This window comes from Polymorphobacter multimanifer (assembly GCF_014205635.1).
Taxonomy (GTDB): domain Bacteria; phylum Pseudomonadota; class Alphaproteobacteria; order Sphingomonadales; family Sphingomonadaceae; genus Sandarakinorhabdus; species Sandarakinorhabdus multimanifer.
In genome coordinates this window covers 1-55,025 of record NZ_JACIIV010000005.1, presented here as the reverse complement: position 1 = coordinate 55,025, position 55,025 = coordinate 1, and the positions used below count along the sequence as shown (strand labels likewise).

Annotated in this window: 60 protein-coding genes (1 of these 60 running past the window's edge); 21 read left to right on the top strand and 39 right to left on the bottom strand. The window is 66.6% G+C overall.

The features are described from left to right. The 8 genes from FHS79_RS04115 to FHS79_RS04080 form a co-directional block, all read right to left on the bottom strand. Positions 1-259, bottom strand: partial view of a glycine--tRNA ligase subunit alpha gene (locus FHS79_RS04115; protein WP_207792222.1) — the 5' portion only. Its footprint begins 596 nt before the window's first position; 259 of the gene's 855 nt are visible here — the first part of the coding sequence; the start codon lies at positions 257-259; its stop codon lies beyond the left edge, outside the window. 77 nt (positions 260-336) lie between these two features. Then, the gene (locus tag FHS79_RS04110) at positions 337-642 is read right to left on the bottom strand and encodes a cytochrome c (RefSeq protein ID WP_184195816.1); all 306 of its coding nucleotides are present in this window, start codon (positions 640-642) and stop codon (positions 337-339) included. Next, the gene (locus tag FHS79_RS04105) at positions 642-1,832 is read right to left on the bottom strand and encodes a molybdopterin-dependent oxidoreductase (RefSeq protein ID WP_184195813.1); all 1,191 of its coding nucleotides are present in this window, start codon (positions 1,830-1,832) and stop codon (positions 642-644) included. Before FHS79_RS04105 ends, FHS79_RS04110 begins: the two co-directional genes overlap by 1 nt. A gap of 16 nt (positions 1,833-1,848) precedes the next feature. Beyond that, a complete protein-coding gene (ychF, locus tag FHS79_RS04100) occupies positions 1,849-2,949 on the bottom strand; it encodes a redox-regulated ATPase YchF (protein WP_184195810.1) in 1,101 nt (366 codons plus the stop codon). Positions 2,950-2,957: 8 nt separating this feature from the next. After that, complete coding sequence (gene pth / locus FHS79_RS04095; protein ID WP_184195807.1) at positions 2,958-3,536, bottom strand: aminoacyl-tRNA hydrolase; 579 nt, start codon at positions 3,534-3,536, stop codon at positions 2,958-2,960. A 15-nt stretch (positions 3,537-3,551) separates the two neighbouring features. Beyond that, positions 3,552-4,178: a 50S ribosomal protein L25/general stress protein Ctc gene (locus FHS79_RS04090; RefSeq protein ID WP_184195804.1), complete on the bottom strand. Its 627-nt coding sequence runs from the start codon at positions 4,176-4,178 to the stop codon at positions 3,552-3,554. 123 nt (positions 4,179-4,301) lie between these two features. Further along, positions 4,302-5,219: a TraB/GumN family protein gene (locus FHS79_RS04085; protein ID WP_184195801.1), complete on the bottom strand. Its 918-nt coding sequence runs from the start codon at positions 5,217-5,219 to the stop codon at positions 4,302-4,304. A 10-nt stretch (positions 5,220-5,229) separates the two neighbouring features. After that, complete coding sequence (locus tag FHS79_RS04080; RefSeq protein ID WP_184195798.1) at positions 5,230-6,750, bottom strand: acyl-CoA synthetase; 1,521 nt, start codon at positions 6,748-6,750, stop codon at positions 5,230-5,232. Between the two features lie 160 nt (positions 6,751-6,910). Between FHS79_RS04080 and FHS79_RS04075 the strand changes: the two genes are divergently transcribed. Then, entirely contained in the window at positions 6,911-7,243 is a 333-nt protein-coding gene (locus tag FHS79_RS04075) for a DUF6481 family protein (protein WP_184195795.1), read from the top strand. Positions 7,244-7,269: 26 nt separating this feature from the next. Here FHS79_RS04075 and FHS79_RS04070 read toward each other — a convergent pair whose 3' ends face one another. The 4 genes from FHS79_RS04070 to petA form a co-directional block, all read right to left on the bottom strand. Next, complete coding sequence (locus FHS79_RS04070; protein WP_184195792.1) at positions 7,270-7,803, bottom strand: adenine phosphoribosyltransferase; 534 nt, start codon at positions 7,801-7,803, stop codon at positions 7,270-7,272. An 85-nt stretch (positions 7,804-7,888) separates the two neighbouring features. Next, positions 7,889-8,758, bottom strand: coding sequence for a cytochrome c1 (locus FHS79_RS04065; protein WP_184195789.1), 870 nt, complete (start codon positions 8,756-8,758; stop codon positions 7,889-7,891). Between the two features lie 11 nt (positions 8,759-8,769). Beyond that, positions 8,770-10,083 carry a cytochrome b gene (locus tag FHS79_RS04060; RefSeq protein WP_184195786.1) on the bottom strand — a complete coding sequence of 438 codons (1,314 nt, stop codon included), beginning with the start codon at positions 10,081-10,083 and terminating at the stop codon, positions 8,770-8,772. Positions 10,084-10,094: 11 nt separating this feature from the next. Further along, positions 10,095-10,661, bottom strand: a complete 567-nt coding sequence (petA, locus tag FHS79_RS04055) for a ubiquinol-cytochrome c reductase iron-sulfur subunit (RefSeq protein ID WP_184195783.1) — start codon at positions 10,659-10,661, stop codon at positions 10,095-10,097. 224 nt (positions 10,662-10,885) lie between these two features. On the opposite strand from petA, the gene hemF reads away from it, so the two are divergent. Beyond that, positions 10,886-11,767, top strand: a complete 882-nt coding sequence (gene hemF, locus FHS79_RS04050) for an oxygen-dependent coproporphyrinogen oxidase (protein ID WP_184195780.1) — start codon at positions 10,886-10,888, stop codon at positions 11,765-11,767. Positions 11,768-11,780: 13 nt separating this feature from the next. On the opposite strand, the gene FHS79_RS04045 is transcribed toward hemF, so the two are convergent. Genes FHS79_RS04045 through FHS79_RS04030 form a run of 4 tightly spaced genes read right to left on the bottom strand, consistent with a single transcriptional unit; the run spans position 11,781 to position 13,394 of the window. Beyond that, the gene (locus tag FHS79_RS04045; RefSeq protein ID WP_184195778.1) at positions 11,781-12,491 is read right to left on the bottom strand and encodes a glycerophosphoryl diester phosphodiesterase membrane domain-containing protein; all 711 of its coding nucleotides are present in this window, start codon (positions 12,489-12,491) and stop codon (positions 11,781-11,783) included. A 7-nt stretch (positions 12,492-12,498) separates the two neighbouring features. Next, positions 12,499-12,834 carry a Grx4 family monothiol glutaredoxin gene (gene grxD, locus FHS79_RS04040; protein WP_184195775.1) on the bottom strand — a complete coding sequence of 112 codons (336 nt, stop codon included), beginning with the start codon at positions 12,832-12,834 and terminating at the stop codon, positions 12,499-12,501. A gap of 11 nt (positions 12,835-12,845) precedes the next feature. Further along, positions 12,846-13,076: a BolA/IbaG family iron-sulfur metabolism protein gene (locus FHS79_RS04035; protein WP_184195772.1), complete on the bottom strand. Its 231-nt coding sequence runs from the start codon at positions 13,074-13,076 to the stop codon at positions 12,846-12,848. Between the two features lie 3 nt (positions 13,077-13,079). Further along, entirely contained in the window at positions 13,080-13,394 is a 315-nt protein-coding gene (locus FHS79_RS04030) for a DUF1476 domain-containing protein (protein WP_184195769.1), read from the bottom strand. A gap of 205 nt (positions 13,395-13,599) precedes the next feature. On the opposite strand from FHS79_RS04030, the gene purC reads away from it, so the two are divergent. After that, positions 13,600-14,376: a phosphoribosylaminoimidazolesuccinocarboxamide synthase gene (purC, locus tag FHS79_RS04025; protein WP_184195766.1), complete on the top strand. Its 777-nt coding sequence runs from the start codon at positions 13,600-13,602 to the stop codon at positions 14,374-14,376. Between the two features lie 6 nt (positions 14,377-14,382). On the opposite strand, the gene FHS79_RS04020 is transcribed toward purC, so the two are convergent. After that, the gene (locus FHS79_RS04020; protein ID WP_184195763.1) at positions 14,383-15,594 is read right to left on the bottom strand and encodes an MFS transporter; all 1,212 of its coding nucleotides are present in this window, start codon (positions 15,592-15,594) and stop codon (positions 14,383-14,385) included. Between the two features lie 75 nt (positions 15,595-15,669). Here FHS79_RS04020 and purS point away from each other — a divergent pair, with 75 nt between their 5' ends. Both purS and purQ read left to right on the top strand, forming a co-directional pair. Then, entirely contained in the window at positions 15,670-15,900 is a 231-nt protein-coding gene (gene purS, locus FHS79_RS04015; protein WP_184195760.1) for a phosphoribosylformylglycinamidine synthase subunit PurS, read from the top strand. Continuing rightward, positions 15,897-16,568, top strand: coding sequence for a phosphoribosylformylglycinamidine synthase subunit PurQ (gene purQ, locus FHS79_RS04010; RefSeq protein ID WP_184195758.1), 672 nt, complete (start codon positions 15,897-15,899; stop codon positions 16,566-16,568). Before purS ends, purQ begins: the two co-directional genes overlap by 4 nt. A 67-nt stretch (positions 16,569-16,635) precedes the next feature. Here the strand turns inward: purQ and FHS79_RS04005 are convergent, their stop codons facing one another. Both FHS79_RS04005 and FHS79_RS04000 read right to left on the bottom strand, forming a co-directional pair. After that, positions 16,636-17,373 carry a queuosine precursor transporter gene (locus tag FHS79_RS04005; protein WP_184195754.1) on the bottom strand — a complete coding sequence of 246 codons (738 nt, stop codon included), beginning with the start codon at positions 17,371-17,373 and terminating at the stop codon, positions 16,636-16,638. 67 nt (positions 17,374-17,440) lie between these two features. Beyond that, complete coding sequence (locus tag FHS79_RS04000) at positions 17,441-18,466, bottom strand: DNA topoisomerase IB (RefSeq protein ID WP_184195751.1); 1,026 nt, start codon at positions 18,464-18,466, stop codon at positions 17,441-17,443. 71 nt (positions 18,467-18,537) lie between these two features. Here FHS79_RS04000 and FHS79_RS03995 point away from each other — a divergent pair, with 71 nt between their 5' ends. Together FHS79_RS03995 and FHS79_RS03990 are read left to right on the top strand one after the other, a co-directional pair. Then, complete coding sequence (locus FHS79_RS03995) at positions 18,538-19,809, top strand: DNA polymerase Y family protein (RefSeq protein WP_184195748.1); 1,272 nt, start codon at positions 18,538-18,540, stop codon at positions 19,807-19,809. Positions 19,810-19,879: 70 nt separating this feature from the next. Further along, positions 19,880-20,767: a MipA/OmpV family protein gene (locus FHS79_RS03990; protein ID WP_184195745.1), complete on the top strand. Its 888-nt coding sequence runs from the start codon at positions 19,880-19,882 to the stop codon at positions 20,765-20,767. Between the two features lie 9 nt (positions 20,768-20,776). Here FHS79_RS03990 and FHS79_RS03985 read toward each other — a convergent pair whose 3' ends face one another. Beyond that, positions 20,777-22,108 (bottom strand): NAD(P)/FAD-dependent oxidoreductase, encoded by a 1,332-nt coding sequence (locus tag FHS79_RS03985; protein WP_184195742.1) that lies wholly within the window; start codon positions 22,106-22,108, stop codon positions 20,777-20,779. Positions 22,109-22,213: 105 nt separating this feature from the next. Between FHS79_RS03985 and FHS79_RS03980 the strand changes: the two genes are divergently transcribed. The 3 genes from FHS79_RS03980 (at position 22,214) to FHS79_RS03970 (ending at position 25,202) form a co-directional block, all read left to right on the top strand. Beyond that, entirely contained in the window at positions 22,214-22,525 is a 312-nt protein-coding gene (locus tag FHS79_RS03980) for a superinfection immunity protein (protein ID WP_184195739.1), read from the top strand. 31 nt (positions 22,526-22,556) lie between these two features. Next, entirely contained in the window at positions 22,557-24,725 is a 2,169-nt protein-coding gene (gene purL, locus FHS79_RS03975) for a phosphoribosylformylglycinamidine synthase subunit PurL (RefSeq protein WP_184195736.1), read from the top strand. 72 nt (positions 24,726-24,797) lie between these two features. Further along, entirely contained in the window at positions 24,798-25,202 is a 405-nt protein-coding gene (locus FHS79_RS03970; protein ID WP_184196102.1) for a DUF4112 domain-containing protein, read from the top strand. Here FHS79_RS03970 and nadC read toward each other — a convergent pair. Genes nadC through FHS79_RS03950 form a run of 4 tightly spaced genes read right to left on the bottom strand, consistent with a single transcriptional unit; the run spans position 25,199 to position 28,557 of the window. Continuing rightward, positions 25,199-26,032 carry a carboxylating nicotinate-nucleotide diphosphorylase gene (nadC, locus tag FHS79_RS03965; protein WP_424022259.1) on the bottom strand — a complete coding sequence of 278 codons (834 nt, stop codon included), beginning with the start codon at positions 26,030-26,032 and terminating at the stop codon, positions 25,199-25,201. The two genes, FHS79_RS03970 and nadC, sit on opposite strands and share 4 nt — an antisense overlap. Continuing rightward, positions 26,022-27,032: a quinolinate synthase NadA gene (nadA, locus tag FHS79_RS03960; protein ID WP_184195733.1), complete on the bottom strand. Its 1,011-nt coding sequence runs from the start codon at positions 27,030-27,032 to the stop codon at positions 26,022-26,024. The genes nadC and nadA overlap by 11 nt, the downstream gene beginning before the upstream one ends. 2 nt (positions 27,033-27,034) lie before the next feature. Beyond that, the gene (locus tag FHS79_RS03955) at positions 27,035-27,688 is read right to left on the bottom strand and encodes a DUF4230 domain-containing protein (RefSeq protein ID WP_184195730.1); all 654 of its coding nucleotides are present in this window, start codon (positions 27,686-27,688) and stop codon (positions 27,035-27,037) included. Then, complete coding sequence (locus FHS79_RS03950; protein ID WP_184195727.1) at positions 27,685-28,557, bottom strand: MBL fold metallo-hydrolase; 873 nt, start codon at positions 28,555-28,557, stop codon at positions 27,685-27,687. Before FHS79_RS03950 ends, FHS79_RS03955 begins: the two co-directional genes overlap by 4 nt. Positions 28,558-28,643: 86 nt before the next feature. Here FHS79_RS03950 and FHS79_RS03945 point away from each other — a divergent pair, with 86 nt between their 5' ends. The 7 genes from FHS79_RS03945 (at position 28,644) to FHS79_RS03915 (ending at position 35,023) form a co-directional block, all read left to right on the top strand. Continuing rightward, positions 28,644-29,903 carry an NAD(P)/FAD-dependent oxidoreductase gene (locus FHS79_RS03945; protein ID WP_184195724.1) on the top strand — a complete coding sequence of 420 codons (1,260 nt, stop codon included), beginning with the start codon at positions 28,644-28,646 and terminating at the stop codon, positions 29,901-29,903. Positions 29,904-29,995: 92 nt separating this feature from the next. After that, complete coding sequence (locus FHS79_RS03940; protein ID WP_184195721.1) at positions 29,996-31,645, top strand: GMC family oxidoreductase; 1,650 nt, start codon at positions 29,996-29,998, stop codon at positions 31,643-31,645. Next, the gene (locus tag FHS79_RS03935; RefSeq protein ID WP_184195718.1) at positions 31,642-32,772 is read left to right on the top strand and encodes an epoxide hydrolase family protein; all 1,131 of its coding nucleotides are present in this window, start codon (positions 31,642-31,644) and stop codon (positions 32,770-32,772) included. Before FHS79_RS03940 ends, FHS79_RS03935 begins: the two co-directional genes overlap by 4 nt. Positions 32,773-32,783: 11 nt before the next feature. Next, on the top strand, positions 32,784-33,425 hold the full coding sequence (gene lipB, locus FHS79_RS03930) for a lipoyl(octanoyl) transferase LipB (protein ID WP_184195715.1): 642 nt from the start codon (positions 32,784-32,786) through the stop codon (positions 33,423-33,425). A 190-nt stretch (positions 33,426-33,615) separates the two neighbouring features. After that, complete coding sequence (locus FHS79_RS03925; protein ID WP_184195712.1) at positions 33,616-33,885, top strand: hypothetical protein; 270 nt, start codon at positions 33,616-33,618, stop codon at positions 33,883-33,885. A gap of 101 nt (positions 33,886-33,986) precedes the next feature. After that, entirely contained in the window at positions 33,987-34,286 is a 300-nt protein-coding gene (locus FHS79_RS03920; protein ID WP_184195709.1) for an SCP2 sterol-binding domain-containing protein, read from the top strand. A 155-nt stretch (positions 34,287-34,441) separates the two neighbouring features. Beyond that, positions 34,442-35,023: a hypothetical protein gene (locus FHS79_RS03915; RefSeq protein WP_207792212.1), complete on the top strand. Its 582-nt coding sequence runs from the start codon at positions 34,442-34,444 to the stop codon at positions 35,021-35,023. Positions 35,024-35,229: 206 nt separating this feature from the next. Here FHS79_RS03915 and FHS79_RS03910 read toward each other — a convergent pair whose 3' ends face one another. From FHS79_RS03910 to FHS79_RS03845, 14 genes are all read right to left on the bottom strand, one after another. Further along, positions 35,230-36,414 carry an OmpA family protein gene (locus FHS79_RS03910; RefSeq protein ID WP_184195703.1) on the bottom strand — a complete coding sequence of 395 codons (1,185 nt, stop codon included), beginning with the start codon at positions 36,412-36,414 and terminating at the stop codon, positions 35,230-35,232. 184 nt (positions 36,415-36,598) lie between these two features. Then, entirely contained in the window at positions 36,599-37,087 is a 489-nt protein-coding gene (locus FHS79_RS03905) for a DUF2793 domain-containing protein (protein ID WP_184195700.1), read from the bottom strand. A gap of 24 nt (positions 37,088-37,111) precedes the next feature. Continuing rightward, a complete protein-coding gene (locus FHS79_RS03900) occupies positions 37,112-39,271 on the bottom strand; it encodes a phage tail protein (protein WP_184195698.1) in 2,160 nt (719 codons plus the stop codon). A gap of 3 nt (positions 39,272-39,274) precedes the next feature. Then, a complete protein-coding gene (locus FHS79_RS03895) occupies positions 39,275-39,679 on the bottom strand; it encodes a peptidoglycan endopeptidase (RefSeq protein WP_341534411.1) in 405 nt (134 codons plus the stop codon). Next, positions 39,676-40,509, bottom strand: a complete 834-nt coding sequence (locus tag FHS79_RS03890; RefSeq protein ID WP_184195694.1) for a DUF2163 domain-containing protein — start codon at positions 40,507-40,509, stop codon at positions 39,676-39,678. The genes FHS79_RS03895 and FHS79_RS03890 overlap by 4 nt, the downstream gene beginning before the upstream one ends. Positions 40,510-40,512: 3 nt before the next feature. Continuing rightward, entirely contained in the window at positions 40,513-42,846 is a 2,334-nt protein-coding gene (locus FHS79_RS03885) for a DUF2460 domain-containing protein (protein ID WP_184196094.1), read from the bottom strand. Then, positions 42,846-43,409, bottom strand: a complete 564-nt coding sequence (locus tag FHS79_RS03880) for a tail tape measure protein (protein ID WP_184195691.1) — start codon at positions 43,407-43,409, stop codon at positions 42,846-42,848. The genes FHS79_RS03885 and FHS79_RS03880 overlap by 1 nt, the downstream gene beginning before the upstream one ends. Further along, positions 43,399-43,629: a phage tail assembly chaperone gene (locus tag FHS79_RS03875; RefSeq protein ID WP_184195689.1), complete on the bottom strand. Its 231-nt coding sequence runs from the start codon at positions 43,627-43,629 to the stop codon at positions 43,399-43,401. Before FHS79_RS03875 ends, FHS79_RS03880 begins: the two co-directional genes overlap by 11 nt. Further along, positions 43,629-43,934 carry a gene transfer agent family protein gene (locus FHS79_RS03870; RefSeq protein WP_184195686.1) on the bottom strand — a complete coding sequence of 102 codons (306 nt, stop codon included), beginning with the start codon at positions 43,932-43,934 and terminating at the stop codon, positions 43,629-43,631. The genes FHS79_RS03875 and FHS79_RS03870 overlap by 1 nt, the downstream gene beginning before the upstream one ends. Beyond that, positions 43,931-44,338, bottom strand: coding sequence for a phage major tail protein, TP901-1 family (locus FHS79_RS03865; protein ID WP_184195682.1), 408 nt, complete (start codon positions 44,336-44,338; stop codon positions 43,931-43,933). The genes FHS79_RS03870 and FHS79_RS03865 overlap by 4 nt, the downstream gene beginning before the upstream one ends. A gap of 18 nt (positions 44,339-44,356) precedes the next feature. Next, on the bottom strand, positions 44,357-45,082 hold the full coding sequence (locus FHS79_RS19285) for a DUF3168 domain-containing protein (RefSeq protein WP_184195679.1): 726 nt from the start codon (positions 45,080-45,082) through the stop codon (positions 44,357-44,359). A gap of 15 nt (positions 45,083-45,097) precedes the next feature. Next, a complete protein-coding gene (locus FHS79_RS03855; RefSeq protein ID WP_184195676.1) occupies positions 45,098-46,432 on the bottom strand; it encodes a DNA-packaging protein in 1,335 nt (444 codons plus the stop codon). 21 nt (positions 46,433-46,453) lie between these two features. After that, positions 46,454-46,891: a hypothetical protein gene (locus FHS79_RS03850; protein ID WP_184195674.1), complete on the bottom strand. Its 438-nt coding sequence runs from the start codon at positions 46,889-46,891 to the stop codon at positions 46,454-46,456. Between the two features lie 121 nt (positions 46,892-47,012). Then, complete coding sequence (locus FHS79_RS03845) at positions 47,013-47,921, bottom strand: crotonase/enoyl-CoA hydratase family protein (RefSeq protein WP_184195671.1); 909 nt, start codon at positions 47,919-47,921, stop codon at positions 47,013-47,015. A 110-nt stretch (positions 47,922-48,031) separates the two neighbouring features. On the opposite strand from FHS79_RS03845, the gene FHS79_RS03840 reads away from it, so the two are divergent. Together FHS79_RS03840 and FHS79_RS03835 are read left to right on the top strand one after the other, a co-directional pair. Continuing rightward, a complete protein-coding gene (locus FHS79_RS03840) occupies positions 48,032-49,330 on the top strand; it encodes a DUF1254 domain-containing protein (RefSeq protein WP_184195668.1) in 1,299 nt (432 codons plus the stop codon). Next, on the top strand, positions 49,330-50,970 hold the full coding sequence (locus tag FHS79_RS03835) for a thiamine pyrophosphate-binding protein (RefSeq protein WP_184195665.1): 1,641 nt from the start codon (positions 49,330-49,332) through the stop codon (positions 50,968-50,970). The genes FHS79_RS03840 and FHS79_RS03835 overlap by 1 nt, the downstream gene beginning before the upstream one ends. A gap of 9 nt (positions 50,971-50,979) precedes the next feature. Here FHS79_RS03835 and FHS79_RS03830 read toward each other — a convergent pair whose 3' ends face one another. Continuing rightward, entirely contained in the window at positions 50,980-52,392 is a 1,413-nt protein-coding gene (locus FHS79_RS03830) for an aminotransferase (protein WP_184195662.1), read from the bottom strand. 108 nt (positions 52,393-52,500) lie between these two features. Here FHS79_RS03830 and FHS79_RS03825 point away from each other — a divergent pair, with 108 nt between their 5' ends. After that, positions 52,501-53,970, top strand: a complete 1,470-nt coding sequence (locus FHS79_RS03825; protein WP_184195659.1) for an NAD-dependent succinate-semialdehyde dehydrogenase — start codon at positions 52,501-52,503, stop codon at positions 53,968-53,970. Between the two features lie 45 nt (positions 53,971-54,015). Further along, complete coding sequence (locus tag FHS79_RS03820; RefSeq protein WP_184195656.1) at positions 54,016-54,804, top strand: IclR family transcriptional regulator domain-containing protein; 789 nt, start codon at positions 54,016-54,018, stop codon at positions 54,802-54,804. Positions 54,805-55,025: the final 221 nt, after the last annotated feature.

Genomic DNA, 55,025 nt, shown 5'->3' with positions numbered 1-55,025 from the left:
TCGGCTTCAGGATCACCTGAAACTGGTAATAATGCTGGAGGCGGTTGGGGTTTTCCCCATAGCGGCCATCGCTCGGGCGGCGGCTGGGCTGCACGAAAGCAGCGTTCCAGGCGTCGGGGCCGAGGGCGCGCAGCGTCGTGGCGGGGTGGAAGGTGCCGGCGCCCATCTCCAGATCATGCGGTTGCAGGATGACGCAGCCGCGCTCGCCCCAGTAACGCTGGAGCGTGAGGATGATATCCTGAAATGCGAGACCGGTCAGAACTGAGGCCCTTGCTGCGATGCGGTGTGCATGCCCTCTAGCGGCGGGGTGCCGCGAGGGTCAATGCGCTAGGTCGGTCAATCGGGCTTTTGGCGGGCGCTGTGCGCAGTGAGCCAGGCGATCAGCGCCGGCTCGTCGGCGGCTTCGATCGGCGCCTTGTAGACCGTTTTCATCTTGGTGATCGTCTCGCGCCACTGCATCGGTGTGAGCGCCGGCTGGTGGGTGACCATCGCTGACGAGTGGCAGGCGAGGCAGTTGGCGTTCATTGCATCGGCGCTGTTGCGGGCGATGTCCTCGAACGCGCCATCCTCATCCGACAGCACCAGCGATTGCGGGGCGGCGGCGATGAGCAGCAGGGCAGGCAGGATGAAGAGGGCGCGCATCAGACAAGCTCCATGGGCACGGCTTCGCTCACCCCTCGATAGAAGCCGCCGGGGTTCCAGTTGGCCTCCATCGCCTGGCTCTCGCCACGGCTGTTGGTGGCGCGGGTGCGCAGCACATGGGCGCCGCGCGGCAACTCCAGCGCCGCTTCGAAGCGGCGGAAGCTGTGGCGGCCATGGTCGGGGCCGAGCGTGGCGGGCTGCCAGCTGCGGCCATCGTCGGCGCTGATATGGACTGCGGCCACATGCGTGTCCCCGCCCATGGCGACGCCGCGAACGGGGAGGCGCTGTGTCCAGGGCTGGCGGGCGCCGGGTGCGAGGTTGGTGATCACACTGCGCGGCACCATGGCGGTGACCGGGCGCGTGGCGAAGCCGCTGGCGCCGGGGATGACCGACGCGTGCGGCGTGGCCGGGGCGCGATAGGCCTTGGCCATCCAATAGCCGTCATCGGGCGTGGCCAGAATTTCGAGCTTGTCCAGCATCTTGACCCAATAGGTGCTGTACCAGCCGGGCACGACCAAGCGGATCGGTGCGCCATGGATGAGCGGAAGCGCGACGTCGTTCATATGGGTGGCGAGCATCACCTCGTCGTCCATGGCATGATCCAGCGCCAGCGACTTGGCGAAAGCCGGGGCACCCTCGAACGGCGGCGCGTCGAGCCCTGACGCGCGAACAGCAAGGGCGCCGGTGTTCGGGTTTGCCAGTGCCAGCACGTCACGCAATCGCGGGCCTCGCCAGCGTGCGTTGCCCATCGCGCCATTGGCCCATTGTGCGCCGGGCACGCGCGGCGCGAACAGCCCGCGGCCGTTGCCGGCACATTGGTTGATGGCGATCACTTCGGTTTGCGGCAGGCGCGCAAGGTCTTCGAGGGACAGGCTGAGGGGCTTCGCGACATGGCCGCTGACCGAAATACGGTGCGCCGAAGGGTCGATATCGGTCGGGAAAGGGTAGTGCCAGCGCACGAAAAAGCGCTCGGTGGGGGTGAGCGTGCTGGCTGCGAGGCTGTCCGCATCGAACGCCGCCAGCGGGGTTTCGAGCAGCGGCGGCAGCGAGCGCTGCACGATCATCGCGCGCTTGCCCTCGAACGGATCGGCCAGCGGCCGCGTGGAAGCGATGCCGAGCCCGAGATCGACGGGCGCCGCCGCCGCCGGGCTCGCGGCGAGGACTGAAAGCAGGTGGCGGCGCGAGATCATGCCGCCACCCTAGGCGTCAGGCGTTGGTGAGGAAATGCAGAACATCGCCGTCCTTCACCACATAATCCTTGCCCTCGGCGCGCAGCCGACCGTGCTCCTTGGCGCCGGCCTCGCCATTGTGAGACACGAAATCGTCGAACGCGATTGTTTCGGCGCGGATGAACTTCTTTTCGAAATCGCCATGGATTTCGCCGGCCGCCGCCGGGGCCTTGGTGCCGCGCTTGATCGTCCAGGCGCGCGCTTCCTTGGGGCCGACGGTGAAGAAGGTCTGCAGCCCGAGCAGGCCATAGGCCGCGCGCACCACCCGGGCGAGGCCGGTCTCGTGCAGGCCGAGGCTCTCCAGATACTCCACGCGGTCCGTCGGCGGTATGGTGGCGATCTCGGCTTCGATTGCCGCAGATACCACCACCGAGGCCGCCCCCACGCTCGCCGCCATCGCCTCGACTGCAGAGCTCAGCGCGTTGCCGCTCGAGGCTGACGCTTCCTCGACGTTGCACACATAGAGCACCGGCTTTGAGGTGAGCAGCTGCGCGAGCTTGAGCGCGCGCGCCTCCTCCTCGTCCTTGGGGTCGGTCAGCCGCGCCGGCTTGCCTTGGCGGAGCAGTTCGAGCGCCTGGCCGAGAACGGCGGCCTGCACCTTGGCCTCCTTGTCCCCCTGTTGCGCCTTTTTGAGCAGGGCGGGCACGCGCTTTTCGAGCGATTCCAGGTCGGCGAGCATCAGCTCGGTTTCCACCGTCTCCGCATCGGCGACCGGATCGACCCGGCCTTCGACATGGGTGACATCGTCATCGATGAAGCAGCGCAGCACATGCACGATGGCATCGGTCTCACGGATATTGGCGAGAAACTGGTTGCCGAGCCCCTCCCCCTTCGAGGCGCCGCGCACCAGCCCGGCAATGTCGGTGAAGCCGAGCTGTGTCTCGATCACCTTGGCCGAGCCGCCAATTGTGGCGAGCTGCTGCAAACGAGGATCGGGCACCGGCACCGCGCCCACATTGGGCTCGATCGTGCAGAAGGGGTAATTGGCAGCCGCCGCCGCTGCCGTCTCGGTGAGCGCGTTGAACAGGGTGGACTTGCCGACATTGGGCAGACCGACGATTCCGCAGGTGACGGGCATTGTGAATCCTATCGTTGGGGCAAGGTAAGGCGGGCAACTTCGCTCATGAACCGGACATCGTCCCCGTCAAGATGCCATGGCAGGCTGCGTGCGACGGCGCCAAGCAGATCATCGCGCGGCGCCACTTCGGCACCGCTGAAATTGCCGAGCACGTGCGGGGTGACGGCATCCTTGTGGCCGGGATGGCCGATGCCGAGCCGCACGCGGCGGAAATCGGGAGAGAGATGCGCGCTGATCGAGCGAATGCCGTTATGGCCTGCCGCCCCGCCGCCGAACTTGACCTTCATGCGGAACGGATCGAGGTCGAGCTCGTCATAGAAGACGCTGAGTTGCGTGGCAGCATCGAGCTTCCAGAAGCGCACCGCCTCGCCGACGCTGCGGCCGCTTTCGTTCATGAAGGTCATCGGCTTGAGCAGGACAAGCTTGTGGTCGCCGCAGCGACCTTCGCTCACCAGGGCCTGAAAAGCGGAGCGCCACGGGCCAAAGCCGTGGACTGCAGCGATGCAGTCCACGGCCATGAACCCAATGTTGTGGCGATGCCGGGCATAGGCTGCGCCCGGGTTGCCCAGGCCGACCAGCAGTTGCACGGCGGTCGTCCGAGCTTAAGCGGCGGTTTCTTCGGTCGCCGCTTCGGCGTCGGCTTCGCCATGCTCGCTCTTGAGCGCGGACGGCGCAACCATGGTGGCGATGGTGAAATCGCGGTCATGGATGTGCGACTCGACGCCCTTGGGCAGCTTGACGGCACTGATATGGATCGAATCGCCGACATCGAGGCCGTCGAGGCTGATGTCGATCCGATCCGGAATGTCCGAAGGCGCGCAATCGAGCTGCAGTTCGTGGCGGACGATGTTGAGCACCGCGCCACGCTTCATGCCGGGCGACATTTCCTCGTCGACGAAGTGCACCGGCACAGCGACCGTCACCGACTCATTGCCGGTCAGCCGGAAGAAATCGACGTGGATCGGCCGATCGGACACGGGGTGGAACTGCACATCGCGCGGCAGCGTGCGCGTGATCTTGCCATCGACTTCGATCTCGACAACCGAATTCATGAAATGGCCGGTCGAGAGCTGGCGGACCAGGATCTTCTCTTCCAGATGGATGGGGGTTGCAGCCGAGCCGGCACCATAGATGACGGCGGGCACGCGGCCTGTACGACGGATGGCGCGGGAGGCTCCCTTGCCTGCCCGATCCCGAGGTTCAGCCGCGAGCTTCAGAACTTCACTCATGCTCGCTTCTCCAGTTGTTGCTCGCCGCCCCCAGCCTCCAGGGATGCAGATCGGGGTGTGCGACGAAGCGGCGGCCTTAAGGGAAAGGGGGGCGAAAGGCAAGCATGGGCTGCCCTCGCACCCCTATCTGCGCCTCGACTTTGGCGGCGGCGTCGGGAGCGGCAAGCGCTGGGCCGGGAAGCCGCGCGCGGCAAGCAGCGCCAGCAGGCCATCGGGCCCACCGAAATGCCCCGCACCCACCGCAAGGAAGCTCTTGCCGGGCCGTGCCATCTCGGACACCAGGAAATGCGCCCAGCGACGGTTGCGCCCGGCAAGCAGCACCTCATGGAGCTTCGGCGAGGCCTTGGCTTCGCTGGCGAAATCGCGGGCGATGCCGTCCATGTCCCCCTTCTGCCAGAGCGCCACCATCGCAGCCACTTCGGCGCGCGCCTCGGGAATGTCAGTGAGCGTGGAGGTCAACATAGCCTTCTGGTCTGCTTCGGGCAGTCCGGCAAAGAAACCGAGCTGCTCCTGCGCCGATTCGAGTGCCACCAGCGGCTTGTCCTGTTTCGCCGCCCGCGCCAGCAACGCCACTTCCACACCGGCTCCGGCTGAAACGCCGGCGCGGGTGAGCACCGCTTCGCCGAGCGTGATCGACACCAGCCATGGCCGCATCCGGTCGAGCGCAGGCATCGGAATGCGCAGCTCAGCGGCGGTCTTTGCCAGTGTCGCATAGGTTGCTGCATCGAGCCGCTCCTTGAGAGGCGGAAGATTGGCATCGATGCCGAGCTGCTCGATGATCGGGGCCAACGCGAAACGATCATCGGGAAGCTTGGTTTCCACGATCAGCCGACCGGCCGCATCGAAGCGCCGCTGGGCCTCGGGCGAAAACCAGTCGACGCCGGCCGGCAGCGCATGGACAGTGGCGAACAGCGTCAGCTCGGTATCGGCATCGCGGATCACCCAGACCGGCGGCTGGGCCCTGGCAGGTGGCGGGACGGCAGGTTGCGCGCTGATCGGGGCTGCCAGCAGCAGCAGCAAGGCAAGCAGCAATCGGATCATGCCCGTTCGATCATTTTGGCGGCCAATAGCTGTCCTTCAACAGTCGCTTGTAGAGTTTGCCGGTATCATGGCGCGGCAACTCGGGCAGGAAGTCGACCGATTTCGGGCATTTGACATGGCTCAGCCGTGAACGGACAAAGGCCAGCAGCTCGGCTTCCAGTGCCGGGCCGGCGAGCGCCATGTCGCGCGGCTGCACAACCGCCTTCACCGCCTCCCCCATTTCGGCATCGGGCACGCCGAACACCGCCACATCGGCCACTTCCGGGTGCATCGTCAGCACATTCTCCGCTTCCTGCGGATAGACGTTGACCCCACCCGAGATGATCATGAACGCCGCCCGGTCGGTGAGGTAGAGATAGCCATCGGCATCGACATGGCCGATGTCCCCGAAGGTGACGCCATGGTCGTTCCGCACGCTGGCGGTCTTCGCCTCGTCATTGTGGTAGGAAAAGCCGGGGCCGCCATGGAAATAGATGCGGCCGGTCTGGCCCGGCGGCAGCGGCTCGTCGCCATCTCCGAGCACGCGGATCTCGCCGAGCAGCGACTTGCCGACCGAGCCGGGGTGCGCCAGCCATTCCACCGAATCGAGCGCGGTGAAGCCTGCGCCTTCGGTGGCGCTGTAATATTCATGGATGATCGGCCCCCACCAGTTGATCATCGCGTGCTTGACGTCCACCGGGCAGGGTGCGGCGGCATGGATGGCGACCTTGAGCGACGAAAGGTCATGCGCCGACCGCGCTGCTTCCGGCAACTTGAGAAGCCGCACGAACACGGTGGGCACGAGCTGGCTGTGCGTCGCCTGGTAGCGCGCAACAGCTTCCAGATAGGTTTCGGGCTCGAAGCGCTCCATCACGATCACCGTGCCGCCGAAGCGGTGCACCGCCATGCAGTAGCGCAAGGGGGCGGCGTGATAGAGGGGCGCCGGGGACAGGTAACGCATGCCCGGCCTGAAGCCGTAGAGGTGGGCCACCAGCCCGAGCAGCGCGTCGGGCGCCGCCAGTTCGCCTTCCGGCAGCGGCCCGCGCACGCCCTTCGGCCGGCCGGTGGTGCCACTCGAATAAAGCATGTCGCGGCCGGGGGATTCGTCGGCAATTCGGCTCACCGGATGCGGCGCCAGGGCTGCGTCGAGCGGCACGAAGCCGGGGATGTCGCCGCCCACCGCGATCCTGGCCTCGGCCGGCAGATGCGCCGCCGCGGGGGCTGCCACCGCCGCCAGGCCGGGATCGGCAAACAGCACCCGCGCCCCGGAATCGGCAAGGATATAGCCGGCCTCGTCGGCGGTCAGCTTCGTGCTCATCGCGACGAACACCAGCCCGGCTCGCTGGGCACCCCAGACCAGGGCCATAAAGTCGAGGCTGTTGGGGAGCATCAGCGCCACCGTATCCCCCCGCACCAGCCCAAGGCTTCGCAGGAGGTGCGCCACGCGGTTCGACCGGGCCTCGAGCTCGGCATAGCTCAGGCTGGCACCCGACCCCGCCATGATGACGGCTGGTGTATCCGGCATGGCAGCAGCATGGACATGGGGATGCATGATGGAACCCTTTCGTTTGCTGGCAGCTACCATGCTGCCGCGCGCACTGCCCACCCCGCACTTGGCATAGGCCGCGAAACGCCGCCGAAGTGCGACGCAGCAATTTCACACCGCATGACGGTTGCGAAGCGTCGAAGGGGCGGCTAAAGGCCTTGCCAATATGGCATTCAAACTCCCCGACTTCACCGACCGCGCCAAAGCTGCGGCCGAAGCCCGCAAGGCCAAGCTCGACAAGTTCAAGGCGGCCCCGCCGCCCGCCGAAGAGAGCCTTGCGGCGCGCGCCCGCGCTGCCGAAAAGCGGTCCGAGCGCGAGGAACAGCGCAAGCTCGAGCGGGCCGAAAGGGCCCGGTTGGCGGAAGAAGCTCGTATTGCCAAGGAGGCCGAGTCGGCCGTCAAGGTCGAACAGGCGCGGCTTGAATCGATCGCCCGCGAGGCTGCACAAAAGGCAGCACGCGATGCGCGCTATGCGGCACGAAAGTCCAAGATCAAATAGGCTGGCTTATTGGGCGGCCGAGCATCTCAGTCGCCTTCAAAAGCCATGAGTGCGGTCACGTCGACGCCATTTGCGCGCAAACGGGCAGCTCCACCGAGATCGGGAAGATCGATGGCGAACGCGGCGTGCGCCACCTTCGCACCCGCCGATCGCAGCAATTCGGTGCCGGCCAGTGCGGTCCCACCTGTCGCGATCAGATCATCGACGAGCAACACCGATTGGCCCGGCTGCACGGCATCGGCGTGCATCTCGATGCGGTCGTGCCCGTATTCCAACGCATAGTTGATGCCGGTCACCCGGCCCGGAAGCTTGTTCTGCTTACGCAGCAACAGAATTCCGCAACCGAGCCGATGTGCAAGTGCCGCCCCGAACAGAAAGCCTCGCGCCTCGATGCCGGCGATGAGATCGGGCGGTGATGCGATTTCAGCTGCCATCCGCTCGATCGACAGTGCAAAGCCCGGGCCATCCAGCAGCAGCGTCGTGATATCGCGGAATTGAATTCCAGGCTTGGGATAGTCCGGAATCGTCCGGATGAGGGCGGCGAGATCGGCGTTCTTCATGCGCAGACGCTAGGCGAGACCAGCCCCAAACAAAAGGGGCAGCGGCCCATGGCCACTGCCCCGATTGCATCCGCCAGTCCAGGCGTTACGCCGACTTTGGCTTCTTCACGTCCCGCCACACCTTCTTGTAGCTCAGATAGCCCAGGATGGTGAGGATGAGGAGGAAGGCGATCGCCGCCACTCCGGTTTCCTTGCGGTTGTCGAGCTTGGGCTCCGCAGTCCAGGCGAGGAACGCGGAGACGTCGGTCGCGTAGTTGTTGATCGTCGGGGCCGTGCCGTCGGTATATTCCACCTGCTCATCGGAAGCGAGCGGCGGCGGCATGGCAATGGCGAGCGACGCGAACCATGGGTTGTACCAGAGCGTGTCGGCCTTCTGGAAATCCGTCGGCACCTCGTCGCGGTAGCCGAGCAGCAGCGACCGGACATAGTTGGTGCCATCGTGCCGAGCCTTGGTGATGAGCGAAAGATCGGGCGGATAGGCACCGTTCTGGGCAGCGCGGGCAGCAACTTCATTGGCATAGACCGGCGGGAACTTGTCGGCCAGCGTTGCCGGCCGCGTGGTCGGCTCGCCACTCTCGTCGATCGACGGGACGGTGTATTCCGCTGCAATCGCCTTCGCCTGGCCTTCGCTGAAGCCCAGAGCCAGCAGATCGCGGAACGCGACGCGGCTGATCGAGTGGCACGCCGCGCACACTTCCTTGTAGACCTTGAAGCCGCGCTGGAGCTGGCCACGGTCGAAGGTGCCGGTGATGCCGATATTGCCGATGCCGTTGTGCGACCAGACAATCTGCTCTGGGTGCTCGTGGTGCGCCTTGACGGGGTCGTAAGGCACCTCTTCGCGAGGCTGCACGGCGCCCCAGAGCACGGTGACGCAGAAGAGTGCGCCAGCAGCGATCGCACCCTTCTGCACGAGGGAAGCGCCAGTGAGGGCGGCAACAATGCCGGATTTAGCCATTGATCGGGTCCTTATTCGGCAGGCTGCGCGACCGCGCCGCCCGGCCTGCTTCCATCACCAAGCGTACTTCCGCCGAACTTCGAGAGCACAGCTTCCGAAATCGAGTTGGGCAGCGGCAACGGCTTTTCCAGGCGGCTGACCAGCGGCAGGATGATGAGGAAATGGGCGAAGTAATAGGCAGTCAGCAATTGGCTGATGATGACCCACGGCTCCTCGGCCGGCTTGCCGCCTGCCACGCCCAGCCCGACGCAGACCGCCACGAACACCCAGAACAGGATCCGGTTGAGCGGACGATACTTGTTCGAGCGCACCGGCGACGTGTCCAGCCAGGGCAGGAAGAACAACAGCAGGATCGAGGCAAACATCGCGATCACGCCCCAGAGCTTGGCGGGAATGAACAGGAAGTCGGTCGTGAAGGCACGCAGGATCGCGTAGAATGGCCAGAAATACCATTCTGGAACGATGTGCGCCGGCGTGCTGAGCGGGTTGGCGGGGATGTAATTGTCCGGCTCACCAAGCGAGTTCGGCATGAAGAACACGAACGCCGAGAAGATGATCAGGTACACGCCCAGCCCGAAGAAATCCTTCGAGGTGTAATAGGGGTGGAAGGGCACGGTATCCTGCTCGCTCTTCACATCGAGGCCGGTCGGGTTGTTGGAGCCCGGAATGTGCAGCGACCAGACGTGAAGAATGATCACGCCGAAGATCACGAACGGCAGCAGATAATGGAGCGAGAAGAAGCGGTTGAGGGTCGCATTGTCCGGCGAGAAGCCGCCGAGCAGCCAGGTCTGGATCGCTTCGCCGACGAGCGGCAGAGCGGAGAAAAGACCGGTGATGACTGCAGCACCCCAGAAGCTCATCTGGCCCCAGACGAGCACGTAACCCATGAAAGCGGTCGCCATCATCAGCAGGAAGATGACGAGGCCGAGCATCCAGAGCACCTCACGCGGCGGCTTGTACGAGCCGTAATAAAGGCCACGGAAGATGTGAATGTAGACGACGGCGAAGAAGAAGGACGCACCCACGGCGTGCATGTAGCGAAGCATCCAGCCACCATTGACGTCGCGCATGATGTGCTCGACCGAGTCAAAGGCAACGCTGGTGTCCGCGGCATAATGCATGCCGAGCACGACACCGGTGATGATCTGGATGACCAGCGCCACACCGGCGAGCACACCGAAATTGTAGAAATAGTTGAGGTTCTTCGGCGTGGGATACCCCGCACCGAGAGCGCCGTAGACGAAGCGCGGCAAGGGCAGCCGGCTGTCCATGAATTTGCCGATCTCGGTCGTCGGCTGATACTGCTTGGCCCAGGGAAAGCTCATGGAATCCTCCGTTAGCCGATGGTGACCGCGGTCGCGGACTTGAAGACATATGGCGGAACTTCAAGATTGAGCGGCGCCGGTCCCTTGCGGATGCGACCCGCCGTATCATAGTGCGAACCATGGCACGGGCAGAAGTAGCCGCCAAAATCACCGCGGCTTTCGCCCTGGCCGGCACCCAGCGGCACGCAGCCGAGATGGGTGCAGACGCCGAGCGTGATCAGCCACTTGGCATTGCCCTCCTTGGTGCGATCGGCCAGCGACTGCGGGTCGCGAAGACCGCTGACATCCACCTGATTGGCCGTCGCGATTTCCGCAGCGGTCAGGTGCCGGGCAAACACCGGCTTGCCGCGCCAGCTGGTCTTGATCGCCATGCCTTCCTCGATCGACGCCAAATCCAGCTCGATCGAGGCGAGTGCCAGCACGTCGGCCGACGGGTTCATCTGGTTGACCAGCGGCCACACCACTGCACCGACACCGACAGCGGCGGTGGCGCCGGTGGCGATGTAGAGAAAATCGCGACGCGTCTCACCCTGCGGTGCAGGATTGTCTGCGACGGGAGCCTGGGTACCGCTTGCCATCAAGCCACCTTTCGAAGCTGCATGAACAGAAATTGCGAGCCGGCAGCACCGCGAGGCCCCGCCATTCAACTCTGTGTCCAATAGCCATGACACTCCCCTGATGGCAACGGCCTTTTTGTGGACATTTTGGCGCGGTGGTTCCGCCTGTCGCGGCTTGAACTTCGACGGCGTGGCTGCCGAATTGGCCTTTTGCAGTGGCTGCTTTTGGCGCTAGGGACCGGATCATGTACACGCTCGATGATCGACAGACCGCTGCCCAGACCTGGTTCCGGGAGGCGCGCGACCGCATCTGCGCAGCACTTGAATCGGTGGAAGACGATGGCCGGGGCGAAGGCCCCGCCGGCCGCTTCGAGCGCGTCGCCTGGAACCGCAACCCTGCGTCGAACGAGGATACTTCAGGCTTCGGAGGAGACGGCGAAGGCGGCGGCGGCGTGATGAGCGTGATGAAGGGGCGGGTCTTCGAAAAGGCCGGCGTCAACATCTCCACGGTCCACGGCGTCTTCGCACCCGAATTTGCCAAGCAGATCAACGGCGCCGCCGAGGACCCGCGCTTCTTCGCAACCGGGATCAGCCTTGTCATCCACCCGCGCAACCCGCTGGTGCCGGCGGTGCACCTCAACACGCGCTACCTCGTCACCACCAAGCGCTGGTTCGGCGGCGGCATGGATCTCAACCCCGCCATTGCCGACGATGCGCAGACCAGTGACTTCCACGCCGCGCTGAAGGTGATGTGCGACCGCCATGACGCGAGCTATTATCCGGCGCATAGCAAATGGGCCGAGGAGTATTTCTGGGTGCCGCACCGTGGCCGCCATCGCGGCGTGGGCGGCATTTTCTACGATCATCTCGACAGCGGCGACTGGGAGCGCGACTTCGCCTATACGCAGGATGTTGGGCGGACCTTTGCCGAGCTCTACCCGCGACTGGTTCGCGAGAAGATGGCCCTGCCGTTCACCGAGGAGCAGCGCGCCGAGCAGCTGCGCTACCGCGGACTCTATGCCGAGTTCAACCTCGTGCACGATCGCGGCACGGTTTTCGGGCTCAAGACGGGCGGCAATATCGAGGCGATCCTGATGAGCCTGCCGCCGCTGGCCCGTTGGGACTGACGCTTCCTCAACCTCAATCCTGGGCGGTGGCGAGGCTGCGGTAGAGATAGGCAGCAAGGGCTGCATTGCCGATGCTGACAAAGGTCGACGCAACGGCTGCCACCAGCCCGGCGGCGAACTTGCCCAACGCGGCCAATCCGAACAATGTGAGCACCGAGCCCACGGCACTGCCGACGCCGCCGGCAATGAGGCTGAGGCCGAAGATGCCCAGGATCGCCACCAGGAAAAAGCCGAAGATCGCCCAACCCGCCGGACGCGTGAGCTCCCAGCTGCGCCGGACCATTGCCACCGGGCTGCCGCGCGGGCTGACAATGGCGAGCGGCATCACCAACAGCAACCGTGATGCCACGTACAGGCCGGGGAGCACAAGCAGCAGCATGGCGACGCCGGTCGGGATGGCCGCGAGCGCAAGCGCTGCCAGATAGACCGGCCAGGCGGCGAAGGCGCCGGCCAGCGCCGCGCGGGGCGGGGCGCCGGGCCGGAGCAGCAGGTGAACCACCGCCAGCTGGCCAAGGCTGGCAATGATCGTCGGCACCAGGACCAGCCAGAACAGCGTTGTTGTTGTGATACCATCGGCATCCGCAGGCGGGGTGGGGCCGAAGGTGCGAAGGGCTATGTCGACAAGCAGCGTGAACGGCGCCGCCACCGCAAACAGTTCGGACATGCGACCGCCGAGCGGCGCCGTCATCCCCTGCCAGATGCCGCCGAAGCGGACCGTGCTCACGAAAAATTCAGCTGGCTGACGGTTGCGCGCCAGCTTCCTTTAGCAGGTCGGTCAGTTCGCCCGCCTGGTACATTTCCATCATGATGTCCGACCCGCCGACAAATTCGCCGCCGATGTAGAGCTGCGGGATGGTCGGCCACTCCGAATAGCTCTTGATGCCCTGGCGAATCTCCATGTCGGCGAGCACATCGACCGTCTCAAAAGCGACGCCGAGCCGCTCGAGGATGGCGATGGCAGTGCTCGAAAAGCCGCACTGCGGGAAGAAGGGGGTGCCCTTCATGAAAAGCACCACCGGATTGGCAGTGACGATTTCGGATATACGGGCGTGAACAGGATCGGTCATCAACTGGCTCCTCAAGCGGGAATGGTGGTGAGTTTGAGCGCGTGGAGCACGCCGCCCATGCGCCCGCCCAGCGCATTGTACACGAGCTGGTGCTGCCTTACGCGACTCAGCCCCTGGAACTGCGGGGCGGTGACGACCGCCGCCCAATGATCGCCATCGCCGGCAAGATCGGTGAGCGCCACATCGGCTCCCGGCAAGGCATCGCGAATCGCTGCGTCGATTTCATGGGCGGCCATCGGCATCGATCAGCCGTTCGTGATCTGCTGGCGGGCAACCTCGGCCGTCTCCAGCAGCTTGGCACGGATCGTCGTCTCATCGACGCCAGCCGGCGCCAGATCGGCGACCAGCTTGCGGACGACGTCTTCGTCACCGGCTTCTTCCAGATCGGCAATCACCACCGATTTGGCATAGGCTTCGGTTTCGGTCGCATCGAGGCCGAGAAAGCCGGCGGCCCATTCGCCCACCAGCCGGTCGCGCCGCGCCAGGACGCGAAACAGCGTTTCGGCATCATGGGCGAACTTGTTTTCGTAGGCGTCCTTGCGGTCGTCGAAGCTGGTCATGAAGCACTCCTGATATGGTACTCCAGATAGGGCCGGCATTGCAGCGCTGCAAGCGCCGCGCTATGAGAGAGGTGTTGCCCCGGGGTGCGCCATTTCGGCCAGCTCCGGGGCTTTGAGTTTTCCGCAACGTTTCTGCCCTGCGGTTTCGGGGCCAAGTTTCAACCAAGGTCCGCCCGCCCGCATGCGGACCATCAGGAGGATGGCCATGACCCGGCGTCGCCAGATTTACGAGGGCAAGGCCAAGATCCTTTACGAAGGGCCGGAGCCCGGCACGATCATCCAGTATTTCAAGGATGATGCTACTGCTTTCAACGCCCAGAAGAAGGGCACCATCTCGGGCAAGGGGGTGCTCAACAACCGCATTTCCGAGCATCTGTTCACGCTGCTGGCCACGATCGGTATTCCCACCCACTTCATCCGCCGCCTCAACATGCGCGAACAGCTGGTGCGGCAGGTCGAGATCATCCCGATCGAGGTGGTGATCCGCAATGTGGCCGCCGGCAGCCTCGCCAAGCGCTTCGGGATCGAGGAGGGCACTACCCTGCCCCGCACGATCATCGAATATTATTACAAGGACGATGCGCTCAATGACCCGATGGTCACCGAGGAGCACATCGCCGCTTTCGGCTGGGCGAGCCAGGAGGAGATGCACGATATCGCCGACATGGCGATCCGGGTGAACGACTTCATGGCGGGGCTGTTCGCCGGCGTCGGTATCCGGCTGGTCGATTTCAAGCTTGAGTTCGGCCGGCTTTTTGACGGCGAATATGCGCGGGTGATCCTGGCCGACGAGATTAGCCCCGACGGCTGCCGGCTGTGGGACCTGAAGACCAACGAGAAGCTGGACAAGGACCGGTTCCGCCGGGACATGGGCGGTGAGGCCGAGGCCTATCAGGAAGTGGCGCGGCGGCTGGGGCTGATGCCCGAGGACGACGCTTCGGTGCTCGACCTCGACGAGCATCGCAAGTCGCGCGGCAAGTAACGCGGTTCAGGCCGCGATCGGCTTCAAGCGCGGGACCCCCGCGGCAAAGGCGATGGCGCCCGTCACCATGATGGCGGCGGTGGCCCAAAAGGCAGGCGCATAGCCGGCGGCGTCGACGATCATGCCAACCATTACCGGGCCGATGACGCCCGAGAGGTTGCCCACACCCGCTTGCAGCCCTACCCAGCGCCCGGCGGATTCGGGGCCGGCGAGGGTCTGGCCGGCGGTGAAGAGCAGGTTGGGCAGCGGCCCGAAGCCGATGCTCGCCACTACCAGCCAGATGATAAGCAGCGGCGTGCTGGCAGTGCCGGGCAGCGCCAGCACGGCGGTGGTGGCGATTGCCATGCAGAGCAAAAGTAGCGTCTTGCGGATGGTCGAGGCATCGCGACCCTGTGTGATCATCCGGTCGGACACGACTGCCGCAACCCAGCCGCTGACTGCCTGCACCAGGTAGAAAAGCCCGGTGATCAGCGCCATGTCGGTGATGTCGAACCCGCGCACGCGCACCAGCCACAGCGGCAGCCACGCGATGAGGAAATAAATGCCGTGGCTGGCGCAGATGTGGAGCACCGTCATCGCCCAGAGCTGCGGGAGTTGCACCAGCCGCAGCCACGACATGGTGGGCAGCGGTTGTGCGGCGCCCGGTTGGTCGACCTCGGAACGGCGCCCGGCCCAGGGCACCAGCCACAGCAGCGTGGCAAGGCCGAAGACGATGAACATCGGCCGCCAGCCATAGCGCGCGAGGATGAAGCCGCCGGCGAGGGTGCCGATGAACGGGCCGAGTGCGATGCCCAGCCCGAGCGAGATATTGGCACGGCCGCGCCCCGCCTCGGGCGTGCGGGCGATGATCTTCGAGCCGCAGGGGAAGGCCACGCCCTCGCCCAACCCCATCATCAGCCGCAGGATGATGAGCACCGTGACCGACCCCGCCAGACCGATGGCGGCGGTGGCGAGCGCCCAGACTGCGACCCCGGCCGCCATCAGCCGGTGCACCGAGCCGCGATCGGCAAGCCAGCCGGCGAGTGCGAGGCACGGCACATAGGTCCAGTAGAAGGCCGAGACGATGACGCCATAGCCGGTGGCAGAGAGCTTGAGCTCGGACTGGATGAGAGGGGCGGCCACAGAAACGGCGCCGCGATCGATATAGTTGAGCGCGATCGACAGGCCGATCAGCCAGATGAGGCTGCGGCTCGGTGCGATCGGTCGTGTGGCCCCCATGATGCGAGATTGGGCGGAGCGGCGGCGCGCGTCAATTGCTTGCGGGGACAGCAGCAGGGGATTAAGGCGCATGCCATGAAAGCCCGTCTCACCATCACCCTCAAATCCGGCGTTCTCGATCCGCAGGGGCGCGCCATCCAGGCAGCCCTTGGTGGGCTGGGGTTTGACGGCGTGGGGGATGTGCGTGCCGGCAAGGTGATCGAGCTCGAGCTCGCAGAGGGAACACCGCCAGAAACTATCGATGCCATGTGCCGGCAGCTGCTCGCCAACACGGTGATGGAGAATTACCGGGTGGAGCTGCTGTGAAGAGCGCCGTCATCGTCTTTCCCGGTTCCAACTGCGACCGCGATCTGGCGGTGGCGATCGAGCTGGTGACCGGCGTCAAGCCGGCGATGGTCTGGCATGCCGAGACCGAGCTTCCGAATGGCACTGACCTTGTGGCGCTGCCGGGCGGCTTCTCGTTCGGGGATTATCTGCGCTCGGGTGCGATGAGTGCGCGCTCGGCGATCATGCGTGCAGTTGCGGATGCAGCAGACGAAGGGCGGATGGTGCTCGGCGTTTGCAATGGTTTTCAAGTGCTTACCGAGGCGGGGTTGCTGCCCGGCGCGCTGATGCGCAACGCCGGGCTGGATTTCGTCTGCCGCGACGTGGCGCTCGATGTCGTCAACAGCCAGACGGCGTTTACCAGCCTTTACGGTGCGGGCGAGCGGATCAGCATTCCCGTCGCACACCATGACGGCAATTACTTCGCCGATGCCACCACGCTCGACCGGCTGGAAGGCGAAGGCCGGGTGGTGTTCCGCTACGGCGAGAACGTCAACGGCTCGGCGCGCGACATTGCCGGCATCATCAACGATCGCGGCAATGTTCTGGGGCTGATGCCGCATCCCGAGCGCGTGGTCGAAGCAGCACATGGCGGGACCGATGGGCGCCGGCTGTTCGAAGGACTCGTCGGGGCGCTGGCGGCGGCCTGAGGGGCAAGGCGGGTCGGTTGAGGGTGCTCGACGGCCAGAATAGGCGCATCAAAGGGTCTTTTCGGTATCAGATTCTGGTCTTGAAGGGCGTGAAGTCAGTTCGCGTATCGAAAACGTCCAGCCCTTCGGCGCGCTTGAACCAGCCGACCACGCGGTAGGTGACCGGTGTGAGCGCAGCTTCCCACGCCACCTTCAGCGCATAGTTGGTGAGCAGGACCTGGAAGACGAGGCTGTTCTCCCACACACCCCAGAAGGCCAGCGGATAGAAGATCAGGCTGTCCACCCCCTGCCCCACCACGGTGCTGCCGATGGTGCGGGTCCAGAGGTGCTTGCCGCCGGTGAGCAGCTTCATCCGCGCCATGACGAAGGCGTTGGCCATTTCGCCGGCCCAGAAGGCGAGGATGGAGGCGAAGAAGATGCGCGGCACCTGGCCGAACACCGTTGCCAGCGCGGCCTGGCCCTCATAGCCGGGAGCGGGAGGCAGGGTGACGACGAACCAGCTCATCGCGGCGGCGAAGATCGAGGCGCCGAAGCCGACCCAGACGACGCGGCGGGCGCGGGCGAAGCCATAGACTTCGGTGAGCACGTCTCCCAGCACATAGCTCAGCGGGAAGAACAGGATGCCCGCTCCGAAGACCAGCGGGCCGTAGAAGGGCAGCTCGACTTGCGCGGGCTTGGCGGCGCCGATGAGGTTGGAGCAGATGAGGATGACCGCGAAGGCTGCCATGGCGAAATCATAGTAACGCAGCGGCCGACCGTGCAGCGCTTCGGCATCGATCGGCGTGATGGCGGTTTCTTTGTTCATGTTGCCTCTTGTCGCGCTGCCTTGGGCGCTGCGCAAGAGGGCGGCGCAAACGCCGCAGCCGGCCGGATCAGGCCACCGAGTCGAGAAAGTCGATGAGCGCCTTCTCATCGGCTTCGAGCGCGCCTTCGAAGCTGCCGTGCAAGGCGCCGGCACGCCAGCCTTCGAAGACCTGCGGGTGGATATAGGCGGCGCGGCAGACCGCCGGCGTGTTGCCGAGCGCCGTGGCGGTGGTCTTCACGCAGGCCGCGATCGCGCGCTTGGCTGCCGTGTCGCTCAGTGGTGGATCGGCCACGGCGAGGGTGCGCGCCGCGGCCAGGGTGGCGGCCCAGGTGCGGAAATCCTTGGCAGTGATGTCCGCGCCGGAAATCTGGCGCAGATAGTCGTTCACATCGCCCGAGCCGATGGCGTGCGGGGTGCCATCCTCGTCCTCATAGCGGAACAACCGCTGGCCGGGCAGTTCGCGCAGCCGCTTGATGACGGTGCGGGCGCGGCGATCGGTGATTCGCGTGCGGTGGCGCACGCCGCTCTTGCCGCGAAAATCGAACAATAGTGCGGCACCATCCTTCTTCAGATGGCGGGAGCGCAGCGTGGTAAGGCCGAAGCTCTTGTTGGTGCGGGCATAATCCTCGTTGCCGATACGAATGAGCGTGGTTTCGAGCAGCCGCACGATGGTCGCGAGCACCAGTTCGCGCGAAAGGTTGCGCCGCGCCAGATCATGATCGACCGCAGCGCGGATTGCCGGCAGCGCACGGCCGAAGGCGGCCATCTGCGCAAATTTGGCGACCGTCTGATGCGCATGCCAGTCAGCATGGTAGCGATACTGCTTGCGGCCGCGCGCATCGCGCCCGGTCGCCTGGATGTGGCCGCGCGGATCGGGGCATATCCAGACCTGCTGCCAGGCAGGCGGCAGGACGAGGGCGGTGATGCGCGCCAGCGTCGACGTGTCGGCAAGCTTGCTGCCATCGGGATTGGTGTAACGAAAGCGGCCGGGTTTCCCGATTCGGGCTATGCCCGGCTCTTCGTCGGTCGAATAATGCAGGCCGGCCTCGCGCGCCGCGGCGGCGTTATCGGACGGGGGTGTGGCGAATGCCATGATCGCCCAACCGGGCGTGCCGGCATCGGTTCCACGTTCTTTTTATGTTCCGCTTCTGATATACTCGACCCATGGACGATTCGCGGCCTCTTCGCTGGTTGTATCTCGATCTCAACAGCTATTTCGCCAGCGTGGAGCAGCAGCTCGACCCGCGGCTGCGCGGCCGCCCCGTGGTGGTGGCGCCGGTGGACACCGACAGCACCTCGGCGATCGCGGCAAGCTATGAAGCCAAGGCCTATGGCATCCGCACCGGCACCAAGATCTGGGAGGCCAAGGCAAAGTGCCGTGATCTCATCGTGGTGCCGGGACAGCATGAGCACTATGTGCGCTTCCACCACCGGATCATCGAGGAAGTGGGGCGGCATGTGCCCGTCTATGCCGTCTGCTCGATCGACGAGGTGGCGTGCCGGCTGCTCGACAATGAGAACAGCGAGGCGGCGGTGCGGCGCATCGCGGCAGCGATCAAGGCCGGCATCCGCGCCAATGTCGGCGAATGCCTCACCTCGTCGATCGGCGTGGCGCCCAACCGGCTGCTGGCGAAGATGGCTGCCGACATGCAGAAACCCGACGGGCTGACGATCGTCCCCGCCGAGGCCATCGACGGCCGGCTGAAGGCGCTCAAGCTGAACGATATTCCCGGCGTGGGACGCAACATGGAAGCTCGGCTGGCGGCCGCCGGCGTGGTGACGATGGAGCGGCTGTTGCAGCTTGATGCCCGCCAGGCGCGGCAGGCCTGGGGCAGCGTGTGGGGCGAGCGGATGTTCTGGTTGCTGCAGGGCCAGGAGCTGCCCGAGCTGGAGACGGTCAACCGCTCGATCGGCCACAGCCATGTGCTTGGGCCGGACAAGCGACCCCTGGCTGCCGCGCGGCTGGTGACGCGGCGGCTGCTCGCCAAGGCGGCGACACGTCTGCGGCGCGCGGAGAAGCGCTGCAGCCGGCTGGGGCTGAGCGTGAAGCTGGAGGCGGCGCGCGGCGAGAAGCCGTTGAAATGGAGCGCGGAGGTTCGGCTGCCGCCGGTGATGGACACCCCTGCCCTGCTCCATGCGCTCGAAGGGTTGTGGAACCGCATGACGGGTGAACTCGCGGCCCGGCGGCTGCTCCAGGTGGGCGTGGTGCTCGCGGACCTGACTGCCGCCGATGCCGTGCAGCCGGGGCTCTTCGACGCCGGGGCGGTGCGCGACGAACGCCGGGCGCTGGCGTTGAGCCAGGCGATGGACAAGGTCAACGCCCGCTTCGGCCGCGATGCGGTGACGATGGGCCACGACCGCATGGGAGCGGTAAAGTCATCAGGGCCGCGGATTGCGTTCACCCGCATTCCCGAACTTGCCGAATTCAGGGAGTGAACCTCTCTCCACTTGTCGGAGACGCGATATTGTTCCATGAGGCGCGCCAAGTTTCTGCAAGGACAGTTTCATGGCCTATGGTTTTCTCGTACTGCTCCTCCTCGGTACATCTACTGCTGCCATGGCGCAGCCGGCGCCCGGCGTGCCCGCCACCGCCCAGCGCAGCGCTTCTGCACCGCCGCGGCAGCCGGACTGGGTGCTTGGGATTGGCGTCGCACCCCTTTACGGCCCGGCCTGGCAGGGCAGCCGCGATCAGGCGCTGTCGGTCTTTCCCGATCTGCGGTTGAACTACCGGGATGATGTTTTTCTGTCGGTGCCCGATGGTCTGGGCTGGAACGCCGTGAATGTTCGCGACGGTCAGGGAGGCGGGTGGAAGCTCGGCCCGCTGGTGAAGCTCCGCTTCGGGCGGCAGGAGAGCAACGGCGGCTCGCCGTTTCTCGTGAGCGGCGGCAGCACGGCGCTGCGCGGCATGGGCGATATCGGCGTGGCGGGCGAGGCCGGGGGCTTTGCGCAGCTCGGCTTCGCCAAGGGTCGTGCAAGGTTGCGCGCCGAGGTTCGGCAGGGATTCGGCGGGCACGATGGTCTGGTCGCCGACACGCTGTTTGCCTGGTCCGACGCCATCGGCGGGCAGCGTTCGGGGTGGCGCTACGGCCTTGGTACCCGTGCCGCCTGGGGCGATTCGGCGTTCACCAACACGTATTTCGGCGTCAATGCCCGCCAGGCGGCAGCCACCGGCCTGCCGCGCTTTCGCACCGGCAGCGGGCTGGTTTCGGCGGGGCTGAACGGCTCGGTGACGCGCATCCTCGGCCCGCGGGGTCGTGACGGCGCGTTGACACTGTTCGCAAGCCAGGATTGGCTCGCCGATACGGTCGCCGATTCGTCGCTCATCCGGCAGCGTGGCCAGCGCGGGCAAACTGCGGTGGGGATGAGCTACGGCTATCGCTTCAGTTGGGACTGATAACCGACGTCAGTGCAGCTTCAGCTTGGGCCGCACCACCTGGTTGACATGGCCGATGACGAGCAGGCTCATGCCCTTGATCCAGCCATGGATGGCGAAGAGGTGCATCCGGTAGAGGCTGACATAGACGAAGCGCGCCAGCCGGCCCTCGATCGCCATGCGACCGCCGACGAGATTGCCCATCAGGCTGCCAACGGTGGTGTAGCGCGCGAGGCTGACGAGTGAGCCATTGTCCTTGTAGATGAAAGGCTTGAGATCGCGGCCCTCGATCATCGCGCGGATGTTGCGATAGGCGGTGGTGGCCATCTGGTGCGCGGCCTGGGCACGCGGCGGGATCGGCTTGCCGCCTTCTTCGGGAACGAAATGGGCGCAATCGCCGATCGCGAACACACGGTCGTCGCGGCTGGTCTGCAGCGTTGGGTGGACGACGAGCTGGTTGTTTCGCGTTGTCTCCAGCCCGCCGATGTGCGCGAGGAAGTCCGCCCCCTTCACCCCGGCGGCCCAGACCTTGATGTCGGCGGGGATCATCTCGCCGCCGGCGGTCTCGATCCCGGCTTCGGTGGCGGCGGTGACCTTGGTGCCGGCGAGCACGCGGACGCCCAGCGCTTCGAGTTCGGCAGTGGCGGACGCGGCCAGCTTGTCAGGAAGGGCTGGCAGGATTCGCGGGCCGGCTTCGATGAGGGTGACCTGCAGGCGCTTCTCGTCGAAGACTTCGAGGCCGTAATAGCCGAGTGCGGTGGCGGCGGAATAAAGCTCGGCGGCAAGCTCCACGCCGGTGGCGCCGCCGCCGACGATGGCGACACGGGCAAAGGCATCCGACGCCGGATCGAGCGTCATCTGCCGGGACACGCGCAGGCACTGGTTGAGCAGCTTGCGGCGAAAGCGATCGGCGTCCTTGCGGCTTTCGAGGCTGAGGCAATGTTCCTTGACGCCCGGCGTGCCGAAATCATTGGACACCGAGCCGACCGCCAGCACCAGATAATCATAGCGGATGCGGTGGCGGCCGATCACTTCCGAGCCATCCTCGTCCATGATCGGGGCGATGACGATCTGCTGGGCATCGCGATCGATGCTTTCCAGCGCGCCGTCGAAATAGCGATAGCCCCAGCGGAAGGCATGGGCGCGATAGCCCACCTCGTCGAGATTGGCATCGAGCGAGCCGGCGGCGACCTCGTGGAGCAGCGGCTTCCAGATATGGCTGGTGTTGCGATCGACGAGGATGATGTCGAAATCCTGCGCATCATAGTGGCTGGCGAGCTTGCGCACGAGTTCGAGGCCGCCGGCACCGCCGCCGACGATCACGATCTGGGTCTTGCGGCCGTCGGGCCGGGTGCGGGGCATGCGTGCACCTTGTTCAGCTGGGATCCTAACCCATAGCGCCCGATGGGGAATTGCCAAGACGCGATTGTGTATTATATCGGCAATACGGCATGTCGGGAGGCGAGAATGGGGACGCTCGATTGGACGTTGATTGCCTGGGTGACGCTCGGGGTATTGATCTTCAACTTCATTCCTTCTGTCATTGCCTTTGCGCGGCGGCATCCCGATCGGCGGATGCTGGCGCGGCTCAACATCCTTTCGCTGCTGTCGTTGCTGCTCTGGGCGGCGCTGCTGGTCTGGGCGGTGGGTGGCAAGAAGAATGATTCCGTCATCAGCCGCTTCGTCCATGCCGAGCGGAACAAGCCGTTGCTCATCGGGCTGGTGGTGTTGCTGGTTGCCGGCGGTGCTGCGGTAGGGGTGGCGGGCATCACCACATGACAAGCGGCGGGCGAGCCGCTATCCGCGCCGCATGAGCCCAGCCGAACCCGCCATCACCCCGCAGATCGTCGCCGACCATGGCTTCACGCCCGAGGAATACGAGCGGGTGCTCGCCGCGATGGGCCGCGAGCCCAACATGCTCGAGCTGGGCATCTTTTCGGTGATGTGGTCCGAACATTGCAGCTACAAGTCTTCGCGGATGCATCTGGCGAAGCTGCCCACGCAAGCACCCTGGGTGATCTGCGGGCCGGGCGAGAATGCCGGCGTGATCGACATCGGCGATGGTGATGCTGCCATCTTCAAGATGGAAAGCCACAACCATCCGAGCTTCATCGAGCCCTATCAGGGGGCGGCGACCGGCGTGGGCGGCATCTTGCGCGATGTGTTCACCATGGGGGCGCGGCCGATCGCCAACATGAACGCGCTGCGCTTCGGCGCCATCGATGCGCCGCGGATGCGGCATCTGGTGAAGGGCGTGGTGGCCGGCATCGGCGGCTATGGCAATTGCGTCGGTGTGCCGACGGTGGGGGGAGAAACGATCTTCCACCCGAGCTACAATGGCAACATCATCGTCAACGCGATGACCGTGGGGATCGCGAAGGCCGACAAGATTTTCTACTCGGCGGCAGCGGGCATCGGCAATCCGGTCATCTATGTCGGCTCCAGGACCGGCCGCGACGGCATCCATGGCGCGACAATGGCCTCGGCCGAGTTCGACGAGAACAGCGACGAGAAGCGCCCCACCGTGCAGGTGGGCGACCCGTTTACCGAGAAGCTGCTGATCGAGGCGTGCCTCGAACTGATGGCATCGGATGCGATCGTGGCGATTCAGGACATGGGGGCAGCGGGGCTGACCTCGTCGAGCGTGGAGATGGCGTCGAAGGGCGGGGTGGGCCTCCGGCTCGATCTCGACCGCGTGCCGTGCCGCGAGGCGAGGATGACGCCCTATGAGATGATGCTTTCGGAGAGCCAGGAGCGGATGCTGATGGTGCTGAAGCCCGGGCGCGAGGATTTTGCCGAAGCCATTTTCGCCAAATGGGGGCTGGATTTCGCGGTGATCGGCGAAGTGGTGGCCGGTGGCGACCTGACGATGACCTTCCACGGCGAGGAAGTGGGGCGGATTCCGCTCGAGCCGCTGGCCGACGCCGCGCCGAAATATGACCGGCCCTGGGTGCGCACGCCGCCGCGCGCGCTGCTCGGCGATGTGCCCGGGGGCGACGATGTGGGGGGGGACCTGCTGCGGCTGATGGGCAGTGCGGACCTTTGCTCGCGGGCGTGGATCTGGGAGCAATATGACCATATGGTCGGCGCCGACACGGTGCAGCGGCCGGGCGGCGATGCCGCGGTGGTGCGCGTGCACGGCACGGCCAAGGCGCTGGCGCTGACCACCGATTGCACGCCGCGCTACTGCTTTGCCGACCCTGTGGAGGGCGGCAAGCAGGCGGTGGCGGAGAGCTGGCGCAACCTGATTTCGGTGGGGGCAAGGCCATTGGCGATCACCAACTGCCTCAACTTCGCCAGCCCGCAGAACCCGGTGGTGATGGGGCAGCTGGTGGGGTGCATCGAGGGGATGGCCGAGGCGTGCAGGGCGCTCGACTATCCGGTCGTGTCGGGCAATGTGAGCCTTTACAACGAAAGCCGTGCAACCGGCGGCGGGGCGGCGATCATGCCCACCCCGGCGATCGGCGGGGTGGGGCTGATCGCCGACTGGACCAGGGTGATGACGCTCGGGTTCAAGGCCGAGGGCGAGGACATCTGGCTGGTGGGCGAGGACGGCGGGCATCTGGGCCAGTCCCTGTGGCTGCGCGAATTGCATGGCCGCGAGGAGGGGACGCCGCCGGCGGTCGACCTGGCGGCCGAGCGCGCGGCGGGAGATTATGTGGCGGGGCTTATCGCCGACGATCTTGTGACGGCGGTGCATGACCTTTCGGATGGCGGGCTGCTGGTGGCGCTGGCGGAGATGGCGCTGGCTGGTGGCATCGGTGCGGAGGTGGAGGCGATGAACGCGGGTGCTGCGTTCGGCGAAGACCAGGGGCGGTATCTCGTGACGGTGGCAGCCGGAACGGAGTTGCCGGCGGGTGCTGTTCCGGTGCGGCGGATCGGGCGGACGGGCGGCGCGCTGGTGGCGGGAATCGCGCTGGCGGCGCTGCGGGCGGCACACCGCGAGGCGCTGCCGGCGATGCTGCACGGCGCCACTTGAATCACGGCTCGGCAGGGCCACATTTCCAGGTGGCAGCATGGCGCTGCGGGAGTGACGGCGTTGGCGACTGCGATGTTTTCGAACGTGCAGCTGGCGGAGTGGGCCGGGCGTGAGCCTGCGGCAGTGCGGCGGCGTGTCGAGGCGGCCGAGCGGCTGCTCGAGCGGGTGACGGTGATCCCGGGCACGCGCATTCCGGTCGGGCTCGATGCATTGATGGGGTTTATCCCGGTGATCGGCGATCTCGCCGCCGGGGCGATGGGGCTTTACATCGTGTGGGAGGCGCGCAACCTCGGGCTGCCGCGCTGGACGATCGCGCGAATGCTGGCGAATGTCGGCTTCGACACGATGGTGGGTGCGGTGCCGCTGGTGGGCGACGCCTTCGATGTGCTGTTCCGCTCGAACACGAAGAATTTGCGGCTGATCAAGCGGCACCTCGACAAGCACCACCCCGGCACTGCGGTCATCGACGCCCTTTAGGCGAAGTCCAGCCCGATATCGGCGGCGGGCGCGCTCTGGGTGATGCGGCCGACGCTGATATAGGTGACGCCGGTTTCGGCGATGGCGCGGATGGTCTGCAGGTTGACGCCGCCCGACGCTTCCGACGGGACGCGGCCGGCAATGATCGCGAGCGCCTGGCGCAGCACCGGCGGCGGCATGTTGTCGAGCAGCAGCCGGTCAGCGCCGGCGGCCAGCGCAGGCTCGATCTGGTCGAGCGTATCGACTTCGACGACGATGCCGCTCAGCCCGGCGGCCTTGGCGGCGCTGACGGCAGCTTCGACCGAACCGGCGACGGCGATGTGATTGTCCTTGATGAGCACGCCATCATCGAGCCGCAGCCGGTGGTTGGTGGCGCCGCCCATGCGTGTGGCGTATTTCTCGAGCATTCGCATCCCGGGCAGCGTCTTGCGCGTGTCGAGCAGCGTGGCGCCGGTGCCGGCGATCGCATCGACATGCGCGCGGGTGAGCGTGGCGATTCCGGTCAGATGCTGGGCGGTGTTCAGCGCGCTGCGTTCCGCCGCCAGCACGGCTCGGGCGTTGCCGCGAATCGTCATCAGCACGGTGCCGGGGGGAACGGCGGTGCCCTCCGCGGCATGGGTGGTGATCTCGGCATCCGGATCGAGCGCCTGGAAAAACATCGCGGCGACGGGAAGGCCGGCGACGGTCACGGCATCGCGGCTGTTCATCACCGCGGTGAGCATGGCATCGGCGGGGATGGTGGCGGCCGACGTGATGTCGCCCCCCTGCCCCAGATCCTCGGCGAGCGTGGCGGCGATGAAGCCGGGCAGGTCGAAATCCTCAATCACCACGAACGGGCACGTCCGAGACTGCCGACGCCATCTCGAGCATCCGGTCGAGGCTGATCTTTGCCTTCACGCGAACATCTTCGGGCACGGTGATCTCCGGCTTGAGGTCACGGAGTGCGAGATGCAGCTTTTGCAGCGTGTTGAGCGCCATGTACGGGCACATGTTGCAGCCGCAATTGCCGTCCGCTCCCGGTGCGCCGATGAAGGTCTTGTGCGGGGCCTTCAGCTGCATCTGGTGAATGATGTTGGGCTCGGTGGCGACGATGACGACCGGCTCGGGCGAATTCAGCGCATAGTTGAGGATGCCGCTGGTGGCGCCGACGTAATGCGCCAGATCGAGGATCGCTTCGGGGCATTCGGGGTGCGCCAGCACCGGGGCGGCGGGGTGCAGCGCCTTGAGCTTGAGCAACTCGGTCACCGAGAATCGCTCATGGACGATGCAGCTGCCGTCCCAGAGCAGCATGTCGCGGCCGGTCTTGCGGTTGAGCCAGGCGCCGAGGTGCTTGTCGGGGGCGAACAGGATCTTCTGGTCGCGCGGCAGCTGGTTGATGATCTTTTCGGCCGAGCTCGAGGTGACGATGATGTCGCTCTCCGCCTTCACCGCCGCCGAGCAGTTGATGTAGGTGAGGCTGATGTGATCGGGGTGGGCGCGGCGGAAGCGCGCAAAGTCCTCGGGCGGGCAACTGTCTTCGAGGCTGCAACCGGCCTTGAGGTCGGGCAGCACCACGATCTTCTGCGGACTGAGGATCTTCGCCACTTCGGCCATGAACTTGACGCCGCAAAAGGCGATGACATCGGCATCGGTGGCAGCGGCCTTGCGGCTGAGATCGAGGCTGTCGCCGACGAAATCGGCAAGGTCCTGGATTTCCGGGTCCTGGTAATAATGCGCCAGGATGACGGCGTTCTTCTCCTTTGCCAGCCGCCTGATCTCGGCCTTCAGGTCGAGCTGGGTGCCGGAAGCGTTTTGCGGGATACCCCCAAGCGGGTTCAAGCGAGCGTCCATGGCTATTCCTGTGGCGGGGTGGTGAGGTCGGGCCTGGGCGGGGTCACGAAGGTGACCTTGACCCTGGCATCGGCATGGCCCGCGGTGATGAGCGGCAGCAGGAAAAGCCGGCCGATCGTGTCCCGCGCGGCCTCGTCGGCGAGATCGACCAATCCCCGGCTTGCACCCTGCGCGCGCATGTTGGCGGCGACGGCGGCGCGGTTGGCGGTGTCGAACGCCTTTTCGACATCGGTGAAGGCGAGCAGCAGCGCGCCATCCTTGTATTCGGTGGTGCGGGTGAGATCGACCTCGGGGCCGGCGATGACCGGGCGCGGTGCGAAGATGGTCAGCGTTTGCTCTTCCTTGTTCCACCGCATCGTTTCCAGCTTGAGCGCCGACAGATCGACCTCATAGCGGATGGTACCGGGGATGATGAGCGTCTTCGAAGCCGAGAGCAGCCCGCCGAGCCGCTGCTGGCGCGAAGTGATGGTGCTGTTGAGCCGCGCGGTCATCACCGTCAGCCGCTGCTGGCGCTGGATCGCCTGCAGCGTGGTGTCGGCAACGCTGAGCACCGGCGCGCGGCCACCGAGCCAGGAGGGCAAATATTCGGGGATGAGGGTGACGGCGGCGAACGCCAGCACCAGGCCAGCCACGAGGCCGAGGAGAACACGAATCATGCGAGGGTCCAATGGTCATCTGCAGGCACGACAAGGCCGCGCGCCTGCAGATCGAAAAGATGCGCCAGCACCGAGCGGCCGGCGGCGGGGTGAAGGCGCTTGTCGACGCCCGAATACATGGCTGCGACCATCACCGGGATCGCCTGCGGGCCGCCTGCGAGATGCTTCAGTATCTGCGTCTCGCGCTGCTTGCGGTGGGTGATGAGGCCGCGAACGAAGCGCTGCGGATCGGTGACCGCTTCGCCGTGCGTGGGATGGTAGATGCGGTCCTCGCGCTCGAGCAGCTTGCGCAGGCTGGCCATATAGGCGGTCATGTTGCCATCGGGCGGCGCCACCACGGTGGTGGACCAGCCCATGACATGATCGCCCGTGAAAAGGGCGGATTCTTCCGCCAGCGCGAAGCAGAGGTGGTTGCTGGTGTGGCCCGGCGTGGCGACGGCAGTGAGCGTCCAGCCGGGGCCGGAGACGCTGTCGCCTTCGGCCATCACCGCATCGGGGGCGTAGCTCGGGTCGAAGCCGGCATCGGCACGCGGGCCGTCATCGGCGAGCACCAGCGGCGCGCAGCCGATGATCTGCGCCCCGGTGGCGGCCTTGATGGCGGGCGCTGCAGGGCTGTGGTCCATATGCGTGTGGGTGACGAGGATATGGCTCACCGTTTCACCCGCCAGCCCTTCGAGCAGGGCGGCGATGTGCGCCGGATCGGCAGGGCCAGGATCGATGACCGCCACCGTGCCATGGCCCACGACAAAGGTGCCGGTGCCGGTGAAGGTGAAGGGCGAGGGATTGCGCGCCAGCAGCCGGCGCACCAGCGGCGTGCGCGGCACGAGATGACCCCAGGCGGCGGAATCGGGATGGGCTGCAAGGTCCATGCGCGCCTTGTGACAGGCGCCAGCGGTGTTGGGAAGCTTGCGACCCCTTGTGCGGCAGCTTAGCAGGGCGCGAGGAGGCAATTGCAATGCAACACTTCGATGTGCTGATCGTGGGTGCGGGCCATGCCGGGGCAGCGGCGGCGATCGCGCTGCGCCAGCAGGGATTTGCCGGCACCATTGCCATTGCCGGCGAGGAGCCCGAGCTGCCTTACGAGCGGCCGCCGCTTTCCAAGGACTTTCTCGCGGGCGAAAAGAGCTTCGAGCGGATGCTGATCCGGCCCGAAAGCTTCTGGGCGGACCGGAGTGTGACGATGCTGACCAGCTGCCGGATCGATGGCGTGGACGCCGCCGGGCAGGTAGCGACCACCTCGGCGGGAGAGCGGATCGGCTATGGGGAGTTGATCTGGGCGGCCGGCGGAGCGGCACGCCGGCTGGCGTGCGAAGGCCACGACCTGGGCGGCATCCACGCCATCCGCACCCATGCCGATGTCGAGGCGCTGAAGGCTGAGCTCGGCACCGCGATGCGAGTCGTGATTGTCGGCGGCGGCTATATCGGGCTGGAGGCCGCGGCGGTGCTCGCCAAGCGCGGCAAGCAGGTGATCGTGCTGGAGGCGCTCGACCGGGTGCTGGCGCGCGTGGCCGGGCCGCCGCTCTCGCACTTCTACGAGGCGGAGCATCGCGCACACGGCGTCGAGGTGCGCACCGGCGTGTTCGTCACCGCCGTCAGCGGCACCGATGGCCGGGCGGATGGCGTGGTGCTGGAGGGCGGCGAGCGGATTGCTGCCGATCTGGTGATCGTCGGCATAGGCATCGTGCCGGCGGTGGCGCCGCTGCTCGCCGCGGGGGCGGCGGGCACAATGGGCGTGGAGGTGGACGCACTGTGCCGCACTTCGCTGCCGCACATCTTCGCGATCGGGGATTGTGCGGCGCACATCAACAGCTTTGCCGATGATGCCCTGATCCGGCTCGAATCGGTGCAGAACGCCAATGACATGGCCACCACGGTGGCGCGGGTGCTCACCGGCAATCCCAAGCCCTATCATGCAGTGCCCTGGTTCTGGTCCAACCAGTATGACCTGCGGCTGCAGACGGTGGGGCTTTCCACCGGCCATGATGCCACGGTGCTGCGCGGCGACCCTGCGGCACGGGCGTTCAGCCTTGTCTATCTGAAGGACGGCCGGGTGGTGGCGCTCGATTGTGTGAATGCAGCGCGCGACTATGTGCAGGGCAAGGCGCTGGTGGAAGCCGGAAGCCGGATCGACCCTGCGATGCTCGCCGATGTGACGGTGCCGCTGAAGATGCACCATCCGGTTGCCGACCCGCTGGTGCGGGCCGGCCTCGCCTGAGCTTGCAGCGACGTGCGACCTGACAGTTTGCGGCATTCCCACCTGCCCGGCAGTCCGCTAGCTAGGAGCCTCGCGATTTGGGGAGTGCGCCGGTGACCAGTTCGGAATCGGATATCTGGGACTTCGTCATCGTCGGCGCGGGCTCGGCGGGCTGCGTGCTGGCCAACCGTCTCACCGCCAATCCGGGCACGCGGGTGCTGCTGCTGGAGGCCGGCGGGCGCGACAATTCGATGATGATCCAGATGCCCGGCGGCATTGCGCAGATCATCCCGCCCGAGAAGGACAGCCCGTTCGACTGGGGCTATTGGACCGTGCCGCAACGCGAGATGGGCGGCCGCAAGATGTACTGGCCGCGCGGCCGCGTGCTCGGCGGCTGCTCGTCGATCAACGGCATGGTCTATGTTCGGGGGCATGCCAGCGACTATGACCGATGGGCGCAGCTGGGGCTGACCGGCTGGGGCTGGTCCGACGTGCTGCCCTATTTCCGCCGCGCCGAAGACAGCGAGCGTGGCGAGGACGAGTTCCACGGTGCCGGCGGGCCGCTGCACACGTCGCGCAAGGGCGCGTTGCCGCACGTGCTCAACGATGCGTTTCTCGCCGCCTGCGCCGAAGCCGGATACCCGCGCACGCGCGATTTCAACGGGCCGCAGTTCGAAGGGGCGGGCTTCTTCGATGCCACGATCAAGGATGGCGAGCGCTTCTCGGCGTCGAAGGGCTATCTGACCGATGCGGTGCAGAAGCGTCCCAATCTGTCGATCGTGACCGGGGTTCAGGTGGAGCGGGTGCTGTTCGAGGGGCGCCGCGCCACCGGCGTTTCGGCAGTGCGTGCCGGGCGCACCATTACCCTGCGCGGCCGCGAGATCATCCTGTGCGGCGGCGCGGTCAACTCGCCGCAGCTGCTCATGCTCTCGGGCATCGGCCCCGCCGTGCATCTGCGCGCCATGGGCATTCCGGTGGTGCACGACAGCCCGAATGTCGGCGGCAATCTGCAGGATCACCTCGATGTGATCGTGCAATGGGCGTGCAAGGAGCCGATCACGCTCAATGCCAATTCGAAGCTTTTCAACAAGATCAAGGCGCTGGGCCAATGGGTGTTCGGCCGCACAGGCAATGGCGCGCATATGCCGACTCCGACCGGCGCCTTTCTGCCGAGCCGTGAAGGGCAGGTGGCGCCCGACCTGCAGATCCATTTCATGCCGTACAAGGGCGAGCCGCACGGCCGTGGCGAGATGAACCCCGAGCATGGCTACCAGATGCACGTCTGCCAGCTGCGCCCGGAAAGTCGCGGCACCGTGCGGCTGGCATCGCCCGATCCGCTGGCGGCGCCGGCGATCGACCCGCGTTATCTTTCGGCGCCCGAGGATGTGGAAACGCTTCGGCGCGGCGTGGAGATTGCGCGCACCATCGGCCGGCAGCCGGCGTTCGACCGCTACCGTGCCGGCGAAGCCTGGCCCGGCGATGCGATCGATGATCCCGAAGCGCTGGTGGCGGCGATGCGGACCTGGGGCGAAACCATCTACCATCCCGTCGGCACCTGCCGGATGGGAGTCGACGATGATGCCGTGGTCGATGGGCATCTGCGGGTGAACGGCGTCGAAGGGCTGCGCGTGATCGACGCGTCGGTGATGCCCTATCTGGTGTCGGGAAACACCAATGCGCCGACGATCATGATCGCCGAAAAGGCGAGCGACCTGATCGGCGAGCGGATCAAGCTCGAGCGCAAGCTGGGGCTGGCGGCATGAGCATCGACGCCTTCACCATTCCCGAAGCCGCCGAGGAGGCGGCGTGGATTCGCGAGCGCGTGGCCGCCTTCCGCTTCTTCGAGGAGCCCGAAGGTGCCGGCTGGGCGCACGGCGCCAACCGCGATTACATGGAAAAGCTGCGCGACTATTGGCTTGAGGGCTTCGACTGGCCGGCGGCGGTGGCGCGGTTGAACCGCCACGCCCATGTGCGCGTGGATGTGGGGGACGGGTTCCGGCTGCACGCCATCCACAAGCGCTCGTCGCGCGCCGATGCCCGGCCGCTGCTGATCGCGCATGGCTGGCCGGGTTCGGTGCTCGAGTTCGAAGCGATTCTCGACCGGCTCGCCGAGCCCGAATCGCCCGACCAGCCGGCGTTCCATGTCGTGGCACCGTCCCTGCCCGGCTACGCCTGGTCGGACCGGCCGAAGACAATGCTCGGGCCGCGCGCGGTGGCCGGGCTGTATGACCGGCTGATGCCGGCGCTGGGCTATGACCGCTATCTCTACCAGGGCGGAGACTGGGGGAGCGTGATCGGCGGCTGGATCGGCATCGACAGCGCCCGGGTGGAAGCGATCCACCTCAACGGCTATGGCCTGCGCAGCGCCGACCTGCACCCCGAGACGCCCGAAGACATCGCCTGGCTGCAGAAGGCGATGGCGGTGCGCGAGCGCGAGACGGCGTATCTGCAGCTGCAGGGCACCAAGCCGCAGAGCCTCGGCTTTGCGATGATGGATTCGCCGATGGGCGTGGCGGCCTGGTTCGCCGAGAAATTTGTCGGCTGGTCCGATGTGAAGGCGGGGGTTGTCGATCCGCCGTACAGCCTCGACTGGATGCTCGCGAACATCATGGTGTATCTCACGACGCGCAGCTTCCTGACCGCGACGTGGATCTATCGCGGCATGTTTCTGGAAGGCGGGTTCGCGATGCCCGAGGGCCGGCGGGTCGAGGTGCCGACCGGTGTGGCGGCGTTCCCGCACGATCTTCTTGCCTTTCCGCCACGGCCGATGGTCGAGCGCGGCTACAATGTCGTCCGCTACACGCCGATGCCGCGCGGCGGCCATTTTGCCAGTCTCGAGGAGCCGGAGCTGTTCCTGGCCGATCTGCGCGGCTTCGCGGCCGGCCTTTGACCGGCCCGGCGATGGCCTTGCCGCAATGGTGCGTGCTGCCCGGGTTGGCGGACTACGCCGAAACCCTCGCGGCGATGGAGCAGCGCGCTTTCGATATCCGTGCCGGCAATGCGAGCGAGGCGATCTGGCTCGTCGAGCACCCTCCGGTCTATACTGGCGGCACCAGCGCCCGCGCCGACGAGCTGTTGCAACCTGACCGCTTTCCGGTGATGACCACCGGCCGCGGCGGCCGCTACACCTATCACGGGCCAGGGCAACGTGTTGTCTATGTGATGCTGGATCTCGCAGCACGCGGCCGCGACGTACGGCGATTCGTGGCTGCGCTCGAGCATTGGGTGATCGACGCGCTGGCGGACTTTGGAGTCGAGAGCCGGATCATTTGCGGCAAGGTCGGCGTGTGGGTCGATGGCGACACCGGCCCCGCAAAGATTGCGGCACTCGGTGTGCGATTGCGACAATGGGTGAGCCTGCACGGTCTGGCTATCAATGTTGCACCCGATCTCGAGCATTTCGCCGGGATCCTGCCGTGCGGGCTGCACGACCCCGTCACGAGTTTGGCCACACTTGGACGTGAAACCACGATGAACGAAATTGATTCGGCGCTTCAAAATCGCCTTGGCGACATGCTTCGGCGGACCGGTATTGCACCCTGAACACAGTTGGAGGCGGGTTCGGCCTCCGTTCCTCGCCAATTCTGAACAGCCTGCCAGCATTGCGCTTGAGTGCGGCACGGAATGTGCTAATACCCTACTCAGGTTGGGGGATTAGGGCGAACCGGTCCAACGCCTCTTCGAGACTGGCGTGAGGTCACGCTGGCACGGGGACACAATCAAGGAGCATGAAATGGCTGACATCGTTTCCAAGCTGAAGACCGCCGCGCTCGTTGCCGGCACCGCACTGTTCGTCGTCGCTTGCGGCGAAAAGGCTGCCGACACCAACGTCGACGTGACCACCACTGAAGAAGCTCCGGCTGCTGTCGAAGCTCCTGTCGCTGACGCCGCCACCATGGAAGCCGCTCCGGTTGATCCGATGGCTCCGACCGACGGCACCATGGAAGCCGCTCCGGCCGACACCACGGCTGCTCCGGCTCCTGACGCCGCTCCGGCTCAGTAAGCTCGACACGGCCGCAATGCCGTGTAGAAAGGGCCGCCGAAAGGCGGCCCTTTTTTTGGTCTGTCGTTCAGCTAAAGATATGTTTTGGGAAGGATGATGCAATGAGCCTCGATGCGATCACCGAGCAGATGAAGAGCCGGATCGGCAATGGCGGCAGCTTCAAGAAATCCGTGAAGTTCGATTTTGGCGATGATGGCCTGGTGCGGATTGACGACAAGGTTTCGCCCGCAATCGTTACGAACGAGGATGGCCCGGTCGATTGCACCGTCAAGGTTTCGATGGCGGATTTCATGGACATCGCCAACGGCAAGCAGAACGCCCAGATGGCGTTCATGATGGGCAAGCTGAAGGTTGATGGCGATATGTCCGTCGCCCTGCAGCTCGGCAGTATCCTCGGCTGATCATCAAACACGCCATGCAAACTCAGTGTTATCACACCGGGCTTCGGCCCGGTGTTTCCATTGTCGCCCAGCCCGCTGCCACGCGCAGTGCAGTCACGGCGCTCACGGCCGTGCTCCTCGCGTCTGCCAGCGCCGTCGCGGCGCAGCCAGTTCCGGTGGCCGCACCGTCCGGCACCGTTCCAGCCGCCGGTTCAGAGCTTGCAAGGCCGAAGGGCGGCTTCATGGTGCCCAAGTCGGTGATATTGCGGAAGACCACTCCCGCAGAGGCGAGCGCCCATGCAATCTGGACATTGCGAGCGGCGCTCAACGTCGGCGCGTTGCAGTGTCAGTATTCGCCCTTCCTGCGCACTGTGAAGAATTACAACGAAATGTTGCGCCATCACTCGGGTGATCTTGCGCGAGCGCAATCGACCATGGTCGGGCATTTCCGTCGCCATGACGGCGCGCGCGCATTGAACAGCTTCGATCAGTATACCACGCGCACCTACAACAGCTTCTCGACACTCGATGCCCAGTACAGCTTTTGCGAAGCGGTTGGCTCGGCCGGACGCAAATTGCTGCTCAAGCAGCGCGGCACGCTCGGGGACGCTGCTGTCGAGCTCAACCCGGCGCTGCGTGCGGCGCTGTCCCAGCCTCCCCCTTTGCCTGCGTTCGACCTGAGTGTCCTCAACGGCTATGCTGTCCCGATTTTGGTCATGGAACCCGAGGTCGAAGAACGCCGTCGTCGCCGGCGATAACCGCTGCGTTCAATAGACATTGGCACTCTCTGCAGTCCAATAACGGCGGCGGCATCCGCGCGCAGTGATGACATGCCGTGTGCGAGCGGGCGCCTCGGCGGTCATTGCCCCACGCCTGGCCATCGCAGACCAGACATCCTGACCCTCATACAAAGAAAAAGGGCCGCCCCGAAGGGCGGCCCTCAATCCTTTGCCATGCGGCCCGATTACATCGGACGGCAAGGACCAGTGTTGGCCGGAGCCGGAGCACCGCTGAAGGTGATTTCCACACGACGGTTCTGCGGTTCGCGCACACCATCGGCAGTATCGACCAGCGGACGGCTTTCACCGAAGGCTTCGGTCACCATCGCCGATTCGGGCACGCCCTTGCCAGCAAGGTAAGCCTTCACGGCGTCAGCGCGGCGCTGCGACAGGCGGACGTTGTAGTCGTCAGCACCCGACTTGTCGGCGTGGCCGGCAAGCGCAACGCTGGTCTGGCCAGTCGCCATGTACTGCTCGGCAGCACGATCGAGGATCGCAGCAGCTTCAGCAGTGACCACCGAACGATCCCAGTCGAAGAACACCAGGAACGGCCCAGGTGTCACAGCGGCGGGCGGGCAAGGCGGCAGTTCGACCGGCGCCGGTGCCGGAGCAGGCGGCGGGGGCGGCGGCGGCGGCGGAGCAGCAGGCTCTTCGGTGAAGAAGTTGTATGCCAGCGTCAGCATCAGGCTGTGGCTGCGATACTTGCTTTCCGTCTCCAGACCGTTGGTCGTGAAGGTCGTGACATTCGGAACGTTGAAGTAGCGATACTTCAGGCCGAGATCGACATTGTTGCTGAGCGGCTTGTAAACGCCAGCCAGCACCTGCCACGCAAAGCCGGTGTCGCTGTCATTGATGAAAGCCTGACCGAACTTGGCAACCTGGTGCTGCGAGTGCTGCACGCGGGCGATACCGACACCACCACCGACGAAACCGCCGACGTTGTTGTCTTCGCCGCCGAAGTCGACGAGGCCGTTGCCCATGAACGACAGCACGCGGGTGTTGCCGTCAGCATTCGGGTTCACACCGATCTGCGGCGAACGCGGCGAGCCCGAGAACAGGCGGATCGGCGGCGTAACCTTGTCGAAGGTCACGGCGTCAAGGTTGTTGTCCTTGTAAGCCACTTCGAATTCAGCCCGGAACGGACCGAAATCATAGCCGATGTTGCCACCGACATCATAGCCGATTTCATACTTGGTCTTGAAAGCCTCGGTCGTAACAGTCGTACCCGCGGCATTGCGGATATCAAACTGCTGCTGCTGGGCAAGAATGGCACCAGCTTCCAGGCCGATGTACCAGGACTGGTCCTTTGCAAGGGCGGGTCCAGCCAGGATGGTCGAGCAAAGCGCCACCCCAACAATCATTTTCCGCATAGTGTTCCCCTTTATGGTCATTGCGCATGTTCAGACTGCCCGGCTGCTCTACCGCAGCCTCCGTTTGCAAAGCAAGCACGGAATGACGCAGGTTGTTGCATGCAAGACACAATCGGAATCCGAATGCATAGATCAGGGTGCACCTTGCTCATAAGTGGCAGGAAAACGCCAGATTATGTTCACACTAGGTAACGATTCCCTGCGCGCGCAGAGCCTCGATCAGCGTTGCTGTCACGGCCCGCAATTCTGCATCCACAACAGTCCCGCCGACGGCAGGCGCCATGGCTGCCGGGGCCGCGTCAAGCACCCGCCGACCGCGGATCGAAAGTCCGCCGACGGGCCATGTGTCGCTCCAGCCATCGTCCCATGCGACGAAGCAGTGTTCATCGCGCACCCATGTTGCAAGGCCCGCGAACGGCTCCGCAAAGTGCCACGCTTCGCCATCATGGACGGCAAGTCGCCCTTCGGCACCCGCCCAGGCGTCCGCTGCGCCAGCCGCCACAATCCAGGCCGCGCCAGGTGATGCCATGGCCGGTGGCACTGCCAGCGCGCGCGATTCAACGACCGGGTGCAGCAGCCGGTCGACCAGCATCAACGCCTCATTGTGGGTGATCTCCTTCTGCGCCTGTGCGGCCGCCATCAGCGGCAGCCGGTGCCGGATCGTCTCATGCATGCTCTTGCCCCTTCCCGATGATCATCAAGGCCGGCGGGTGACGGCCAGTTCGGCAAATTCACCCGGCCCGACAGCCTCGCTCAGCTGTGCCACGCGGAAGATCAGCGTCTCACCGCAGCCATCGGCAATCTGCTCGGCGGCGCCATAGTCGAAGCCGGAGGTCTCGCTCATCGATGTCCGGCACAGCCTGTCACCACTCCACACCTCGATTGTCCACGCCTCAAAGGCTTCGGCCAGCGGCACATCGACAAAGTCCGCCCAGCCAAAACCTGCCCGGCTGCGGCGGACCCATGTCAGCTGCCAGCCATCGCCCATGGGCCGGGCCCGCAGATGAACCGGTGCAAGCGGGCGAAGCCCTCGCCCGCCCACCACGGCCGCCATCGCAGCCGCATCGGCATCATCGCCACCAGCCGGGCGAACCAGCAGCGACTGCCCGATGCGATCGAGCGCATGATCGAGCGGCAACAAGGCTGCGCTCTCCAGCATAATGAACCGCTCACCTGCGCGGTGCCCCCCAATCGCCGCCTCGGTCCCGCGACGACCACGGAGCAGCCCCCGCAACCGGAAACGGCGCGGCGCAATCGCCTCGGCCTGTGCAAATTGCACCAGCTCATCACCCACCAGCGCCAGATTGCCACCCTGCAGAACTGCCGCCTCGGGCAGCCCCTGCAGCCACATGCCATCGGCAATCAGCTCGACCTCGAGGCATGTGCTGCGATTCCAGATCGTGGCATGGCCTGCTGGCAGCGCGTTGATGGCAATACCCATCATGGAAGCCTGCGCGATCGTGCCCGCAGCCGCATAGTCCAGTCCACCATTGTCGCTGACCAGCACCGGCGCGCGGCGCCACCCCGGACCGGCACCCGCGCCTGCCACGAGCAGCCGGGGCGCCATATCGGCAACTGGCCCCAGCGACGGCAGATCGAGGAGATGCAGCACGGTCGGGCCCATCGGCTCCGCGCGCCCGGCCGGTGCGCGTCCTCCATCGCTCGCAACCGCAACGCCCACTGGCGCCGCCATCCGCTCAAGCGACAGCGTCAGCAGAAAGCCCTCGAAAAGGCGCTCGCGCACACGCCAGACGGCGTCCGAATCCTCGGTTCGCACCACCGCGCCCGGCATGATGCCAAGGTGGCGCCAGGGCAGCCGAACCGACCGGGTAAGCCGCGCCGCATGGCGCTGCGCGAGCCGCGAAGCAGCCAAAGCCTTCGCCGCCATCGGCGTCATCGCCACTGGGAGAGACAGCGTTTCGATCCGGTGACCAGCGCTGCGCTGTACGCGTTGCAACCCCGGCTGAAAGTCCCGCTCAGGGTCGACAAAGCCGATCTCGATGCTGTCCACCGCCGTGGAAGCGGCCAGTCGCCGGCGTGTCGGCGCCGAGCGCCCCGCCGCATCGGACGAGCGACAGTCGGCCAGCCGCAAGATCTCGGGGGTGCCAGCCGGAATGCGCATCACCAGCCGGCCCTGGTCATCCACCAGCGCGGCGTCGGTCGAATCGAGCAGCAGGTCGAGCGTATCGGCAATTCTGCCCGGCTGTGCAGCCACCATCCCGTCAACCCCGGCAAAGTCGCCTTCCACGGATATTCGGCCTTCGCAAAGTTCCCGCGCAGCCCCGCCGAGATCGAGCAGCAAACCGGTGTCGGCAATCACCTCGAAGTTGAGACCCGGAATTCGGTTGCCAAAGTCGGCAAGCGGCAGGTCCTCGAACACGGCATAGGCAAGCCCCGCATAGGCCGGGCAATCGCCCTCCGCCGCTGCCATCAGCACATCGATCGGCTGGTCTTCATCGCCGAGGTGCAAGCGCATCACCACCGGCAACAACCACCGCCCCTCACCGTCGCGCAGCAAACGGCCATCCGCCCAGATGCGCCCCACGCCCGTCAGCCGGCGCGCCGACAGCCCCACGGCAAACGATGCCGAATAGCTGTAGCCGCCCCCCTTGCCCCCAGCACTCGCCTGCTCGGCAATCTCGCTGCTCCAGATCAGATTGCCAGCTACCCGCATGCGCCCGAAAACACGCGGGACCGGCTCGCCATAGGCCGCACTCTGCACCAGCGGCACCTCGGCCCTGCCGCGGGCACCGCCGAACAACCCGCGGTCGATCACGCTGCCGGCGAGCGATCCGACGATGCCGCCGATCGGTCCGCCGATGGCGCGGCCCACCGTGCCAAGAACCAGGGTCGCCATTGCTCAATCCACTCCCGGCAGGCGCCAGGCGCCCAGCCATTGCCATGCCGGATCGACCGGCCCCTCGATCACCCGCCCCACCCCGGCATGCGCATGCACCAGCCCGCCCGCCACAAGAATGCCAAGGTGCCGCAAGCGCACCCTCGGCGCCATCAGCACGATGTCGCCAGGATGTGCCGTCCGGATTCGCCGAGCGCCCGCCGCCGCAATCACCGTTTCAGCCAGCCCCGCATGGTCGCCCCCCAACCGATACGCCGGCACCTCGGGCCGAAGCCCCAGCGCCGCCGCCGCAGCCAGAACCACACCGACGCAGTCGAGGCCGAGCCCCGGCACCCGTCCCTGCGGCCGGAAGGCGGTGCCCAGGCAGAGGCGCGCCGCGGCCACCACCGCATCCGCTGCCAGCGTCACAGCCCCGCGACCTGCATCAGCATGTCATTGCCCGGCACATGCGGCTCACCCCGAAACAAGCGTCCATTGCCGAAGCGGCCCGAACAGGTGGCAAACCGGCGGTCGCATCCCTCCCACAGCCACAGCCGCGCGCCGGGGTCGATCGCCAGCGGCTCGGCCAGCACCAGCTCGTCCCCCACAACCCCCATGATCCGCCGCTCCAGTCCGGCAGCACCACCATCGAGAACCCGCAATCGCCCTTCCACAAGCGCGGCCAGCGGCACGCCCGCCTCCACCCCCGCCAGCGCCAGCATCGTCCCGTCGCTCGCCGTCACCATCGCCGTCGCCAGATGGCGCCGCCCGCGCATATCCACCCGGCACCGCGCATCCCCCAAGGTGGCGCGGCATTCCGACGAATAGCGTTCGACCAGCGTCGCCTGCAGTGCCGCCGTCGGCCCCAGCAGCGTCGCCACAAAGCCCGCGTCCGGCCCGTCCCCGGCCTCGACCGCACCCAGATGCCCCCGCGCCAGCACATGACGCCCCGCATCCGGCGCCGTCCAGTCAACGAGAAACAACGACACCGCAGCGCCGTCATACCGCCCCGCCAGCAGATCATCGGCGGTGATCGCCGTCGCCGACAGCGCCCCCGCGACATCGAGTGTATCGACCTCGGTGGTGTCCCCCTGCACAACCGCCGAAGGGCTCATCCCCGGCGCACTGGCATGGCGCAGCCCCGCCACCATCAGCGGCTCGTCGTGGCTGGTGAACCCCAGCGCCACGCCATCGGCGCGCACGATCCGCCAGCACAGCGCCAGCGTCGTCACCTCGCCTGCCAGCCGTTCGGAATCCATCGCTCAATCCTCCCGGATCTCGACAAGCGGCACCGAAGGCAGCTCGCCCGCCCGCCATCCTGCAATCGACACATCGATCCGGTCGGCGGCAAAGCGCACCGGCACATCGAAGCGATAGCCCGCGCGCACCTCCGCTCCCGCCACCGGTGCGGCATCGAAATCGAGCCAGCCATCGGCCGAGACGTTCCACCCCTGCGTCACCTCGCTGCCATCGACCGCCACCCGCACCGACTCCACGAGCGGCCGGCTGATCCGCCGCACCTGCGCCTCGGGCTCGTCGCCATAGGTCTTCACCAACCGGAAATGCGTCTGCACACCATCGCCCATGCCCTGCGGCTGGTCGAACGGCGTCAGCGCCGCCCCATGCGCGGCCGAGCCATTGTCGAGCGGATCGCTGAACCGAAAGCCATGCGCCTGCCCCCGCCGCGCCCGAAAGAACCCGAGCAGCAGCGCCAGGTCGGCCTCGGAGCGCACCCCCAACCCGGCATCATAGCTCTGCCGCGCATCCGCCCATTGGCTGTTGCGCTGCTCATGCCCCGATCCCGTGACCACCACCTGCGTCGAAAAGCTGGGGCCGCCGAGCGCTCCATAGCCAAGCTGCAGCGGAAACAGCACATCATGAAACGCCGGCATCGAATCATCCTCCTCACCGCTCGCAAACGCCACGAACCCGTCCCGCGCCACCTGCGGCCAGGCCCAGACGAACGTCTCCGCCACACCACGCGCCATCGCCGCATCGGCGGCTTCCAGGATCGGCAGCCAATCGGCGTCGCGCGTTGCAAAGCCCGCAAAGTAATGCTGCGCCGCCAGCGGATAACCGAGCCGCTCGCTCACCACCGCCCGCGCCCTCCGCTGCCCCGCCGCATCCTGCCGGGTCACGAACTCATAATCCTCGAGCTGCAGCACATCGAACGCCGGCCACGCCCAGCCGAGCGGCACATTCGCCCGCACCAGCTCGGGCGCCGCTGCATCGAGCACCTGCGGCGCATAGAAGAGCAGCGACACCTCGGCATCCGCTGCCACCGCGCGCACCGCATCGCGCAGCGCCAGCGTCGCCCGTCCGAGCAGCGCCCCGCACCAGTCGAGCCATTCGCGCTCTTCCGCCAGCGTCACCGCCCGCACATTGTCGATCCGCGGCGCCACCAGCCCCGTCTCGGCTTCGTGCAGCGCCAGCGTCGCCGCATCATAAAGGCAGGGCGCCAGGTCCGGCCCCACCCACCACCAGGGCTCGCCGATCTGGAATCGCGGCCTATCCCCTGCAGCCTGTGCGAGCGCCACGAAATCCATCGCCACCGCCTGCAGCCACGCCATCGCCACCGGATGTGCCGGTGAAAGCAAGGCCGAAGGCGGCACATAGCCCGTCAGCCCGCGCCCGCCCCCGGCATTGCGCTGCGCCCAATCCGCCGGGCAGTTCTGGTCAAGCAGTTCGAACGACAGCGACAGGATCGTCGAGAACCCCAACGCCACCGCGCGCGCCAGAAAATCCGCGTGCCAGGCCCGCGCCGGCGCGCACAACGGCACATCCGGCTGCGCCAGATACGCCCCCGCCGCTTCATCCCAGCGCAACGCGGGAAAATGGCTCATCCCGACATAATGCACCAGCGTACCGCGGTAGCCGAGCGCCAGCATCGCCTCGATCAGCCGCTCGGGCGTCTGGTTGTAGCTGTCGTCATAGCCACCGCACATCCGCAGGCCATGCGGCGGCACAAAGGCATCGCCCATCCGCACCATCGAGCCCGGCCCTTCAGCGCGAATCCCGCTCAGCTCCAGCCGCGCCGCCACCGGTGCCGGCAATGGCGCATCGCTGCCATCGAAACCCTCGGCGACCAGCGAGATGAACATCCGGTCGATGTCCCCCGTCCAAACCCGCTCGGCGCCATCGGCCAGGTTGAAGCCGGCATCGAGCGCATCGAAATCGAGCGCAATCGCCGCATCGTTGCCGCTGCCCTGCGCATAGTTCCACAGCCGCACATACCAGCTGCGCGCCGCCCCGGCCGCATCACGCCCCTCGATCGTCAGCACCGGACCGTTCACGGCATCGAGCGGAAGCGCACCACCCGTCTGCCGCCAATGAAACGCCAGCCGCAGCCCCCTGAAATCCCGCGATGTCGCCAGCGCAAGCAGCGGATGGCTCCACCGGTCCTCCGCCTCCCAGATCAGCCCCGCCAGGTCGGCGCGCCGCAAAAACTCCGCCTCCACCACCAGGCCGTCGCTTCCCGCGGTCATCACCGCAGCCATCATCGGGCGCGGAAAATCCACCGTCCAGAAGCGCGGGTCGAAGCGCTTCACCCATTGCTGCCGCACCTGGTCGGCCTTGCCCGCCAGCCAATGCTGCATCATGCCTCGGCCCTCATCAGCGCCCGGCGCACCGCGCGCGCCACCTGCGCTCCCGTCTGCGCCATCACCGCCGGCCCGGCATCGGGCGGAGCCGCCACGTTCACCGTCACCTGCACCGGGCCTCTTGCAGCAGGCGCACCCGCCTCGATCCGCCCCGCCGCCTGCGGCACGAACAGCTCCGGTCCACGTTCGCCCACCCTGTAGGCCCGCCCCGCCGTCACCGGTCCCCCCGTCGCCCGCCCCGGCGCGCCTCCCAGCAGGCTGCCGAGCTGCCCCAGCAGTCCCGCGCCACCGCCGCCGCCCAGCAGCCCGGCAAAGTCGGATCGCAGCGCCCCCTCGGCAATATCGCTCAAAGATCGCAGCGCCACCCGCCGCAAATCCTCGAACCCCAATCGCCCGCTCGCCACCGCGCGCGAAAGCGACCGCTCGATCGAGCCCCCTGCCCGTTCCACGCCCGAAGCCAGCGGGCCATCGAGCTCGCGCCGCATCCCCGCCACCCCGGCCAGAAAGCCGCTGGTGTCGGCGCGCACGCGGATCACCAGGTCTTCGAGATCACCGTCCATCGGGAAATGCCTCCATCAATCGCGCCAGCCGGTCGCCATCCAGCGCTGTCGCCGGGTCGTCGGTCTCAAGCCCTAGCGCCACCACCAGCTCCGCCGGCGTCGCCGCCCAGAACTCCACAGGTCGCCAGCCGAGCTGCGCTGCTGCCAGCCCCGCAGCGCGCCGCGCTGCATCGGCAAACGTCGCAGCGCGCCGCGCTGCATCGGCAAAGGTAACGCCCATCAGCGCCCGGCAAGGATCTGTTCGAGCAGCGCCCGCAGCGCCGGCGTCGCCTTCGCCAGCCCACCCGCCACCAACGCCTCGCCGAAATGCGCGCGGTCCTCGCCGCGTTCAGCGAGGCAATGCCAGAACAGCCCCGCCATCTCCGCCAGCGTCAGCCCGCCCGCCGCCGCGCGCTCGACCAGCGCAAACAGCGGCCCCAGCTCAGCCTCGGCCGCCACCAGCGCCTCGAAGCTCGGCCGCAGCACCAGCGACCGTTCCCCAAGCGCCAGCGCCACTTCGCCGCGCACCGAATTCGCCGGCCTCACGCGGTCACCACTGGCCCGGAGCTTTCCAGCGCCATGGTGTAGGTGCGCTCGCCATTGTAATCGCCGGCATAGTCGAGCCGGGTGATCAGGAACCGCCCCGTCACCGTCTCGCCGCTCTCGAAAACCACCTGGTAATCGTCGATCACCCCGGCGAGCGCATTGCCCTTCACCCGCACTTCCGCACCCGAGCCGGTGAACACCCCCGCCCCGCTCAACGACACCGAGCGCACCCCCGCCCCCGACAGCAGCTCGCGCCACCCGCCCGAGCCCTGGTTGGTCACCACCACCGTCTCGGCATTCACCGTCAGCTGCGTCGTCCGCAGCCCCGCCACCGTGGCAAAGCCCGGCGGCTCCGCGCCATTGCCCACCTTCAGCAAAAAGGCACTGCCCTTTTCCATCGCCATGTCGTCCGATCCCTTCGCTCAGCCCGTTGCGACGCTCCGCAACCGGAATTCGATCAGCCCCTGCGTCCAGCCATCGTCGCCGGTCAGCACCAGCGTCCGCACCAGCCGGCTCGACACTATCCGATGCCCATCGGCGCTGCCGGAAAGCCCCGCGAGCGCTGCCTCCACCCGCCCCAGCAGCGGCTTGATCCGCGCCGCCGAGCGCCCCTCATCCCACAGCCGCAGCTGCACGCGGTGCTCATGGCCGGTCTCGGTCTTGGTGCTCCAGTCGATGATCAGCTCGGGGCCGATCACCAGATAGGGCGGCGCGGCATCGGCGGGCGGCGCATCGAACACCCCCGAAAGGCCGTCGATTCCCACCAGCGCCGCCACCATCAGCCGCTGCATCGCCAGGCCTGCATCCATCACCTGCCTCCCGCCTGCAGCCACATCGCCAGCCACGCAAGCCGCGGATCGAGTGGCCGAAGCCGCGAGCCCAAGCACCCGCAGCCGCAACGCTGGGTGCCCTCCGGGGTCGGACACCACCGGCGCCCCGCCCACGCTCTCGCTTACCATCTTCACTGCGCGCGCCGCGACCGGATTGGCCAGATAGGCCGCGCGCACCTGCGCTTCATAGCTCCGCGGCGGGCTCGCCGAACTCTCGCCCCCCGCCCAGGGGGTCGCCCAGCTGGGCGCCCCCACAAGACGCGTTTGCCCGGAGCGGCTGCCAAAGCGGCTCTTCGTCCGCCAGAACGCCAGATTCATGCCTGTCTCCTGTTGTCAGAGCGAGCGGATGCCCGGCCTCTCGCGCCGCGGCCCCAGCAGCAGCGCCGTCAGCGCCCACACCAGTGCATCGGCCCGGTCGGGCGAGGCGCCCGGACCACCGTAAATACCATTCGCCATCAGCCCGCAGAGCTGGTCCTCAAGGTCCGGAAACGAACCCATGTGGAACACCCGCCCCTGCGCATAAAGGCTCGCCACCGGCTCGGCCCGCGCCACCTTGCCACGCGCTGCCCGCACCGTCTGGATCGGCAGCACCGCATCCACCGCGCGCAGCACCGACGTCACCATGTCGCCGCCATTGTTGATCTCGGCAATCACCCGGTCGGCGCCATGCCGCTCGGCCGCCTCCACCACCGCCTGCGCCCAGAGCTCCGGCCGAGCACCCGCCAGACTGGCATCTTCCAGCACCCAGCCGCGGCCCTCGCCATCGAGCCCCGCCACCACGATCCCGCACACCGCCGCCACGCCGCCCGCCGGCGGATCGACCGCCACCACCACCCGCACCAGCGGTGGCAGGTCACCCACCTGCCGCCGCTGGCGTTCGAGCAGCCCCCGGCTCCACAGCGCCCCTTCGAGCGAGTCGATGATCTCGCCATCGATTTCCTGCCGCCCCACCGCAGTGCCGCCGTACCGCGCCTGCAGCGCCGCCAGAAAACCCTCGGGCAAATTGGCGCGGTTGTCGCGCATCCGCCCCCGCGTCACCACCACCCCCGGCTCGCTCAGCAAGGCCCGCAGCCAGGGCAGCGGCAGCGGCGTCGTCGTCAGCAGCAGTTGCGGATGCTCGCCCAGCCGCGTCGCCAGCCGCAGATTGGTCAGTGCCGCCTCGGCGCGCGGCCAGTGCGCAAACTCGTCTCCCCAGGCAAAATCAAACTGCCCGCCGCGCAGGCCATCGGGGTCACCCCCCGAAAACAACCGCGCCTGGCTGCCATTCTCCCAGTTCAACTGGTGCAGGCTCGGCAAAAATTCGACGCCCAGCCCCTCGGGTGCCCGCGCCAAGAGGCCGGATTCGCCTTCCACCATCACCGTGCGCGCTGCTTCGAGGCTGGCCCCCACCAACGCGAACCGCCGTGGCCTCTCCGCCGCCAGCCCATGCACCCACTCCGCCCCGGCACGCGTCTTGCCGAAGCCGCGCCCGGCGAGAATCGTCCAGATCGTCCACGCGCCCGGCGGCGGCAACTGCGCCATCCGCAACGTGCCAGTGCCGCTCAGTGCCGAAATCACCGCGTCCGCACCGAAGCGGTCGAGCAATTCGATCCGCTGTGCTTCCCCAAGCGCCGAAAACAGCTGCCGCACCGAAGCCTGCGCCCGCAGATCGCCCCCCGCTGACGTCATCGGCACCTCGCATCACAAGAGTCATTCCGGCTGCCAGTCGTCGGGCAGCGATCCGCCCAGCGCGCGGATCTCGGCGCGGAGCCTGGTCACCTCGGCATTGGCAGGCCGCTGCACCCTGGCCGCCCGGCCCGACGTCCGCACCGGCTCCAGCCGCTGCTGCACCAAGGCCATCACCAACTTGGTGTCGAGCAAGCGCGCCAGCCCCGGCGCATCCTTCGCATCGGGCTCGGGCGTGGCGAGCAGCCGTTCCAGCAGCCGCGCCTCCACCCGGTCCCAGGCCATCGCCACGGCCCGCGTCCAGCTGCCGGCAAAACTCTTGTCGGCAGCGCGCAGGTCATACGCCTCCTGCAACGGCCGCCCGATCGCCTGCACCCCCTTCAGCGCATCCCCATGTTCAGCGAGCGCGGCCAGAAACCGCCGGCGGTCCACCAACCGCCAGTCCGACTGTCGTTTTACCATGGCACCTCCCGACCGCCGTGGCCGCCGGTCGATCCCGGCGGCCCCTTTCGGCGGATTTCTGAAGCATGCCGAATCTCTATCCTAAAGCGTGACGCTTGTCAATCATAATTATCCATATAGGTTATTTATACTGCTCTTCCTCCCACCACGGAAAGAAGTCCGGCATGTTCTCGCTCACCCGGTCCGGATAGCTCGGCACGCGCTTCTCGAGGAACGACACCACCCCCTCCTTGGCATCCCCCGAGCGCCCGCGCGCCCAGATCGCCCGGCTGTCGAGCCGGTGCGCGTCCCAGGGGCTCGCCGCCCCCAGCATCCGCCACAGCATCTGCCGCGTCAGCGCCACCGACACCGGCGCGGTATTCTCGGCAATCTCCTGCGCCAGCGCCCGCGCCGCCGGCAGCAGATCGGCGGCTGCATGCACCGATCGCACCAGCCCGCCCTTCAGCGCCTCATCGGCGCCGAACACCCGTCCCGAAAAACACCATTCCAGCGCCTGCGAAATCCCCACCAGCCGCGGCAGGAACCAGCTCGATGCCGCCTCGGGCACAATCCCCCGCCGCGCGAACACGAAGCCGAACCGCGCCGTCTCGCTCGCCATCCGCACATCCATCGCCAGCTGCATCGTGGCGCCAATCCCCACCGCCGGGCCATTGACTGCCGCAATCACCGGCTTCAACGATTCGAAGATCCGCAAGGTCACCCGCCCGCCGCCATCGCGCACCGCGTCATGGCCATAATCGACCGATCCGTCCGCGCGCACCGGCGATTCCCCCCCGCGCGGCGCATCGGCGCGGTTGTCGTAATCGAAGGTCGCAGCCCCGGCGCTCAGGTCGGCGCCGGCACAAAAGGCCCGCCCCCGCCCGGTCACGATCACCGCGCGCACCGCATCATCGGCATCGGTCCGGTCGAACGCCTCGATCAGCTCGCCCATCATCGTCGCGGTAAAGGCATTGAGCTTCGCCTCGCGATCGAGCGTGATCGTCGCCACCGGCCCGTCCATCTCCAGCGCAATCTGTGTGAACCCGGTCATCGCAAACTCCTGTCGCATTTCAATCGCACTTTACGCCAAAGCCCGCACACGCCACTAACGCCGACAAGTGACAGGATATGCCACGGGGCGAACGCCCGGGAGGATCGTGAATGATACGCTACGCCATCGCCGCCGCAGCCCTGCTGGCCACCGCCAGCCCGATCAGCGCCGGCCAGACGCCCGCCACCGAAGCCGCCGCCGAAAGCCCCGAAGCTGCAGCGCTTCTCAACGCCTATCACTTCGCCTTCCCGCTTTACACCATGGCGCGCACCCGCAGCCTGATGCCCGCCATCAACACCCTCACCTATCGCACCGCCCTCGCCGACGAAAAAAGCCGGGATGTCACCACCCCCAACAACGATACGCTCTACGCCTCGGGCTTTCTCGATCTCGCCGCCGGCCCGGTCATCCTCACCCTGCCAGCCCTCCCCGGCCGCTATCACTCGGTCGCCGTCATGAGCATGGCGACCGACAATCTCGCCATCCTCGGCACCCGCACCGGCAGCCAGGGCGGCCGCTATGCGCTGATGAGCACCGACTACACCGGCCCCGTGCCCGCCGACACCATCCCGCTCCGCCTCGCCTGCCGCGACTGCTGGCTGCTGGCCCGCGTCATCGTCAATGGCGCCGAAGACCTGGGCCCCGCCAGCGAAGCCCTCAAGGGCATCACCATCGAAGCCCCCGCTACCGAGCTCACCGCCTTCGCCAGCCCCACCCCGGCCCGCCCCGATGGCGCCGCCTTCCTCGCCGCAGTCAAGGAGGTCATCGCCCGCGCCGGCCCAAGCTCGACGCTCGCCCAGCAAGCCGCCAGCTTCACAGCCCTGGAGGCCGACCCTGCCGAATGGTCGAAAGCCCTCGTCCCCCTCACCCTCGAGCTGCGCAGCGGCCTCGCCGACGCCGGTGATCTCGTGAACGGCTGGTCCTACCCCAAGTTCGGCATCGGCACGTACGAAGACGATCACCTGCTCCGATCGCAGATCGCGCTCGGCGGCCTCGGCGCCCTGCCCCGTGTCGAGGCGATGTATCTCTCCGCCCGCACCGACGCCGCCGGCGCACCCCTGAGCGGCGCCAAGGCCTATACGCTGCGCCTGCCCTACAACATGCCGATCGGCGGCTTCTGGTCGCTCACCATGTACACCCAGGAAAGCGACGGCCGGCTGTTCTTCGTCGGCAACGCGCTCAGCCGCTTCGCCGTCGGCGATCGCTCGAAGCACCTCCGCGCCGAGCGCGACGGCAGCACCGATATCTTCATCCAGGCGAACCGCCCCGAGGGCGAGCGCGTCGTCAACTGGCTCCCCTCCCCCACCGGGCCCTTCGTGCTCGTCTTCCGCGCCTATCTCCCCAAGGCCGAGCTGCTCGACGGCAGCTTCCGCCTCCCCCCCGTCACCGAATCCGAGCGCATCCCCTGATGAGGAGAGGCAAGCATCTCCTGCTCGACATCCTCCGCTCGGAGGGCGTCGCGCACATCTTCGGCAATCCCGGCACCACCGAGCTGCCGCTGCTCGATGCCCTCGCCGAAGAGCAGGCGCTGCAATACATCCTCGGCCTCAACGAGGTCGTGGTGATGGGCATGGCCGATGGCTTCGCCCAGGCGAGCCAGCAGATCGCCGTCTGCAACCTCCACGCAGCGCCGGGCCTCGGCAATGCTTGTGGCATGCTCTACAACGCCGCCCGCGCCGGTGCCCCCATCCTCGTCACTGCCGGCCAGCAGGATACCAGCATCCGCCTCACCGAGCCCCTGCTGTGGGACGATCTCGCCACCATGGCGCGCCCGCTCGTCAAATGGTCATACGAAATCAGCAGCATCCACGAACTCCCCCGCGCCGTCCGCCGCGCCGTCAAGATCGCCCTCACCCCGCCCATGGGCCCGGTCTTCCTCTCCATCCCCGGCGATATCCTCGAAGCCCCCGTGCCCGAAGGCCTCGACGAAGGCGCCCCCACCCGCATCGGCCCCCGCATCACCGGCGATCACGCCAGCCTGGCGCAAGCCGCCCGCCTCATCGCCGCCTCGCAAACCCCCCTCATCCTCGCCGGCGACGCCGCCCGCACCGCGCACCCGCAAGTTGCCGCCCTCGCCGAGCTTCTCGGCGCGCCCGTCCATCTCGAAGGCATGGCCAACACCGCCGCCTTCCCCTCCGATCATCCGCTCTATGCCGGCAGCGTGCCCCGCATGGCCCCCGCCTTCCGCACCTTGCTCGAAGGCCATGATCTCATCATCTCGCTCGGCGCCGACCTCCTCACCCAGAGCCAGGCCGCCGGCATCGAAGCACTGCCCCCCGGCATCCCCCTCGTCCACATCGACGACAACCCCCACGAAATCGGCAAGAATTTCCCCGCCCAGGCCGCCATTCTCGGCGATCTGTCAGCCACCCTGCCCCATCTCACCGCCCTGCTCGGCCCTGCCCGCCCGCAAGCCCGCAATGCCACCGAAGCCAAGATCGCCACCGCCCGCGCAGCACTCCAGGCCCGCGCCCAAAGCCTCGCCAGCGCGTCCCCGCTCCACCCGCTCGCCGTCCTCGAAACGCTGCGCCCGCTCATCCCCGCGCAGGCCATCATCATCGAGGAGCTCTTGTCCTCGGGCATGAACACCGTCCGCCACCTGCTTCCTGCCACCCAGTTGGACAGCTGGTTCGGCATGCGCGGCGGCGGCATCGGCGTGGCGCTGCCATGGGCCGCCGGCATGGCGCTCGCCAAACCCGGCCGCCCCCTCATCGTCCTCTCCGGCGATGGCAGCCTGCTCTACTCCGCCGCCGCCCTCTGGACGCTGGCGCATTACAAGCTCCCCTGCGTCATCCTGGTCTTCAACAACGCCGGCTACAGCATCCTCAAGGCGCGCACCCGCGCCATCGGCGGCCATAGTGCGGCCAGCGGCACCTATGTCGCCATGGACATTGCTGCCCCCGCCATCGACTTCCAGGCCCTCGCCGCCGCCCACGGAGTCCACGCCGAACGCGCCGAAACCCATGCCGAAGTCACGGCCCTTTTCACCAAGGCCCTTGAAGCAAAGGCGCCCACCCTGATCGAAGTGACGATCAGCAAGGACTTCTGAAGCGAAGCCTCAAAAATCCCCCGAAGCCCGCAGCTCCCCCATCACCTCATCGACCGCATCGCGGAACGCCGCCACCACCGTGTCGATCTCCTCGCGGCTGATCACGAACGGCGGCGAGAACGCCACAGTATCGGCATTGGGCAGCGCCCGCCCGATCACCCCGCGCGCCCGTGCCGCCGCAATCACTCGTGGTGCCACCTTCAACCCCGGGTCGAACGCCAGCGGTGCCGCCTTGTCCTTCACGAACTCCACCGCCGCAATCAGCGCCTGGCCGCGCACCTCGCCCACCAGCGGATGGTCGCCAAACGCCGCACGCAACTTTGCCTGCATGTACGCCCCGGTGTCCCCAGCCATCGCCACCAGCCCCTCGCGCTCGATGATATCGAGGTTCGCAAGTGCGGCCGCCGCGCCGATCGGGTGGCTCGAATAGGTATAGCCATGGCCAAAGGCGCCGAATTTCGCATGCGCCGGCCCCGCCAGCACCTGCCACACCTTGTCCGACACCAGGCACGCCGAGAGCGGAAAATACGCCGAGGTCAGCCCCTTGGCGATGGTGATGAGATCAGGCTCCATCCCGAACACGCTGCTGCCGAAATTCTGCCCCAGCCGGCCGAACCCGCAGATCACCTCATCGGCAATCAGCAGAATGTCATGCCGCCGCAAGATCGGCTGGATCGCCGCATAATAGCCTTCGGGCGGCGCAATCACGCCCCCCGCCCCCATCAGCGGCTCCATGATCATCGCCGCAATCGTGTCTGCCCCTTCCGCTTCGATCAGCGCTTCCAGGTCGGCTGCCAGCGACGCTGCAAACTCGGCATCGCTCAGCCCATGGCCTTCCCACAGCCGCCGCGGTGCGGTCGTGTGGCGGATCATCGGCAGCGGCAGGTCGAACCCGGCATGCAGCCCCGGCAGCCCGGTCATACCCGCGGTCATCAGCGTCACGCCATGATAACCCCGCTGCCGCGCGATGATCTTCTTCTTGTGCACCCGCCCCAGCGCATTGTTGTAGAGCCAGGCCAGCTTGACCTGCGTGTCATTGGCATCCGAGCCCGAATTGCCGAAGAACACTTTCGACATCGGCACCGGCGCCATGTTGATCAGCCGCGCCGAGAGCATCGCCGGCTTGTCCGCCGCCATCGACGAAAACGCATGCGCATAGGAAAGCGTTCGCGCCTGCTCGGCCATCGCCTCACCCATCTCGGCACGCCCATAGCCGATGTTCACGCACCACAGCCCCGCCAGCGCATCGATATAGCGCCGCCCTTGCGTGTCGGTCAGCGTGCTGCCCTCGCCATGGCTCAGCACGAACGCCGGGCCATTTTTCTCATGGTCGGCAAGTGCCGTGAACGGATGAAACGCATAGCGCCGGTCGAGCTCGGCATAGTCGTTCTCGAAATTGTGCGTCGGCGGCTGCAAGGTCATGGTTCAAGCCTTTTTACGAACGTTTGTGCGCTATGTGGCCGACAATAAGCGGCGGAAAAGCTGCCGACAAGCAGGGCATTTTGTTCGCATTGCGTCTTTCTGTGCGCTATGCTGCCCCAAACCGCCTTGGGAGCTACCGTGACAAGCCTGATGAAAACCGACCTGTTCATTGCCGGCGAATGGGTTCGCCCCGAGGGCCTGGGCACGATCGAAGTCCGCAACCCCAGCACCGGCGCCCTGCTCGCCGAAGTCCCCAAGGGCGGCGAGGCCGAAGCCGATGCCGCCATCCACGCCGCCAATGCCGCTCTCCCTGCCTGGTCGGCGCTCACCGCCAAGGCACGCGCCACGATCTTGCGCCGCTGGCACGATCTCATCATGGAGAATCAGGAGGAGCTCGCCCAGCTGCTCACCGCCGAGCAGGGCAAGCCCATCGCCGAAGCCCGCGGCGAGATCGCCTATGGCGCCGCCTTCTTCGATTGGTACGCCGATGAAGCCAAGCGCATCTATGGCGATATCATCCCCAGCAACGCCCCCGATCGCCGGCTGTTCGCGCTGCGCCAGCCGATCGGCGTCGTCGCCGCCATCACGCCGTGGAATTTCCCGATGGCGATGATCCCGCGCAAGGCCGCCCCGGCCCTCGCCGCGGGCTGCACCATGGTGCTCAAGCCCGCGTCGGCCACGCCGCTTTCGGCGCTCGCCCTTGCCGAGCTGGGTGCGCGCGCCGGCGTCCCCGCCGGCGTCTTCAACGTCGTCCCCGGTGCCGCCGGTGCCGTCGGGGATCGTCTCGCCACCCATCCGCTCGTCCGCAAGCTCACCTTCACCGGCTCTACCGAAGTCGGCCGCAAGCTGATGGCGCGCGCGGCGGACACCATCAAGAAGCTCAGCCTCGAGCTGGGTGGAAACGCTCCTGTCGTCGTCTTCGACGATGCCGACCTCGAAGCCGCCGTCGCCGGCACCATCGCCACGAAATTTCGCAACATGGGCCAGACCTGCGTGTGCGCCAACCGCATCTATGTGCAGGCCGGCATCCATGATCGCTTCGTCGCCGCCCTGGTCAAGGCGGTCGAAGCCATGCCGCTTGGCGATGGCATGGCCGATGGCATCCAGCAGGGCCCGCTCATCGACATGGCTGCCGTCGCCAAATGCGAGGCCCATATCGCCGATGCGCTGGAGCACGGCGCGCATGTCGCCACCGGCGGCGGCCGCCACGCGCTCGGCGGCAGTTTCTTCGACCCCACCGTCCTCACCGGCGCCACGGCGGACATGCTCATCGCCCATGAAGAGACCTTCGGGCCGGTGGCGCCCGTGTTCCGCTTCGAAACCGAGGCCGAGGCGCTGGCAGCCGCCAACGACACCGAATTCGGCCTCGCCGCCTATTTCTTCACCCGCGATGCCGCCCGCATCTGGCGGTTCGGCGAGGCGCTCGAATATGGCATCGTCGGCGTCAACACCGGCGCCACCAGCTATGAAGGCGCTCCCTTCGGCGGCTGGAAGGCGTCGGGCCTCGGCCGTGAAGGCGGGCACGAAGGCATCACCGAGTTTCTGGAGACGAAATATCTGTGTATTGCAGGGTTGTAACGTTTAGAACAAAGCAGTGCTGAACAGGTTGGGACAGTCGATCGCATGAAAACCGAGCTAGCCGATCTCGATGCCGGTGAGGGCAGCGACCGCGATTACGTCAACTCGCTGGCCCGCGGCCTCGAAGTCATCTGCGCCTTCACCCGCTCGCGCCCGAAAATGACGCTTTCGGAAATCGCTCGCGCCACCGGCATGACCCGCGCCACCGTGCGCCGCTTCCTGCTCACGCTGGTCCGCGAAGGCTATGCCGAAAAAGACGAGAAGATGTTCAGCCTCAAGCCCAAGATTCTCGAACTGGGCTACTCCGCCCTCTCCTCGATGGGCATTCTCGATGTCGTGCAGCCGATCATGAACGACCTGTCGCGCAATCTGCAGGAATCGGCCTTTGTCGCGGTCCTCACCGGCGACTATGTGACCTATATCGCCCGCGCCACCTCGGAGCGGCTGGTCAATGTCTCGATCACCGTCGGCAGTCGCACCCCGGCACACGCCGTCTCCACCGGCCGCGTCCTCCTCGCCGCCGAGCCCGACGAGATGCTCCACCGTTATCTCGACCGCGTCTCGCTCGAAAAGCTCACTCCCAACACCATCACCTCCAAGGTCAAGCTCCGCGCCGCCATCGATTCCGCCCGCATCGACGGCTTCTCGATCGTCGACCAGGAACTCGAAATCGGCCTCGGCTCAATCTCGGTCCCCATCCGCAACGGAGAAGGCCGCGTCCTCGCCGCCCTAAACGTCTGCTGCCCCTCCGCCCGCATGACCACCGAAGACATGCAAAAACACATCCTCCCCCAACTGATGATCGCCGCCCAGGCCGTCACCCGCGGGCTCTAGGCCCAGCCAGCCCACCACCTGTCATGCCGGCGCACGCCGGCATCCATGGCCCCGCCGGGGACCGAGCGCCCAAGGAAAAGAAACAAAGCCTCCGGCGGCTGGGGCCGCAGGCCCTGTATATTGGCCGGACGATCTGGGTTAGCCTTGGTCGCGGCAGCAGCAGCTTGTCAGGCCCCTGGTTCTTGAGATCGTGGTTTGGCTCAGGCGCTGCTGCCGGTTTG

Bases quoted from the DNA above. Each gene is read 5' to 3' on its own strand.
- nadA (WP_184195733.1), bottom strand. From the start codon at position 27,032: ATGGACGCTCGCTTGAACCCGCTTGGGGGTATCCCGCAAAACGCTTCC.
- FHS79_RS03835 (WP_184195665.1), top strand. From the start codon at position 49,330: ATGAGGAGAGGCAAGCATCTCCTGCTCGACATCCTCCGCTCGGAGGGC.
- FHS79_RS04075 (WP_184195795.1), top strand. From the start codon at position 6,911: ATGGCATTCAAACTCCCCGACTTCACCGACCGCGCCAAAGCTGCGGCC.
- FHS79_RS04020 (WP_184195763.1), bottom strand. From the start codon at position 15,594: ATGGGGGCCACACGACCGATCGCACCGAGCCGCAGCCTCATCTGGCTG.
- FHS79_RS03970 (WP_184196102.1), top strand. From the start codon at position 24,798: ATGTTTTCGAACGTGCAGCTGGCGGAGTGGGCCGGGCGTGAGCCTGCG.
- FHS79_RS03985 (WP_184195742.1), bottom strand. From the start codon at position 22,108: ATGCCCCGCACCCGGCCCGACGGCCGCAAGACCCAGATCGTGATCGTC.
- FHS79_RS03875 (WP_184195689.1), bottom strand. From the start codon at position 43,629: ATGGGCGTTACCTTTGCCGATGCAGCGCGGCGCGCTGCGACGTTTGCC.
- FHS79_RS04030 (WP_184195769.1), bottom strand. From the start codon at position 13,394: ATGACCAGCTTCGACGACCGCAAGGACGCCTACGAAAACAAGTTCGCC.
- FHS79_RS03980 (WP_184195739.1), top strand. From the start codon at position 22,214: ATGGGGACGCTCGATTGGACGTTGATTGCCTGGGTGACGCTCGGGGTA.
- FHS79_RS03845 (WP_184195671.1), bottom strand. From the start codon at position 47,921: ATGACCGGGTTCACACAGATTGCGCTGGAGATGGACGGGCCGGTGGCG.
- petA (WP_184195783.1), bottom strand. From the start codon at position 10,661: ATGGCAAGCGGTACCCAGGCTCCCGTCGCAGACAATCCTGCACCGCAG.
- FHS79_RS04000 (WP_184195751.1), bottom strand. From the start codon at position 18,466: ATGGCATTCGCCACACCCCCGTCCGATAACGCCGCCGCGGCGCGCGAG.
- FHS79_RS03950 (WP_184195727.1), bottom strand. From the start codon at position 28,557: ATGGACCTTGCAGCCCATCCCGATTCCGCCGCCTGGGGTCATCTCGTG.
- FHS79_RS19285 (WP_184195679.1), bottom strand. From the start codon at position 45,082: ATGAATCTGGCGTTCTGGCGGACGAAGAGCCGCTTTGGCAGCCGCTCC.
- FHS79_RS03925 (WP_184195712.1), top strand. From the start codon at position 33,616: ATGGCTGACATCGTTTCCAAGCTGAAGACCGCCGCGCTCGTTGCCGGC.
- FHS79_RS03995 (WP_184195748.1), top strand. From the start codon at position 18,538: ATGGACGATTCGCGGCCTCTTCGCTGGTTGTATCTCGATCTCAACAGC.
- purC (WP_184195766.1), top strand. From the start codon at position 13,600: ATGACCCGGCGTCGCCAGATTTACGAGGGCAAGGCCAAGATCCTTTAC.
- ychF (WP_184195810.1), bottom strand. From the start codon at position 2,949: ATGCCCGTCACCTGCGGAATCGTCGGTCTGCCCAATGTCGGCAAGTCC.
- FHS79_RS04070 (WP_184195792.1), bottom strand. From the start codon at position 7,803: ATGAAGAACGCCGATCTCGCCGCCCTCATCCGGACGATTCCGGACTAT.
- FHS79_RS04065 (WP_184195789.1), bottom strand. From the start codon at position 8,758: ATGGCTAAATCCGGCATTGTTGCCGCCCTCACTGGCGCTTCCCTCGTG.
- FHS79_RS04090 (WP_184195804.1), bottom strand. From the start codon at position 4,178: ATGAGTGAAGTTCTGAAGCTCGCGGCTGAACCTCGGGATCGGGCAGGC.
- FHS79_RS03890 (WP_184195694.1), bottom strand. From the start codon at position 40,509: ATGGATTCCGAACGGCTGGCAGGCGAGGTGACGACGCTGGCGCTGTGC.
- FHS79_RS03935 (WP_184195718.1), top strand. From the start codon at position 31,642: ATGAGCATCGACGCCTTCACCATTCCCGAAGCCGCCGAGGAGGCGGCG.
- FHS79_RS03955 (WP_184195730.1), bottom strand. From the start codon at position 27,688: ATGATTCGTGTTCTCCTCGGCCTCGTGGCTGGCCTGGTGCTGGCGTTC.
- FHS79_RS04110 (WP_184195816.1), bottom strand. From the start codon at position 642: ATGCGCGCCCTCTTCATCCTGCCTGCCCTGCTGCTCATCGCCGCCGCC.
- FHS79_RS03840 (WP_184195668.1), top strand. From the start codon at position 48,032: ATGATACGCTACGCCATCGCCGCCGCAGCCCTGCTGGCCACCGCCAGC.
- FHS79_RS03865 (WP_184195682.1), bottom strand. From the start codon at position 44,338: ATGGCGATGGAAAAGGGCAGTGCCTTTTTGCTGAAGGTGGGCAATGGC.
- FHS79_RS03820 (WP_184195656.1), top strand. From the start codon at position 54,016: ATGAAAACCGAGCTAGCCGATCTCGATGCCGGTGAGGGCAGCGACCGC.
- FHS79_RS04005 (WP_184195754.1), bottom strand. From the start codon at position 17,373: ATGAACAAAGAAACCGCCATCACGCCGATCGATGCCGAAGCGCTGCAC.
- purL (WP_184195736.1), top strand. From the start codon at position 22,557: ATGAGCCCAGCCGAACCCGCCATCACCCCGCAGATCGTCGCCGACCAT.
- FHS79_RS04105 (WP_184195813.1), bottom strand. From the start codon at position 1,832: ATGATCTCGCGCCGCCACCTGCTTTCAGTCCTCGCCGCGAGCCCGGCG.
- FHS79_RS03830 (WP_184195662.1), bottom strand. From the start codon at position 52,392: ATGACCTTGCAGCCGCCGACGCACAATTTCGAGAACGACTATGCCGAG.
- FHS79_RS03885 (WP_184196094.1), bottom strand. From the start codon at position 42,846: ATGCAGCATTGGCTGGCGGGCAAGGCCGACCAGGTGCGGCAGCAATGG.
- FHS79_RS04085 (WP_184195801.1), bottom strand. From the start codon at position 5,219: ATGATCCGATTGCTGCTTGCCTTGCTGCTGCTGCTGGCAGCCCCGATC.
- lipB (WP_184195715.1), top strand. From the start codon at position 32,784: ATGGCCTTGCCGCAATGGTGCGTGCTGCCCGGGTTGGCGGACTACGCC.
- FHS79_RS04080 (WP_184195798.1), bottom strand. From the start codon at position 6,750: ATGCATCCCCATGTCCATGCTGCTGCCATGCCGGATACACCAGCCGTC.
- FHS79_RS03990 (WP_184195745.1), top strand. From the start codon at position 19,880: ATGGCCTATGGTTTTCTCGTACTGCTCCTCCTCGGTACATCTACTGCT.
- grxD (WP_184195775.1), bottom strand. From the start codon at position 12,834: ATGACCGATCCTGTTCACGCCCGTATATCCGAAATCGTCACTGCCAAT.
- FHS79_RS03905 (WP_184195700.1), bottom strand. From the start codon at position 37,087: ATGCATGAGACGATCCGGCACCGGCTGCCGCTGATGGCGGCCGCACAG.
- FHS79_RS03855 (WP_184195676.1), bottom strand. From the start codon at position 46,432: ATGACGTCAGCGGGGGGCGATCTGCGGGCGCAGGCTTCGGTGCGGCAG.
- FHS79_RS03920 (WP_184195709.1), top strand. From the start codon at position 33,987: ATGAGCCTCGATGCGATCACCGAGCAGATGAAGAGCCGGATCGGCAAT.
- FHS79_RS03910 (WP_184195703.1), bottom strand. From the start codon at position 36,414: ATGCGGAAAATGATTGTTGGGGTGGCGCTTTGCTCGACCATCCTGGCT.
- FHS79_RS03850 (WP_184195674.1), bottom strand. From the start codon at position 46,891: ATGGTAAAACGACAGTCGGACTGGCGGTTGGTGGACCGCCGGCGGTTT.
- purS (WP_184195760.1), top strand. From the start codon at position 15,670: ATGAAAGCCCGTCTCACCATCACCCTCAAATCCGGCGTTCTCGATCCG.
- hemF (WP_184195780.1), top strand. From the start codon at position 10,886: ATGTACACGCTCGATGATCGACAGACCGCTGCCCAGACCTGGTTCCGG.
- FHS79_RS03945 (WP_184195724.1), top strand. From the start codon at position 28,644: ATGCAACACTTCGATGTGCTGATCGTGGGTGCGGGCCATGCCGGGGCA.
- FHS79_RS03825 (WP_184195659.1), top strand. From the start codon at position 52,501: ATGCTGCCCCAAACCGCCTTGGGAGCTACCGTGACAAGCCTGATGAAA.
- FHS79_RS04060 (WP_184195786.1), bottom strand. From the start codon at position 10,083: ATGAGCTTTCCCTGGGCCAAGCAGTATCAGCCGACGACCGAGATCGGC.
- FHS79_RS04035 (WP_184195772.1), bottom strand. From the start codon at position 13,076: ATGCCGATGGCCGCCCATGAAATCGACGCAGCGATTCGCGATGCCTTG.
- FHS79_RS03900 (WP_184195698.1), bottom strand. From the start codon at position 39,271: ATGGCGACCCTGGTTCTTGGCACGGTGGGCCGCGCCATCGGCGGACCG.
- FHS79_RS03880 (WP_184195691.1), bottom strand. From the start codon at position 43,409: ATGGACGGTGATCTCGAAGACCTGGTGATCCGCGTGCGCGCCGACACC.